This is a genomic window from Streptomyces sp. NPDC025784, assembly GCF_055558435.1.
In genome coordinates this window covers 1-57301 of record NZ_JBVHMN010000021.1, presented here as the reverse complement: position 1 = coordinate 57301, position 57301 = coordinate 1, and the positions used below count along the sequence as shown (strand labels likewise).

47 protein-coding genes, 2 pseudogenes and 1 riboswitch (1 of these 50 cut by a window edge) are annotated in these 57301 nt (G+C 72.3%); of the genes and pseudogenes, 24 read left to right on the top strand and 25 right to left on the bottom strand.

What is annotated here, in order from left to right:
- The 10 genes from nuoF to recQ form a co-directional block, all read left to right on the top strand.
- On the top strand, positions 1–803 hold the 3' portion of the coding sequence (nuoF, locus tag ACZ4IF_RS35790; RefSeq protein ID WP_467570664.1) for an NADH-quinone oxidoreductase subunit NuoF. 571 nt of this gene lie to the left of the window's left edge; only the last 803 of its 1374 coding nucleotides appear in the window; the start codon falls outside the window, past its left edge; it ends in the stop codon at positions 801–803.
- A complete protein-coding gene (locus tag ACZ4IF_RS35785; protein ID WP_467570661.1) occupies positions 800–3304 on the top strand; it encodes an NADH-quinone oxidoreductase subunit G in 2505 nt (834 codons plus the stop codon). The genes nuoF and ACZ4IF_RS35785 overlap by 4 nt, the downstream gene beginning before the upstream one ends.
- Entirely contained in the window at positions 3301–4674 is a 1374-nt protein-coding gene (nuoH, locus tag ACZ4IF_RS35780) for an NADH-quinone oxidoreductase subunit NuoH (RefSeq protein ID WP_467570659.1), read from the top strand. The genes ACZ4IF_RS35785 and nuoH overlap by 4 nt, the downstream gene beginning before the upstream one ends.
- Positions 4667–5296 (top strand): NADH-quinone oxidoreductase subunit NuoI, encoded by a 630-nt coding sequence (gene nuoI / locus ACZ4IF_RS35775; protein ID WP_467570657.1) that lies wholly within the window; start codon positions 4667–4669, stop codon positions 5294–5296. The genes nuoH and nuoI overlap by 8 nt, the downstream gene beginning before the upstream one ends.
- Positions 5293–6111, top strand: a complete 819-nt coding sequence (locus ACZ4IF_RS35770) for an NADH-quinone oxidoreductase subunit J (protein ID WP_467570655.1) — start codon at positions 5293–5295, stop codon at positions 6109–6111. Before nuoI ends, ACZ4IF_RS35770 begins: the two co-directional genes overlap by 4 nt.
- Positions 6108–6407, top strand: a complete 300-nt coding sequence (nuoK, locus tag ACZ4IF_RS35765) for an NADH-quinone oxidoreductase subunit NuoK (RefSeq protein ID WP_003974374.1) — start codon at positions 6108–6110, stop codon at positions 6405–6407. Before ACZ4IF_RS35770 ends, nuoK begins: the two co-directional genes overlap by 4 nt.
- 14 nt (positions 6408–6421) lie before the next feature.
- Positions 6422–8335: an NADH-quinone oxidoreductase subunit L gene (gene nuoL / locus ACZ4IF_RS35760; RefSeq protein ID WP_467570652.1), complete on the top strand. Its 1914-nt coding sequence runs from the start codon at positions 6422–6424 to the stop codon at positions 8333–8335.
- A gap of 5 nt (positions 8336–8340) precedes the next feature.
- Positions 8341–9939, top strand: coding sequence for an NADH-quinone oxidoreductase subunit M (locus ACZ4IF_RS35755; RefSeq protein WP_359499244.1), 1599 nt, complete (start codon positions 8341–8343; stop codon positions 9937–9939).
- Positions 9936–11585, top strand: coding sequence for an NADH-quinone oxidoreductase subunit NuoN (nuoN, locus tag ACZ4IF_RS35750; protein WP_359499241.1), 1650 nt, complete (start codon positions 9936–9938; stop codon positions 11583–11585). Before ACZ4IF_RS35755 ends, nuoN begins: the two co-directional genes overlap by 4 nt.
- A 231-nt stretch (positions 11586–11816) precedes the next feature.
- The gene (recQ, locus tag ACZ4IF_RS35745) at positions 11817–13850 is read left to right on the top strand and encodes a DNA helicase RecQ (protein ID WP_467570648.1); all 2034 of its coding nucleotides are present in this window, start codon (positions 11817–11819) and stop codon (positions 13848–13850) included.
- Between the two features lie 199 nt (positions 13851–14049).
- On the opposite strand, the pseudogene ACZ4IF_RS35740 reads toward recQ, so the two are convergent.
- Both ACZ4IF_RS35740 and fahA read right to left on the bottom strand, forming a co-directional pair.
- Positions 14050–14460: pseudogene (locus tag ACZ4IF_RS35740) on the bottom strand (GntR family transcriptional regulator); the annotation flags it as partial.
- A gap of 327 nt (positions 14461–14787) precedes the next feature.
- Positions 14788–16029: a fumarylacetoacetase gene (gene fahA, locus ACZ4IF_RS35735; protein ID WP_467570645.1), complete on the bottom strand. Its 1242-nt coding sequence runs from the start codon at positions 16027–16029 to the stop codon at positions 14788–14790.
- A 253-nt stretch (positions 16030–16282) separates the two neighbouring features.
- Here fahA and ACZ4IF_RS35730 point away from each other — a divergent pair, with 253 nt between their 5' ends.
- The 3 genes from ACZ4IF_RS35730 to ACZ4IF_RS35720 all read left to right on the top strand — a co-directional run bounded on the left by ACZ4IF_RS35730 (position 16283) and on the right by ACZ4IF_RS35720 (position 19817).
- Complete coding sequence (locus ACZ4IF_RS35730) at positions 16283–17518, top strand: carboxylate--amine ligase (protein WP_467570643.1); 1236 nt, start codon at positions 16283–16285, stop codon at positions 17516–17518.
- 34 nt (positions 17519–17552) lie between these two features.
- Complete coding sequence (locus tag ACZ4IF_RS35725) at positions 17553–18803, top strand: FAD-dependent oxidoreductase (RefSeq protein WP_467570640.1); 1251 nt, start codon at positions 17553–17555, stop codon at positions 18801–18803.
- Between the two features lie 204 nt (positions 18804–19007).
- Positions 19008–19817: an HAD family hydrolase gene (locus ACZ4IF_RS35720; RefSeq protein WP_467570638.1), complete on the top strand. Its 810-nt coding sequence runs from the start codon at positions 19008–19010 to the stop codon at positions 19815–19817.
- Positions 19818–19962: 145 nt separating this feature from the next.
- On the opposite strand, the gene ACZ4IF_RS35715 is transcribed toward ACZ4IF_RS35720, so the two are convergent.
- Both ACZ4IF_RS35715 and ACZ4IF_RS35710 read right to left on the bottom strand, forming a co-directional pair.
- The gene (locus ACZ4IF_RS35715; RefSeq protein ID WP_467570635.1) at positions 19963–20694 is read right to left on the bottom strand and encodes a LysM peptidoglycan-binding domain-containing protein; all 732 of its coding nucleotides are present in this window, start codon (positions 20692–20694) and stop codon (positions 19963–19965) included.
- A gap of 22 nt (positions 20695–20716) precedes the next feature.
- Positions 20717–20830, bottom strand: a riboswitch (cyclic di-AMP (ydaO/yuaA leader).
- A 466-nt stretch (positions 20831–21296) separates the two neighbouring features.
- Positions 21297–23384, bottom strand: a complete 2088-nt coding sequence (locus ACZ4IF_RS35710; protein ID WP_467570633.1) for a CocE/NonD family hydrolase — start codon at positions 23382–23384, stop codon at positions 21297–21299.
- A 542-nt stretch (positions 23385–23926) separates the two neighbouring features.
- Here ACZ4IF_RS35710 and ACZ4IF_RS35705 point away from each other — a divergent pair.
- The 5 genes from ACZ4IF_RS35705 to ACZ4IF_RS35685 all read left to right on the top strand — a co-directional run bounded on the left by ACZ4IF_RS35705 (position 23927) and on the right by ACZ4IF_RS35685 (position 29720).
- On the top strand, positions 23927–24937 hold the full coding sequence (locus ACZ4IF_RS35705) for a polyprenyl synthetase family protein (protein WP_467570630.1): 1011 nt from the start codon (positions 23927–23929) through the stop codon (positions 24935–24937).
- Between the two features lie 330 nt (positions 24938–25267).
- Entirely contained in the window at positions 25268–26284 is a 1017-nt protein-coding gene (locus ACZ4IF_RS35700; protein ID WP_467570627.1) for a CHRD domain-containing protein, read from the top strand.
- Positions 26285–26558: 274 nt separating this feature from the next.
- Positions 26559–27773 carry a LolA family protein gene (locus ACZ4IF_RS35695; RefSeq protein WP_467570625.1) on the top strand — a complete coding sequence of 405 codons (1215 nt, stop codon included), beginning with the start codon at positions 26559–26561 and terminating at the stop codon, positions 27771–27773.
- A 32-nt stretch (positions 27774–27805) separates the two neighbouring features.
- Positions 27806–28807: an ABC transporter ATP-binding protein gene (locus tag ACZ4IF_RS35690; protein ID WP_467570622.1), complete on the top strand. Its 1002-nt coding sequence runs from the start codon at positions 27806–27808 to the stop codon at positions 28805–28807.
- Positions 28794–29720 carry an ABC transporter permease gene (locus tag ACZ4IF_RS35685; RefSeq protein ID WP_467570619.1) on the top strand — a complete coding sequence of 309 codons (927 nt, stop codon included), beginning with the start codon at positions 28794–28796 and terminating at the stop codon, positions 29718–29720. The genes ACZ4IF_RS35690 and ACZ4IF_RS35685 overlap by 14 nt, the downstream gene beginning before the upstream one ends.
- A gap of 90 nt (positions 29721–29810) precedes the next feature.
- Here ACZ4IF_RS35685 and ACZ4IF_RS35680 read toward each other — a convergent pair whose 3' ends face one another.
- Together ACZ4IF_RS35680 and ACZ4IF_RS35675 are read right to left on the bottom strand one after the other, a co-directional pair.
- Entirely contained in the window at positions 29811–30404 is a 594-nt protein-coding gene (locus tag ACZ4IF_RS35680; protein ID WP_467570617.1) for a flavodoxin family protein, read from the bottom strand.
- Between the two features lie 196 nt (positions 30405–30600).
- Positions 30601–33360 (bottom strand): hypothetical protein, encoded by a 2760-nt coding sequence (locus ACZ4IF_RS35675; RefSeq protein ID WP_467570614.1) that lies wholly within the window; start codon positions 33358–33360, stop codon positions 30601–30603.
- 44 nt (positions 33361–33404) lie between these two features.
- Here ACZ4IF_RS35675 and ACZ4IF_RS35670 point away from each other — a divergent pair, with 44 nt between their 5' ends.
- Entirely contained in the window at positions 33405–33962 is a 558-nt protein-coding gene (locus ACZ4IF_RS35670; RefSeq protein WP_467570612.1) for a hypothetical protein, read from the top strand.
- Between the two features lie 4 nt (positions 33963–33966).
- On the opposite strand, the gene ACZ4IF_RS35665 is transcribed toward ACZ4IF_RS35670, so the two are convergent.
- From ACZ4IF_RS35665 to ACZ4IF_RS35600, 14 genes are all read right to left on the bottom strand, one after another.
- Positions 33967–35076, bottom strand: coding sequence for a zeta toxin family protein (locus ACZ4IF_RS35665; protein ID WP_467570610.1), 1110 nt, complete (start codon positions 35074–35076; stop codon positions 33967–33969).
- Positions 35073–35402: a hypothetical protein gene (locus ACZ4IF_RS35660; protein ID WP_426680678.1), complete on the bottom strand. Its 330-nt coding sequence runs from the start codon at positions 35400–35402 to the stop codon at positions 35073–35075. Before ACZ4IF_RS35660 ends, ACZ4IF_RS35665 begins: the two co-directional genes overlap by 4 nt.
- A complete protein-coding gene (locus tag ACZ4IF_RS35655; RefSeq protein WP_467570941.1) occupies positions 35399–36688 on the bottom strand; it encodes an amidase in 1290 nt (429 codons plus the stop codon). The genes ACZ4IF_RS35660 and ACZ4IF_RS35655 overlap by 4 nt, the downstream gene beginning before the upstream one ends.
- A gap of 286 nt (positions 36689–36974) precedes the next feature.
- The gene (locus tag ACZ4IF_RS35650; protein WP_467570608.1) at positions 36975–38294 is read right to left on the bottom strand and encodes a tetrahydrofolate dehydrogenase/cyclohydrolase catalytic domain-containing protein; all 1320 of its coding nucleotides are present in this window, start codon (positions 38292–38294) and stop codon (positions 36975–36977) included.
- 7 nt (positions 38295–38301) lie between these two features.
- Positions 38302–38751 carry a hypothetical protein gene (locus tag ACZ4IF_RS35645; protein WP_467570606.1) on the bottom strand — a complete coding sequence of 150 codons (450 nt, stop codon included), beginning with the start codon at positions 38749–38751 and terminating at the stop codon, positions 38302–38304.
- 283 nt (positions 38752–39034) lie between these two features.
- Entirely contained in the window at positions 39035–39430 is a 396-nt protein-coding gene (locus ACZ4IF_RS35640; protein WP_095935967.1) for a DUF4913 domain-containing protein, read from the bottom strand.
- On the bottom strand, positions 39427–41181 hold the full coding sequence (locus ACZ4IF_RS35635) for a type IV secretory system conjugative DNA transfer family protein (RefSeq protein WP_467570602.1): 1755 nt from the start codon (positions 41179–41181) through the stop codon (positions 39427–39429). The genes ACZ4IF_RS35640 and ACZ4IF_RS35635 overlap by 4 nt, the downstream gene beginning before the upstream one ends.
- 46 nt (positions 41182–41227) lie before the next feature.
- Entirely contained in the window at positions 41228–42709 is a 1482-nt protein-coding gene (locus ACZ4IF_RS35630; protein WP_345644732.1) for an ATP/GTP-binding protein, read from the bottom strand.
- Positions 42706–44199 (bottom strand): SCO6880 family protein, encoded by a 1494-nt coding sequence (locus ACZ4IF_RS35625; RefSeq protein WP_467570599.1) that lies wholly within the window; start codon positions 44197–44199, stop codon positions 42706–42708. Before ACZ4IF_RS35625 ends, ACZ4IF_RS35630 begins: the two co-directional genes overlap by 4 nt.
- Positions 44200–44313: 114 nt before the next feature.
- On the bottom strand, positions 44314–45456 hold the full coding sequence (locus ACZ4IF_RS35620) for a hypothetical protein (protein ID WP_467570596.1): 1143 nt from the start codon (positions 45454–45456) through the stop codon (positions 44314–44316).
- Between the two features lies 1 nt (position 45457).
- A complete protein-coding gene (locus ACZ4IF_RS35615) occupies positions 45458–46237 on the bottom strand; it encodes a DUF8175 domain-containg protein (protein ID WP_467570594.1) in 780 nt (259 codons plus the stop codon).
- A gap of 56 nt (positions 46238–46293) precedes the next feature.
- The gene (locus tag ACZ4IF_RS35610; RefSeq protein WP_028805325.1) at positions 46294–46593 is read right to left on the bottom strand and encodes a hypothetical protein; all 300 of its coding nucleotides are present in this window, start codon (positions 46591–46593) and stop codon (positions 46294–46296) included.
- Positions 46594–46951: 358 nt separating this feature from the next.
- Positions 46952–47212: a hypothetical protein gene (locus ACZ4IF_RS35605; RefSeq protein WP_095935972.1), complete on the bottom strand. Its 261-nt coding sequence runs from the start codon at positions 47210–47212 to the stop codon at positions 46952–46954.
- Positions 47209–47760 (bottom strand): DUF6668 family protein, encoded by a 552-nt coding sequence (locus tag ACZ4IF_RS35600; protein ID WP_359499171.1) that lies wholly within the window; start codon positions 47758–47760, stop codon positions 47209–47211. Before ACZ4IF_RS35600 ends, ACZ4IF_RS35605 begins: the two co-directional genes overlap by 4 nt.
- Before the next feature lie 198 nt (positions 47761–47958).
- Here ACZ4IF_RS35600 and ACZ4IF_RS35595 point away from each other — a divergent pair, with 198 nt between their 5' ends.
- The 4 genes from ACZ4IF_RS35595 to ACZ4IF_RS35580 all read left to right on the top strand — a co-directional run bounded on the left by ACZ4IF_RS35595 (position 47959) and on the right by ACZ4IF_RS35580 (position 52928).
- Positions 47959–48969 carry a peptidoglycan DD-metalloendopeptidase family protein gene (locus tag ACZ4IF_RS35595; RefSeq protein ID WP_467570591.1) on the top strand — a complete coding sequence of 337 codons (1011 nt, stop codon included), beginning with the start codon at positions 47959–47961 and terminating at the stop codon, positions 48967–48969.
- Between the two features lie 17 nt (positions 48970–48986).
- Entirely contained in the window at positions 48987–49688 is a 702-nt protein-coding gene (locus ACZ4IF_RS35590; protein WP_467570588.1) for a hypothetical protein, read from the top strand.
- An 8-nt stretch (positions 49689–49696) separates the two neighbouring features.
- Positions 49697–52261, top strand: coding sequence for a hypothetical protein (locus tag ACZ4IF_RS35585; protein ID WP_467570586.1), 2565 nt, complete (start codon positions 49697–49699; stop codon positions 52259–52261).
- Between the two features lie 220 nt (positions 52262–52481).
- Positions 52482–52928, top strand: coding sequence for a hypothetical protein (locus ACZ4IF_RS35580; RefSeq protein WP_467570583.1), 447 nt, complete (start codon positions 52482–52484; stop codon positions 52926–52928).
- A gap of 13 nt (positions 52929–52941) precedes the next feature.
- Here ACZ4IF_RS35580 and ACZ4IF_RS35575 read toward each other — a convergent pair whose 3' ends face one another.
- The 4 genes from ACZ4IF_RS35575 to ACZ4IF_RS35560 form a co-directional block, all read right to left on the bottom strand.
- Positions 52942–53889, bottom strand: coding sequence for a M28 family metallopeptidase (locus ACZ4IF_RS35575; RefSeq protein ID WP_467570581.1), 948 nt, complete (start codon positions 53887–53889; stop codon positions 52942–52944).
- A gap of 171 nt (positions 53890–54060) precedes the next feature.
- A complete protein-coding gene (locus tag ACZ4IF_RS35570) occupies positions 54061–54528 on the bottom strand; it encodes a VOC family protein (protein ID WP_467570578.1) in 468 nt (155 codons plus the stop codon).
- An 82-nt stretch (positions 54529–54610) separates the two neighbouring features.
- Positions 54611–55663, bottom strand: a complete 1053-nt coding sequence (rarD, locus tag ACZ4IF_RS35565) for an EamA family transporter RarD (protein WP_467570576.1) — start codon at positions 55661–55663, stop codon at positions 54611–54613.
- 148 nt (positions 55664–55811) lie between these two features.
- Complete coding sequence (locus ACZ4IF_RS35560) at positions 55812–56669, bottom strand: SDR family oxidoreductase (protein ID WP_467570574.1); 858 nt, start codon at positions 56667–56669, stop codon at positions 55812–55814.
- Between the two features lie 88 nt (positions 56670–56757).
- Here ACZ4IF_RS35560 and ACZ4IF_RS35555 point away from each other — a divergent pair, with 88 nt between their 5' ends.
- Positions 56758–57162, top strand: coding sequence for a winged helix-turn-helix transcriptional regulator (locus ACZ4IF_RS35555; protein ID WP_095935980.1), 405 nt, complete (start codon positions 56758–56760; stop codon positions 57160–57162).
- 31 nt (positions 57163–57193) lie between these two features.
- Here the strand turns inward: ACZ4IF_RS35555 and ACZ4IF_RS35550 are convergent.
- Positions 57194–57301, bottom strand: a pseudogene (locus ACZ4IF_RS35550) (2-oxoacid:ferredoxin oxidoreductase subunit beta); the annotation flags it as partial.

Genomic DNA, 57301 nt, shown 5'->3' with positions numbered 1-57301 from the left:
ACATCTGCGGCGAGGAGACCGCACTGCTCGACTCGCTCGAAGGCCGCCGTGGCCAACCGCGGCTCCGTCCCCCCTTCCCTGCGGTCGCGGGCCTCTATGCGTGCCCGACTGTGGTGAACAACGTCGAATCCATCGCATCCGTTCCCGCGATCCTGCACAAAGGCAAGGAATGGTTCAGGTCGATGGGCAGCGAGAAGTCCCCGGGCTTCACGCTCTACTCGCTCAGCGGCCATGTCGCGAGCCCCGGCCAGTACGAGGCCCCGCTCGGCATCACCCTGCGCCAACTCCTCGACATGAGCGGCGGGATGCGGCCCGGCCACCGGCTGAAGTTCTGGACGCCGGGCGGGTCCTCCACGCCGATGTTCACCGACGAGCACCTCGACGTCCCCCTCGACTACGAAGGGGTCGGCGCCGCGGGTTCCATGCTCGGCACCAAGGCGCTCCAGTGCTTCGACGAGACGACCTGCGTGGTGCGGGCCGTCACACGGTGGACCGAGTTCTACGCCCACGAGTCCTGCGGCAAGTGCACGCCGTGCCGTGAAGGGACGTACTGGCTCGTGCAGTTGCTGCGCGACATCGAGGCCGGCAAGGGCCTCATGTCCGACCTCGACAAGCTGAACGACATCGCCGACAACATCAACGGCAAGTCGTTCTGCGCCCTCGGCGACGGCGCCGCCTCGCCGATCTTCTCCTCGCTCAAGTACTTCCGTGAGGAGTACGAGCAGCACATCACGGGCCGCGGCTGCCCCTTTGACCCGGCCAAGTCCACCGCTTGGGCCGACCGCACGGAGGTGAACGCATGACAGTGACCACCAGCGCTCCCTCCGGAGGCGGGGAGGCGGCGGTCCCGCGGGAAGATCTCGTCTCGCTGACGATCGACGGCGCCGAGATCAGCGTGCCGAAGGGCACCCTGGTCATCCGGGCCGCCGAAGAGCTCGGCATCGAGATCCCCCGGTTCTGCGACCATCCGCTGCTCGACCCGGCGGGCGCCTGCCGCCAGTGCATCGTCGAGGTCGAGGGCCAGCGCAAGCCCATGGCGTCCTGCACGATCACGTGTACGGACGGGATGGTCGTCAAGACTCATCTCACCTCCCCGGTGGCGGAGAAGGCCCAGCAGGGTGTGATGGAGCTGCTGCTCATCAACCACCCGCTGGACTGCCCGGTCTGCGACAAGGGCGGCGAGTGCCCGCTGCAGAACCAGGCCATGTCGCACGGCAACGCCGAGTCCCGCTTCGAGGGCAGGAAGCGGACGTACGAGAAGCCGGTGCCGATCTCCACGCAGGTGCTGCTCGACCGGGAGCGGTGCGTGCTGTGCGCCCGCTGCACCCGCTTCTCCAACCAGATCGCCGGCGACCCGATGATCGAGCTGATCGAGCGCGGCGCGCTCCAGCAGGTCGGAATCGGTGAGGGCGACCCCTTCGAGTCGTACTTCTCCGGCAACACCATCCAGATCTGCCCGGTCGGCGCGCTGACGTCGTCGGCGTACCGATTCCGCTCGCGCCCCTTCGACCTCATCTCCTCGCACTCCGTGTGCGAGCACTGCTCCGGAGGGTGCGCCACGCGCACCGACCACCGGCGCGGCAAGGTCATGCGGCGCCTCGCGGCCCCGGACCCCGAGGTCAACGAGGAGTGGATCTGCGACAAGGGACGGTTCGGGTTCCGGTACGCGCAGCAGCGCGACCGCCTGGAGACGCCCCTCGTGCGCGGTGCCTCGGGTCAGCTGGAGCCCGCCTCCTGGCCGGAGGCACTGGAGGCGGCGGCGCAGGGGCTGCTCGCGGCCCGGGGCCGGACCGGTGTCCTCACCGGCGGCCGGCTCACCGTCGAGGACGCCTACGCCTACAGCAAGTTCGCGCGCGTGGCCCTCGACACGAACGACATCGACTTCCGCGCGCGCGTGCACAGCGCCGAGGAGGCCGACTTCCTGGCGGCCCGCGTCGCCGGACGGGGCCGGGACCTGGACGGCTCGGGCGTCACGTACACCTCCCTGGAGAAGGCGCCCGCCGTCCTGCTTGTCGGCTTCGAGTCGGAGGAGGAGGCACCCGGAGTCTTCCTGCGGCTGCGCAAGGCCTGGCGCGGGCACCGTCAGAAGACCTTCTCGCTGGCCACGCACGCGACGCGCGGACTGGAGAAGGCGGGTGGTGTCCTGCTGGCCGCCGCTCCCGGCACCGAGACCGAATGGCTCGACGCCCTCGCGAGCGGCGTCGGCCTGGAGGGCGACGGAGCAGAGGCCGCGCAGGCGCTGCGCACCGAGGGCGCCGTGATCGTCGTCGGTGAACGCCTCGCCTCCGTGGTCGGCGGGCTCACCGCGGCCGTACGCGCCGCGTCCGCGACAGGCGCCCAGCTGGTGTGGATCCCGCGCCGGGCAGGCGAGCGCGGCGCGATCGAGGCGGGCGCGCTGCCGTCGCTGCTGCCGGGCGGACGCCCGGCCACCGACCCCCGCGCGCGGGAGGAGGTCGCCGCCGCCTGGGGCGTCTCCGAGCTCCCGCACCGCTACGGCCGTGACACCGGCCAGATCGTCGAGGCCGCCGCGGGCGGCGAACTGCGGGCCCTGCTGGTGGCGGGCGTGGAGGTCGCAGACCTCCCCGACCCGGCACGCGCGCGTGCCGCCCTGTCCGAAGTGGGCTTCGTGGTGTCGCTGGAGCAGCGTCCCAGCGAGGTCACCGAGCGCGCCGACGTGGTGCTTCCCGTCGCCGCCGTCGCCGAGAAGGCGGGCACCTTCCTCAACTGGGAGGGCCGCGCCCGCCTCTTCGAAGCCGCGCTCAAGCCCGACCAGATGACCCGCCGCCTGGCACCCACCGACGCTCGCATCCTGCAGATGCTGGCCGACGCCATGGACGTGCACCTGGGCCTGCCGGACCTGCACACCGCGCGCGGCGAGCTGGACCGGCTCGGCGCCTGGGACGGCCCGCGGGCCACCGAGCCCCTGGAGACGGCCGTGCAGCTGCCGCGTCCGGCCGCCGGGGAGGCCGTCCTCGCCGGACACCGTCTGCTGCTCGACCAGGGCCGCCTCCAGGAGGGCGACGCGGCGCTCGCCGGGACCCGGCACGCCGCACGCGCGCGCGTGTCGGCCGCCACGGCCGCCGAGGCGGGCGTCGGGAACGGCGACCTCCTCGCCGTGACCGGCCCCTCCGGGGTGGTCGAACTCCCCCTCCAGATCACCGAGATGCCCGACCGCGTGGTCTGGCTCCCGCTGAACTCCGCCGGAACGGGCGTCGCCTCCGACACCGGGGCGCAGCCCGGCGCACTCGTCCGTATCGGTCCGGCGAGCTCTGCCGCCGAGGCTCCCAAGGAGGTGGAGGCATGAGCCCGTACCTCGCCGCTGAAGACCTCTCCATGTTCGGCCGCGACCCGTGGTGGCTGGTCGTCATCAAGGCGGTCTTCTGCTTCGCCTTCCTCATGCTGACCGTGCTCTTCTCCATCGTGTGGGAGCGCAAGGTCGTCGCGTGGATGCAGCTGCGCATCGGCCCGAACCGGCACGGCCCCTGGGGCATGCTCCAGTCGCTGGCCGACGGCATCAAGCTGATGCTCAAGGAAGACGTCATCGTCAAACGCGCGGACAAGGTGGTCTACGTCCTCGCGCCGATCGTCGCGGCCATCCCGGCCTTCATGGCGATCGCGGTGATCCCCTTCGGCCCCGCGGGCAACGAGATCTCGATCTTCGGCCACCGCACCACGATGCAGCTGACCGACCTGCCGATCGCGATGCTCTACATCCTCGCGGTCGCCTCCGTCGGCATCTACGGCATCGTGCTGGCGGGCTGGAGCTCCGGATCGACCTACCCCCTGCTGGGCGGTCTGCGGTCCTGCGCACAGATGATCTCCTACGAGATCGCCATGGGCGCCGCCTTCGCCTCGGTGTTCCTCTACTCCGGGTCGATGTCCACCTCGACGATCGTCGAGCAGCAGCAGGACCGCTGGTACATCATCCTGCTGCCGGTCTCGTTCCTGATCTACATCGTGACGATGGTCGGCGAGACCAACCGCGCGCCGTTCGACATGCCGGAGTCCGAGGGCGACCTCGTCGGCGGCTTCAACACCGAGTACTCGTCGATCAAGTTCGCGATGTTCATGCTCGCCGAGTACGTGAACATGGTGACGGTCTCGGCGGTGTCGGTGACGCTCTTCCTGGGCGGCTGGCGGGCCCCGTGGCCGATCAGCACCTTCTGGGAGGGCGCCAACCACGGCTGGTGGCCGATGGCGTGGTTCGTCATCAAGGTGCAGCTGCTGCTCTTCTTCTTCATCTGGCTGCGCGGCACACTCCCGCGCGTCCGCTACGACCAGCTGATGAAGCTCGGCTGGAAGGTGCTCATCCCGGTCTCCGTGGTCTGGCTGATGCTCGTCGCGACCGTGCGGACGCTCAGGAACGAGAACTACGACTTCGCGGACATCGCCCTGTACGTGGGCGGCGGCGTCCTCGTCCTGCTGCTGCTCTCCTTCGTCGCGGACATCTTCCGCGACAAGCAGGGGGCCCCGGAGGTGCCCGCCGAACCCGCCGCCTTCGACCCGATGGCCGGTGGATTCCCCGTGCCGCCGCTGCCGGGTCAGGAGTTGCCGCCGGTGCCGAGGCGCCGCTCGCGCCGCGAGCGGGAGCTCATTGTCAGTGGCGGGTCCGATACTGCGAGTGACGGATCAATGGGTGGATCTCGTGACGGAAAGGAGGGGTCCGATGGCTGAGGAGCCGAAGGAGACCAAGCAGGGTTTCCAGAACCCCGTCGCCGGCTTCGGCGTGACCTTCAAGGCCATGTTCAAGAAGCGGCTGACGGAGCAGTACCCGGAGCAGCAGAAGACCACCGCTCCGCGGTTCCACGGCCGGCACCAGCTCAATCGCCACCCGGACGGCCTGGAGAAGTGCGTCGGCTGTGAGCTCTGCGCCTGGGCCTGTCCCGCGGACGCGATCTACGTGGAGGGTGCGGACAACACCGACGAGGAGCGCTACTCGCCGGGCGAGCGGTACGGCCGCGTCTACCAGATCAACTACGCCCGCTGCATCCTGTGCGGACTGTGCATCGAGGCGTGCCCCACGCGCGCGCTCACGATGACGAACGAGTTCGAGCTGGCCGACTCCAGCCGGGCCAACCTCATCTACACCAAGGAGCAGCTGCTCGCCGGGCTCGACGAGGGCATGGTCGACACACCGCACGCGATCTTCCCGGGCACCGACGAGCAGGACTACTACCGGGGCCTGGTGACCGAGGCCGCGCCCGGCACGCAGCGCCAAGTGGCCGTCTCCAAGGGCGAGGTGCCCGTCTCGGCGAACACGCCGGGTGCGCCCGCAGGCGAGGAGGCGGAGGGATGAGCGCGCAGCTGGCCGCATACTCCACCTCCACCGGGGAGGCCTTCCAGTTCTGGGTCCTGGGCACCGTCGCCGTGATCGGCGCCCTGTGCACCGTCTTCATGCGGAAGGCCGTGCACAGCGCGCTCTGCCTCGCCGGGACCATGATCATCCTCGCGGTGTTCTACCTGGCCAACGGCGCGTACTTCCTGGGCATCGTCCAGATCGTCGTCTACACGGGCGCGATCATGATGCTGTTCCTGTTCGTGGTCATGCTCGTCGGTGTCACCGCGGCGGACTCGCTGAAGGAGACCATCAAGGGGCAGCGCTGGCTGGCCCTGGTGTGCGGTCTCGGCTTCGGCGTCCTGCTCCTCGGCGGCATCGGCAACGCCTCCATCAAGGACTTCAACGGCCTGGCCAAGGCGAACGCGAACGGCAATGTGGAAGGCCTCGCCGCCCTCATCTTCACGAAGTACGTGTTCGCGTTCGAGATCACCGGCGCGCTGCTCATCACGGCCGCCGTCGGCGCCATGGTGCTCACGCACCGCGAGCGCACCGAGCGTCCCAAGACCCAGCGCGAGATGGCCGAGCAGCGTGTGCGCGAGGGCAAGCACGTACCGCCGCTCCCGGCGCCCGGCGTCTACGCCCGGCACAACGCGGTGGACATCGCGGGCCTGCTCCCCGACGGCACCCCGTCCGAGCTGACCGTGAACAAGACGCTGCGCGAGCGCGGCCAGATCCGTGACGTGTCGACCGAGGCACTGAGCGATCTGAAGGCCCTGGAGCAGCGTGCCGAGGAGCGCCTGGAGCGCACGAAGACGGGGGAGGGGTCCAAGTGAACCCGGTCAACTACCTCTATCTCGCGGCCTTGTTGTTCACGATCGGCGCCACCGGCGTACTGATCAGACGCAACGCGATCGTGGTGTTCATGTGCATCGAGCTCATGCTCAACGCCTGCAACCTCGCGTTCGTCGCCTTCTCCCGCATGCACGGCAATCTCGACGGCCAGATCATCGCCTTCTTCACGATGGTCGTCGCCGCCGCGGAGGTCGTGGTCGGGCTCGCGATCATCGTGTCGCTGTTCCGCTCCCGCCACTCGGCCTCGGTCGACGACGCCAGCCTGATGAAGCTCTGAGGGGTCGCTGAATCGTGGAGAACCTGATTGCGCTGCTGATCGCGGCGCCCCTGCTCGGAGCGGCCGTACTGCTGTGCGGCGGACGGCGGCTGGACGCCGTCGGCCACTGGATCGGTACGGCGCTCGCCTCGGCCTCGTTCGTGATGGGCGTCGTGCTCTTCGCCGACATGCTCGGCAAGAGCCCCGACGACCGGACCGTCAGCCAGCACCTGTTCAGCTGGATCCCGGTCGCCGGCTTCCAGGCCGACGTGTCCTTCCAGCTCGACCAGCTGTCGATGACGTTCGTGCTGCTGATCTCCGGCGTCGGCTCGCTGATCCACCTGTACTCCGTCGGGTACATGGAGCACGACGAGCGCCGCCGCCGCTTCTTCGGCTACCTGAACCTGTTCCTCGCGGCGATGCTGCTGCTCGTCCTCGCCGACAACTACCTGTTGCTGTACGTCGGCTGGGAGGGCGTGGGTCTCGCCTCGTACCTGCTGATCGGCTTCTGGCAGCACAAGCCCAGCGCCGCCACCGCCGCGAAGAAGGCCTTCCTGGTCAACCGCGTCGGCGACATGGGCCTGTCGATCGCCATCATGCTGATGTTCACGACCTTCGGGACCTTCGCGTTCGGGCCGGTCCTCGGCACCCACGAGGAGGCGGGGCTGACACAGGGCGCGAGCGAGGGCAAGCTGACCGCCATCGCCCTGATGCTGCTCCTCGCGGCCTGCGGCAAGTCCGCCCAGGTGCCGCTGCAGTCCTGGCTCGGGGACGCGATGGAGGGCCCGACCCCGGTCTCGGCCCTCATCCACGCCGCGACGATGGTGACCGCCGGTGTGTACCTCATCGTCCGCTCCGGCACGATCTTCAACGCGGCGCCCGACGCGCAGCTCGTCGTCACCGTCGTCGGTGCCGTCACGCTCCTGTTCGGTGCGATCGTCGGTTGCGCGAAGGACGACATCAAGAAGGCGCTGGCCGGCTCGACCATGTCCCAGATCGGCTACATGGTGCTGGCCGCGGGCCTCGGCCCCATCGGCTACGTCTGGGCGATCATGCACCTGGTGACGCACGGTTTCTTCAAGGCCGGGCTGTTCCTCGGCGCCGGATCGGTCATGCACGGCATGAACGACGAGGTCGACATGCGGAAGTTCGGCGGCCTCAGGAAGTACATGCCGATCACCTTCGTCACCTTCGGCCTCGGCTATCTCGCGATCATCGGCTTCCCGGGCCTGTCCGGCTTCTTCTCCAAGGACAAGATCATCGAGGCGGCCTTCGCCAAGGGCGGCACCGAGGGCTGGATCCTCGGCGGCGCGGCCCTGCTCGGCGCGGCCATCACCGCGTACTACATGACGCGCGTGATGCTCATGACCTTCTTCGGTGAGAAGCGCTGGCAGCCGGACGCGGACGGCCACGAGCCGCACCCGCACGAGTCGCCCAGGTCGATGACGGTCCCCATGATCGTGCTGGCCTTCGGATCGGTCTTCGCGGGCGGCCTGTTCAGCGTCGGCGACCGATTCCTGCACTGGCTGGAGCCGGTCACCGGGCACTCCGAAGGAGACTCGCCGGTCAGCGCCCTCACGGTCACGCTGGCCACGATGGTGCTGCTCGTCGTCGGCGCCGGAATCGCGTACGCCCAGTACGGGCGCCGTCCCGTCCCGGTGGTCGCCCCGCGGGGTTCCCTGGCCACCCGGGCCGCCCGGCGCGATCTGTACCAGGACGACTTCAACCACGTCGTGCTGGTGCGCGGCGGCGAGCACCTCACCCGCTCCCTGGTGTACGTCGACCACACGCTGGTCGACGGCGTCGTCAACGGCACGGCGGCCTCCGTGGGCGGCCTCTCCGGCCGGCTGCGCAGGCTGCAGAACGGCTATGCGCGCAGTTACGCGGTCTCGATGTTCGGCGGTGCGGCGGTCCTCATCGCCGCGACCCTGCTGATGAGGGCGGTCTGATACCGATGTCCTTTCCTCTGCTGACAGCGACGGCGGCGCTCCCGGCGCTCGGGGCGATCGCCACGGCCGCCGTGCCGGCCGCGCAGCGTGTCGCCGCGAAGTGGCTGGCGCTGCTCGTCTCCCTGGGCACCCTGGCGCTCGCCGCGGTGACCCTGGTGCGCTTCGACCCCGACGGCGCGCGCTACCAGCTCACCGAGTCCCATCCCTGGATCGCGGACTTCGGCGTGCGCTACGAACTGGGTGTGGACGGCATCGGGGTGGCGCTGGTCGCGCTCACCGCGCTGCTGATCCCGTTCATCATCCTCGCGGGCTGGCACGACGCCGACCCGCAGGAGACGGGCAGTTCACGGTGGCGTCCCACCCAGGGCTTCTTCGCGCTGATCCTCGCCGTCGAGGCGATGGTGATCATCTCGTTCGAGGCCACCGACGTCTTCCTCTTCTACATCTTCTTCGAAGCCATGCTCATCCCGATGTACTTCCTCATCGGCGGCTTCGGGGACAGGGCGCACGGCGCGTACCGGTCGGCCGGCTCCGCGGCCGAGGGGGACGCGGCCGCCGCGACACAACGCTCGTACGCCGCGGTGAAGTTCCTCCTCTACAACCTGGTCGGCGGCCTGATCATGCTGGCCGCAGTCATCGGCCTCTACGTGGTCGCCGGGAACTTCTCGCTCCAGGAGATCGTGCAGGCCCGCGCCAACGGAACGCTGGACATGGCGACCAACACGGAGCGGTGGCTCTTCCTCGGCTTCTTCTTCGCCTTCGCGGTGAAGGCGCCCCTGTGGCCGCTGCACACCTGGCTGCCGAACGCCATGGGTGAGGCCACCGCCCCGGTCGCCGTGCTGATCACGGCGGTCGTCGACAAGGTCGGCACCTTCGCGATGCTCCGCTTCTGTCTCCAGCTCTTCCCGGAGGCCTCGAAGTGGGCGACGCCCGCCATCCTCGTGCTGGCGCTCATCAGCATCGTCTACGGCGCCCTGCTCGCGGTCGGCCAGCGCGACATCAAGCGCCTGGTCGCGTACGCGTCGATCTCGCACTTCGGGTTCATCATCATGGGCATCTTCGCGATGACCAGCCAGGGCCAGTCGGGCGCGACGCTGTACATGGTCAACCACGGGATCTCGACCGCCGCCCTGATGCTGGTGGCCGGCTTCCTGATCTCGCGGCGCGGTTCGCGCCTGATCGCCGACTACGGAGGGGTGCAGAAGGTCGCACCGGTCCTCGCCGGCACCTTCCTGATCGGCGGGCTCGCCACGCTCTCGCTGCCGGGACTCGCGCCCTTCGTGAGTGAGTTCCTGGTCCTGGTCGGCACGTTCACGCGCTATCCGGTGGTCGGCATCATCGCCACCTTCGGCATCGTCCTCGCCGCGCTCTACACGCTCGTCCTCTACCAGCGGACGATGACGGGTCCGGTGAAGGCGGAGGTCGCCGAGATGCCCGACCTCAGGGTGCGCGAGCTCCTGGTGGTCGCCCCGCTGATCGCCCTGTTGATCTTCCTGGGCGTCTACCCGAAGCCCGTCACCGACATCGTCAATCCGGCGGTCAAGCAGACCATGTCAGACGTACACAAGACGGACCCCAAGCCCGAGGTGGAGGCGGCCAAGTGAGCGCAGCAGCCGTCCACAGCCTGTGGACAACCGCAGCCGATCCGATCTCGAAGATCGACGCACCGAAGATCGAATACGGGCAATTGTCGCCCACCTTGATCGTCGTCGGTGCGGCCGTCATCGGGGTTCTGATCGAGGCGTTCGTGCCGCGCAAGTCGCGCTACTACGCCCAGGTGTTCGTCGCCGTCGTCGCGCTCGCCGCCGCCTTCGCCGCGGTCGTCGCGCTCGCGGCGGGCGGATACGGCACCACGAAGGCCCACATCGCGGCGATGGGCGCCATCGCCGTCGACGGACCGGCCCTGTTCCTCCAGGGCACGATCCTGCTGGCTGGCCTGCTCGGCGTGTTCACCTTCGCCGAGCGGCGACTTGACCCGGAGGCACACGGCAACCGCGTCGACTCGTTCGCCGCACAGGCCGCGTCCGTGCCCGGCAGCGACAGCGAGAAGGCCGCCGTCAAGGCAGGGTTCACCACCACCGAGGTGTTCCCGCTCCTGCTCTTCGCCATCGCCGGCATGCTCGTCTTCCCCTCGGCCAACGACCTGCTGACGCTCTTCGTGGCCCTGGAGGTCTTCTCGCTCCCGCTGTACCTCCTGTGCGCGGTGGCCCGCCGCAAGCGGCTCATGTCGCAGGAGGCGGCGGTCAAGTACTTCCTGCTCGGCGCCTTCGCCTCCGCGTTCACCCTGTTCGGCATCGCCCTGCTCTACGGCTACGCGGGCTCCGTGTCGTACGCGACGATCGCGCAGGTCGTCGACGGCACCGTGCAGAACGTCGACCCGGCGCTCGCCGGCACCATGGGCAACGACGCGCTGCTGCTCATCGGCGCCGCCATGCTCGCCATGGGACTGCTGTTCAAGGTCGGCGCCGTGCCGTTCCACATGTGGACGCCGGACGTCTACCAGGGCGCGCCGACCCCCGTGACCGGCTTCATGGCCGCGGCGACGAAGGTGGCGGCCTTCGGCGCGCTGCTGCGCCTGCTGTACGTCGTCCTGCCGGGTCTGCGCTGGGACTGGCGGCCGGTCATGTGGGCCGTCGCGATCGTGACCATGCTGGGCGGTGCGATCGTCGCGATCACACAGACGGACATCAAGCGCCTGCTGGCGTACTCGTCGATCGCGCACGCGGGCTTCATCCTCGCGGGTGTCATCGCGACCTCGCCCGACGGCGTCTCGTCCGTCCTCTTCTACCTGGGCGCGTACTCGTTCGTCACCATCGGCGCCTTCGCCGTCGTGACGCTCGTGCGGGACGCGGGCGGCGAGGCCACCCACCTCTCCAAGTGGGCGGGGCTCGGACGCAGGTCACCGCTGGTGGCGGCGGTCTTCGCGGTGTTCCTGCTGGCCTTCGCCGGCATCCCGCTGACCTCCGGCTTCGCCGGGAAGTTCGCCGTGTTCAAGGCGGCGGCGGAGGGCGGCGCGAGCGCGCTGGTCGTGGTCGGTGTGATCTCGTCGGCGATCGCGGCGTTCTTCTACATCCGCGTCATCGTGCTCATGTTCTTCAGCGAGCCGCGGCCCGAGGGCCCGACGGTCGCCGTGCCGTCGCCGTTGACCATGACGGCGATCGGCGTGGGCGTCGCGGTCACCCTGGTGCTCGGTGTCGCGCCGCAGTACTTCCTGGACCTGGCGAGTCAGGCCGGGGTCTTCGTCCGCTGACCACGCGGGCCGGGACGTGCACAGGCGTCGGGCCCCGCTCCCTCACCGGGAGCGGGGCCCGACGCGTTGTCGGCGGACGCGGGCGAGCCGAGCCGGGCGCGCGGGGCGGGGGACTCAGGCGCACGGAGGGCAGCGATGCCGTAGCAGCCTGTGGATAACTCCGAGGGTGTCGGCGCGGAGCCCTATGGTGGCTGTCGTGGGCGAAGCACGACATACGGGGGACGACGAGCGATGAGCGGGACGGGCGGGACGGGTGCGATGACCGGAGCGGACACGACGATGACACAGGGCGACAGCGAGGCGCTGGCCACGCTCCACCGTGTCTTCGGGTACGACGCCTTCCGCGGTGAGCAGGGAGCGATCATCGAGCACGTGGTGGCCGGCGGTGACGCGGTCGTCCTGATGCCGACGGGCGGCGGCAAGTCGCTCTGCTATCAGATTCCCGCACTGGTCAGACCGGGCACCGGCGTGGTGGTCTCCCCGCTCATCGCGCTGATGCAGGACCAGGTCGACGCGCTGCGGGCGCTCGGCGTGCGCGCCGGGTTCATGAACTCCACGCAGGACTTCGACGAGCGCCGCATGGTGGAGGCGGAGCTCCTGGCGGGCGAGCTGGACGTGCTGTATCTGGCGCCCGAGCGGCTTCGCCTGGACACCACACTGGACCTGCTGTCCCGCGCGAAGATCTCCGTGTTCGCCGTCGACGAGGCGCACTGCGTGGCCCAGTGGGGCCACGACTTCCGCCCCGACTACCTCGCACTGTCCGTGCTCGGAGAGCGCTGGCCCGACGTCCCGCGGATCGCCCTGACGGCCACCGCCACCCGCGCCACGCACCAGGAGATCACCCAGCGACTGGGCATGCCGAAGGCCCGCCACTTCGAGGCGAGCTTCGACCGCCCCAACATCCAGTACCGGATCGTCGGGAAGGCCGACCCCAAGAAGCAGCTGCTGTCTTTCCTGCGCGAGGAGCACGCCGGCGACGCGGGCATCGTGTACTGCCTCTCCCGCAATTCGGTGGAGAAGACCGCCGAGTTCCTCTCCCGCAACGGCATCGAGGCGGTGCCGTACCACGCAGGCCTGGACGCCGGCACCCGCGCCGCCCACCAGTCGCGCTTCCTGCGCGAGGAGGGGCTCGTCGTGGTCGCCACCATCGCCTTCGGGATGGGCATCGACAAGCCGGACGTCCGGTTCGTCGCCCACCTCGACCTGCCGAAGTCGGTCGAGGGCTACTACCAGGAGACGGGCCGCGCCGGCCGCGACGGACTGCCGTCCACGGCCTGGATGGCGTACGGCCTTCAGGACGTGGTCCAGCAGCGCAAGCTGATCCAGGGCTCGGAGGGCGACGAGGCGTTCCGCCGCCGCGCCGCCGCCCATCTCGACGCCATGCTGGCGCTGTGCGAGACGGCCCAGTGCCGCCGGTCCCAGCTCCTCGCCTACTTCGGCCAGGAGCAGCACACCCCGGCCTGCGGCAACTGCGACACCTGCCTGACCCCGCCCGACACCTGGGACGGCACGGTCGCGGCGCAGAAGCTGCTGTCCACGGTGGTGCGATTGCAGCGCGAGCGGGGCCAGAAGTTCGGCGCCGGACAGATCATCGACATCCTGCTGGGGCGCCGCACCGCCAAGGTGATCCAGTTCGACCACGACCAGCTGTCCGTGTTCGGCATCGGCGAGGACCTGTCCGAGCCCGAGTGGCGCGGCGCCGTACGGCAGTTGCTCGCCCAGGGGCTGCTCGCCGTCGAGGGCGAGTACGGGACGCTGGTGCTCACCGAGACCAGCGGCGAGGTGCTGCGCCGCGAGCGTGAGGTGCCGCTGCGCAAGGAACCGAAGCGACAGGCCGCACCCCGCGCGTCGTCCGGGGCCAAGGGCGAGCGCAAGGCCAAGGCCGCCGCGTCCGAGCTGCCCCCGGACCTCGTCCCCGCCTTCGAGGCGCTGCGCTCCTGGCGAGCCGAGCAGGCCCGTGAGCAGGGCGTCCCGGCGTACGTCATCTTCCACGACGCCACGCTCCGCGAGATCGCCACGGTGTGGCCCACCTCGGTGGCCGGCCTGGGCGGCATCGGTGGTGTGGGCGAGAAGAAGCTGGCGACGTACGGCGAGGGAGTGCTGGAGGTGCTCGCCTCGCTGGGCGGTGCCCCCGGGGAGACCCCGGTGCCGTCCACCGGCGGGACCGCCGCCCCGTCCGTCGGCCGGGCCCCGGCCGACGACCAGGCACCGGACCCGGACTGGCCCGAGATGAGTGAGGAGCCGGAGCCGGAGGACTGGATATAGGACCCCGAGCGTCCCGGGACCGGGCCATCGGGATGCGGCACCTTGCGGTCGCCCGGCGCCGGCGCCTACGGGGGCTCGGGGCGGCGGGGTCCGACATCGCGGGGTCCGGATCGGCACGGGTTCGGCGACTCGGGGCTCGTGGTCGCGGGGCGGTGTCCGGGGACGGCAGTCATGTGGTCCGGTGCCACGGGTCCGGGCGTCCGGGGACGATGCCGAGGCGGTCGGCCACGGGGCCGGGTGCGGCCACCGGGCCCATCGAGCGGACCTCATTGCTGACCTGGCCGTGTTCGCGCAGGGTCTCCGCGAGTCCCATCCGCCGGTCGAGTCCGTGCGGGTACTTCTGTGCCACGACGACGCCGGGCAGTCGTTCCACCAGGCCTTCGGCGCGCAGCAGGTCCAGGGCCTGGCGGACGGTGTTGCGCGAGGCGCGGTAGTCCGTGCCGAGGGCGGCCTCGTGCGGCAGGGAGCCGTCCGGATAGCCGCCGGTCAGCACCTGCCGGCGGAGGCGGTCGGCGAGTTGCCGCGCGCGGTCCGCGCGCAGCCGACGCCGGCGGGCGGCGACGGGGGTCGCGCCCTGGCCGGCGTGGTCGCGGATGCGGTCGGTGAGCATGCGCCGGACGATACCGACGCGGTGCGGCGAGTGGTGTTGCTGGAGTGTTGCGCCACTTGGGCGCGCGGCGGGCGACGCCCTGACCTGCGGTTTTCGGTATCGCCGTCGAAGATCTGCCACCGCCGGCGGAGGCGGGGCGGGGGCCGATCCGGTCCCCGGGCCCCGGGCCTCCGCTGGGCCGGGCGTGTGCCCGGGCCCCTGCCCGACCCCGGGTTCCCGCTTCGAGCGGTTGCCGCACGTGTCAGGACCTGGCGCCGGAGGCGCCGGAAACGCGTGCCCCGGACGGGCCGCACCCGTGGCTCCGGGCCGTTCCCGCGGCGCCGGCCCCTAGGCCTCCGTGACGCCCACGGCGCTCGTGATGCGGCCGCGGACCTCTCCCAGCCCCACCTTGGTTCCGCCGGGGCCGGGTGCCCAGGCCGTCAGGGTCACCTCGTCGCCGTCCTCCAGGAAGGCGCGCTTGCCGTCGGGGAGTTCGAGCGGGTCACGGCCGTTCCAGGTGAGTTCCAGGAGGGAGCCGCGTTCGGCCTCGGAGGGGCCGCTGACGGTGCCGGAGCCGTACAGGTCGCCGGTACGCAGGGAGGCGCCGTTCACCGTCATGTGGGCGAGCTGTTGCGCGGCCGTCCAGTACATGGTGGAGAAGGGTGGTTCGGAGACGACGTGACCGTTGATCGCCACGGAGATCCGCAGGTCGTAGCCGCCCGGCTCCTCGGCGGAGTCGTCGAGGTAGGGGAGCAGGGGATGCGTGCGGGCGGGCGGCGCGACGAGGGCGCTGTCCAGGGCGTCGAGCGGGGTGATCCACGCCGACACCGACGTGGCGAAGGACTTGCCGAGGAAGGGGCCGAGGGGCACGTACTCCCACGCCTGGATGTCGCGCGCCGACCAGTCGTTGAGGAGGCAGAGGCCGAAGACGTGGTCGCGGAAGGAGGCGAGCGGGACGGGCGTGCCCATGGGGGAGGGGGCGCCGACCACGAAACCGACCTCCGCCTCGATGTCGAGGCGGACGGAGGGACCGAAGACGGGCTCGGCGTCGGCGGGTGCCTTCCGCTGGCCGGAGGGGCGCACGACATCCGTGCCGGACACCACGACCGTGCCGGAGCGGCCGTGGTAACCGATCGGCAGGTGCTTCCAGTTGGGGGTCAGGGAGTCGGCGGCGTCGGGCCGGAAGATCTGACCGACGTTCCGGGCGTGGTTCTCGGAGGCGTAGAAGTCGACGTAGTCCGCCACCTCGAAGGGAAGGTGCAGGGTGACCTCGGACAGCGGGTGGAAGTGCGGTTCGAGGGTCTCCCGGTGGGCCGGGACGGTCACCCAGGCCGTGAGCGCCCGGCGTACGTCGGACCAGGTGGTGCGGCCGGCCGCGAGCAGCGGGTTCAGCGTGGGCTGTGCGAGGAGCTCGGCGTACGGGGAACCGAGCGCGCGGGCGGCGGCACCCGCGTCGAGCACATGGTCGCCGAGCCGGACGCCGACGCGCCGCTCCGCGGAACCGCCCGGGTCGCCGCTCGGGGAGAACACGCCGTACGGAAGGTTGTGCGGGCCGAAGGGATCGCCCTCGGGGACATCGAAGGGGGGCATCGGTAGGTGCCTCGCTTTCGGATTCGTACGCGTCGTCTGATCCAGGTGTGCCACACGTTCTGTGTGGTCGCGGCACACGTTACGGGGGAGTGACCCTGCTGTGGCAGTGCCTAAAGAGTTTGCAATGTCCGAATTTTCCTTGTCGGACGTGGCAATTCCGGCTTAGCGTCCTTTGGGGACACGGACGGGGTGGGTCCGGTCCGTAGGGGGACGCGTGGGGGGACCCGTGGCCAGGAGCTCCAGAAGTGCGCCGGTGCACGCCGACCAGCATGTTCCGGGCCTCATCGTGAAGTTCGGCGACTATCCGCTGCACCACGGTGGGGTGGGTGCCATCCGGAGTCTGGGCCGGCTGGGCATCCCGATGTATGCGATCACCGAGGACCGTTACACACCGGCCGCGAGCTCGCGCTATCTGCGCCGCGCGTTCGTCTGGCCGACGAGGGGGACGGAGGAACCGGAACGGCTCGTCGAGGGGCTGCTGCGGATCGGCAGGCGGATCGGGCGGCCGACGGTCCTCGTGCCGACGGACGAGGAGGCCGCCGTCCTCATCGCCGAGCACCAGGACGAGTTGGGCGACCGCTTCCTCTTCCCGCGCGTGGACGCCAAGCTGCCCCGCAGGCTCGCCAGCAAGCAGGGGCTGCACGAACTGTGCGTCGAACACGGCATCCCCAGTCCCGCGGCGGCCTTTCCGCAGTCGTACGAGGACATCGTCGAGTTCGCCGAGAGCGCCCGCTTCCCCGTCGTCGCCAAGAACCGCGAGGCGTTCGTGCGCCGCAGCCGCCCCGCCGTGAACGGCACGACGCGTATCGCGACCCGCGAGGGCCTGCTGACGCTCGCCCGGGACTGGGGTCCGCAACCGGGCGTGATCCTCCAGGAGTACCTGCCCAGGGAGGACGCGGAGGACTGGATCGTGCACGCCTACTTCGACGCGGACTCGACGCCCCTCGCGATGTTCACGGGCGTCAAGGTCCGCTCCTGGCCTCCGCACGCGGGAATGACGGCGAACGCGTACGTCGTCGACAATCCGGAACTCGCCGACCTCGCCGCCCGGTTCATCAAGGAGATCGGCTTCAGCGGCATCATCGACCTCGACCTGCGCTTCGACCGGCGCGACGGGCAGTACAAGCTCCTCGACTTCAACCCGCGGATGGGCGCGCAGTTCCGTCTCTTCGAGAACGAGTCGGGGATCGACGTCGTCCGCGCCATGCATCTGGATCTGACCGGGCGTGCCGTTCCGGAGGGGGAACAGCGGGCCGGTCACCGCTACGTCGTGGAGAACATCGACCTGCCGGCGCTGCTCGCCTACCGGCGCAGCGGCTACACGACACCGCACGCACCGACTCGCGCGAGCGGTACGGAGCTGGCCTGGCTCGCGGGCGACGACCTGCGGCCGTTCTTCACGATGCTCGCGCGCTTCGTGCGGCCGGGCGCGAAGCACCTGTATCAGCTGTGGCGCACCCATCGCCGCGGCAGCACCACCACGAAGTGACGGCAGACGTCCGACGTCCTGGGGAGGGGACTTCGTGATTCATCCGGTAGCAGTCATCGGTGCCGGGCCGTTCGGCCTGTCGACCGCGGCCCATCTGAGGGCCCGCGGTGTCCCGGTGCGTGTCTTCGGCGAGCCCATGGTGAGCTGGCGCGACCACATGCCCGAGGGAATGCTCCTCAAGTCGACCCCGGCCGCATCCACCATCGACGCCCCGCAGCGCGGGCACACACTCCTCGACTACTGCGACGCGGCCGGGACACCGCGCCTCGTCACGGACGAGGACATCATCCCCGTCGAGACGTTCATCGCGTACGGCGAGTGGTTCCAGCGGAAGCTGGTGCCCGAGCTGGAGCGGGTGCGGGTCGTCTCCGTCGACCGCAAGGCCGGCCGCGGCCGCTCCGGCGGCTCCGCCCGCTCCGGTGCCGCCGAGAGCCCGGACGGCTTCGAACTCAAGCTGGACTCCGGGGAGTTGTTCACCGCGCGGGCCGTCGTGGTGGCCACCGGCCTGTCCGGACTCGACCATCTGCCTCCCGAGCTCGCGAGCGTGGCGGCCGACGGGCCCACCCCCACGGGCCCCGTCTCGCACAGCTCCCAGCACCACGACCTGAGCCGGTTCTCCGGCAAGGAGCTGATCGTCGTCGGCGCCGGCCAGTCCGCCCTGGAGACGGCGGCGCTCGCGGCGGAGGCGGGTGCGCGGGTACGGGTGGTGTCCCGCGGCAAGGGCGCCGTGGCCTTCGGCGCGCCCCCGTGGAACCAGCCGAGGCTGCGCCCCGAGTCCCCCTTCGGCCGCGCCTGGTCCCTGTGGGCCCTGAGCTACTACCCGCAGCCCTATCGCTACCTGCCCGCGCGGGCCCGGCACTACTTGGTGCGCCGGGTGCTCGGCCCGCTCGGCGCCTGGTGGCTGCGCGACCGCTTCGAGGGCAAGGTCGAGGTCCGCGAGGTCCAGCGGATCGTCCGCGCCCAGGTGCGCGAGGGCAGTCCCGTCCTGACCGTCCGGACCCATGAGGGCCGGGCCGAGGAGCTCTGCGCCGACCATGTCGTCGCGGCGACCGGCTATCGCGTCGACATCGCTGCGATGGACTTCCTGGGGCACGAGCTGCGCACCGAACTGGCGGTCAGCCGCGGCACTCCGAGGCTGGGCGCGGGCTACCGCTCCTCCGTCCGCGGCCTGTACTTCACCGGGCTGCCGGCGGCGTCCTCGTACGGGCCGGTGATGCGGTTCGTGTGCGGGACGGAGTTCGCCTCGCCCCGGCTGGCCGGACATCTGACCGCCGCACACAGGTGAGTTGAGGGAGGGGCGCCGCGGGCGAGGCGGCGCCCCTCGTCCGTGCCCGGCTGTGGAGAAGGGGCGCCTTCGCGTACCGCGCGCACGGGTTGTACGGCGAACTGCCCCTGTCGCCCGGACGGTGAGGGGCGTTGCGGGCGGGATACCGGACGTCGTCCGGTTCACGGCGGGCCGTTGAGTCGTGCGATCCGTATTCTTCGGATCATGGCCGCTCCGACTGCATATTCACTCATCGCCACTGACCTGGACGGAACGCTGCTGCGCGGCGACGACACCCTCTCCGACCGGTCGCGGGCCGCGCTGGCGAGGGTGGCCGAGGCGGGTGCCCGGCATCTCGTGGTGACGGGCCGTCCCGCACCGAGGGTGCGACCGCTGCTGGACGAACTCGGCGGCGAGGGGCTGGCGGTGTGCGGTCAGGGAGCGCAACTGTACGACGCCGGGGCGGACCGGATGCTGTGGTCGGTGACCCTGGACAGGGAACTGGCGGAGACGGCGCTCGGCAAGATTGAGGCGGAAGTCGGCCTGCTGTACGCGGCGGTTGACCAGGACGGCGTGGACGGGCTGACCCTGATCGAACCGGGCTACGTGATGCCCCACCCGACGCTCCCGGCGGTACGGGTGCGGCGGCGCGACGACCTGTGGACGGAGCCCATCAGCAAGGTGCTGCTCCGTCACCCTTCCCTGAGCGACGACGAGTTGGCGTCGGCGGCACGGTCGGTGGTCGGCTCGCTGGCGACGGTCACCATGTCGGGGCCGGGCACCGTCGAACTCCAGCCATGCGGTGTGACCAAGGCGACGGGTCTGGCCCTCGCCGCGGCGCACCTCGGTCTCGCGCCCGCCGAGACCCTCGCCTTCGGCGACATGCCCAATGACATCCCCATGTTCGACTGGGCGGCCCGCGGGATCGCCATGGCCAACGCGCATCCGGAACTGAAGGCGGTGGCCGACGAGGTGACCTTGTCGAACGAGGACGACGGCATCGCGGTCGTGCTGGAACGGCTCTTCGGGGTGTAGACGTCCGGTCGCGGTGCGGATGTCCTTCCGGGCGCGGACACCCCGACAGGAGAAAAGCGGAGAAAGACGGACAAAGATTCTCATTCGGGGCGCGGGCGGAGGTCCGTCGCGCGCCCCGAGGAGGCGATGTGCCGCTGTCGCCGGGTCAGTACGCTCCGTTGACGTTGTCGATCGAGCCGTACTTCGCCGCGGCGTAGTTGCAGGCGGCCGTGATGTTCGCGACCGGGTCGTACGGGTCCATCGAGGTGCCGGGGACGTGGTAGGCCTTGAAGGTGGGGTCGATCACCTGGAGGAGGCCCTTCGAGGGGATGCCGGCCTTGGCGTTGGAGTCCCAGTTGTTGATGGCACGGGGGTTGCCGGAGGACTCGCGCATCACGTTGCGGTGGATGCCGTTGTACGTGCCGGGTATGCGCGCCTTGGCCATGATGTCCAGGGAGTGCTTGATCCAGCCGTCGAGGTTGTTGGTGTACGTCTTGCCGGAGGAGGGGGCCCCTGCCGCCGGTGCGGCCTTGGTCAGCGGGGACACCACGCCGGTCGCGAGGTTCTTCGTACCCACCGTCAGCACCAGTCCAGGGCGCAGGTGGGCGGCGTCGGGGCCGATGACGGCCTTGTTCGCGTCGTACAGCGCCTGCCAGCCACCGCTCGACGGGTTCTTCTTCGCGACGGTCTGGAGGGTGTCGCCGGCGACCACGGTGTAGGTGAGGAGCTGCACCTGGGGGACGGTCGCCCGGACGGTCTGGGTCGCGGTGGCGGCCTGGGCGCCGGTGGCGCTCAGGAGGGGGAGCGCGAGGGCGACTCCGCCCACACCGGCGGCGAGCACGCCACGGGTGACGAGGGGGCTGGTCCTGAAGCGGCGGTTCATGAGTCGTCCGGACATGGCGGTTTCCTCTCCTGCGCCTGCGAGGTGAGCTGTCGGGTTCGGGCGGGGAGGTGCCCGGCCGCGCTCTCTGTGCGGCTTGACCCCGAGTCGTTCCGGTTTGTCCCGGATCGACGGTTTGCCTGGGTTCCCCCGCTCCTGCCGTGTGTGCGTGGGTGGGTGGGTCCGGGCGGCGGCAGGATTCGGCGATCCGCCCGGGATCGACGTGAACGTATGCGAGAGCACATGTCGGGAACAAGGTCTGAATTTCGGACGAAGATCGCTTTCAGCTGATTAAAGCGACGTCGATTCGTCCGATTCAACCGGAATTGGTTCCTCAACTTGCCTTTAGCAAAGGGGTTCTGTGAAGGCGGCGTAAATTCCCGGTCGAGGGTGTACGTGACCCAACTCACGAGACCAAGGCGAATCAAAGCGGCAAGACCGGCAACTCGGACATCATGCCCCGATGGGCTATGTGTACGAGTTGGGCAATTCGGACATCGGCAGGGCGGTGGTCCGAGGGGGGCAAATCGGGCAACTCGGGCAGGGTGTAGGAGGTTCCGTGGGGCCGGGCGGCCGCGCGTCCGGCCGCCCCGGCGGGCGGGGCCGGGCCGGTGGCGGCCCTAGCCCGCCGTGCGCGGGATCCGCTTCTCCCACGTCCGGTGGAAGACCACCTCGTCGCCGTCCCTGCAGATGACCTCGTCGGAGGCGATGAACTCCTCTTCGGAGCAGGTGAGTTCCGATCGCGTCGTCACCCGGGCGTCCCAGGGGAGGCCGGGGCGGTGGAAGCGGACCGACCAGGCCGAGCGGGCGCGCGCCGACAAGGGGCCGGACTCGTCGATCGTGTACGACTCCCCGACGTCCTCCGTGACTTCGAGGCCGTCCGGGTGGATACGGGTGCCTTCGTGACGGACGTCGGTCTCCAGGCGCCACTCGCCCTTGGCGACGTCGTGCACGAGGAGCCGCTCGGGGCGCGGCTCGTCCAGCGTCGCGGGGGAGGCCGCCCCGAGGGGCGCGGACTGCTCCGGCTCCTCGAAGACGATCGCCGGGTCCGACTCCCGTGCCCTCACCGGGAGTTCGAGGGCGCCGGCCGCCGGGTCCAGGGTGAAGCCGGTCTCCGGACCGGGCTGGGGCCAGACCCACGGCCAGTACGCGGAGGAGACGGCGAGCCGGACGTGATGCCCGGGCGGGAACGCGTGACCGATGGGGGCCAGCTCGACGAGCACGTCCTCCGTCGCGCCCGGCACCCACGTCGTGGCCCGGTCGCTGCCGTGGCGCGCCGACAGGTTCAGCACGCCCCGGGTGACGAGCGTCGAGGCGCCGTCGGGAGCCACGTCGCACAGCCGGGCGATCACCTGGCCCCGGGGGGAGTGCGAGGTCAGCCGCAGCCGGACCGCCGGGCGGCCCAGGACCCAGGTCTCCTCCGTGACCTCGAACTCGAAGCAGACCGAGCGGGCGTCCTCCTCGCGCTGGTCCGGGGGCAGGTCGGCGTCGTGGCCGTGCGGGACGGTGCGGCCCGCGTCCACCCCGGTGTGCTGCGGCGAGCGCACCGTCACCGGGTCGCCCTGGAGCGCGTACGTGACCCGGGTCACGGTGGGGGACGGCCACACGGGATCACCCACCCAGCGGCCGGTGATCACCGGGTACGTCGTCGCCGGGGGGCGCGCGTCCATGACGTACGAGCGCAGGAGCGGTTCCGCCATGATGCCGCCGGGGCCGGGGCCGGGGCCGGGGCCGGGGCCGGGGCCGGGGCCGGGGCCGGGGTCTGGGTCTGGGGCGGGGTCGGGGTCTGGGGCGGGCGTCGCCGGGGTGCGCAGCCAGTGGTCCCACCAGCGCAGGGTCTCCTGGAGGAAGCCGATCGCCGGGCCGGGCGGCCGGTCCCGGTCGGGGTAGTGGTGCGACCACGGGCCGATCACTCCGCGTACGCGATCGGGTGGCAGGTGCTCGACCAGACGCAGCACCGTGTCGCGGTACGGGTCGTGCCAGCCGCCGACCGCCAGGACCGCCGCCCGGATCGCTCCGTAGTTCTCGCGGACGCTCCCGTGGCGCCAGTACGCGTCCCGGGTCTGGTGCTCCAGCCAGGTGTGGACGGGTGGCTCCACCGCTTGGAGCCGCTTCACCCACATGTCCCGCCACATCACCTCGCCCACGTGCGCGGGGTCCGGGGGAAGGGCGGCGGAGGCGAGCGTCGCGGCCGACCGGGCGTGCAGGCCGGCGGCCCGTACGGAACCTCCTGCGTAGTGGACGTCGTTGTCGTAGCGGTCGTCCGTGGAGCAGACCGCGACGACCGCCTTGAGCGGCTCGGGTGCGAGGGCCGCGATCCGGAGAGAGCCGAAGCCGCCCCAGGAGATGCCGAACATGCCGACGCTTCCCGTGCACCAGTGCTGGGCGGCCAGCCAGTTGACCACCTCCACGCCGTCGTCCAGCTCCTCCTGCGTGTGCGCGTCCGCCGGCACGCCCTCCGAATTGCCGTGCCCGCGGATGTCCACGCGGACGGAGGCGTAGCCGTGGCCCGCGTACCAGGGGTGACGCTGCCAGTCGCGGGGCGCGGTCCGGTCCGTGAGGCGGTGCGGAAGGTATTCGAGAAGAGCGGGTACGCGTTCCTCGGTCAGCGGGCGCCAGACGCGCGCGTACAGACGGGTGCCGTCCGGGAGAGGGATCCAGAGGTCCTCGTGGGCGGTCTCGTACGGGAAGGATGTACGGATGTGCATGATCATCGCGCTCCCGGGCCCGGCGGAGCCGTGGGACTCGGGCGGTTCGGCACGGTCGTGGGGCGTGGTCTGTCGGGGCGGCCCGGCGGGCCCTTGCGGTGCGTGGGGCGCGCTGGGTGCGTGGGGGTGACCTCGGTGGACGGCGCCGTGCACGGCGTCCACCGAGGGGATGCGTTCCGCCGTGTGCGTGCGTCCGGCCAGGTGATGCCGACCGGTCGGCGACGAGGGCCGGCTGCCGGGCTCGGCTCGGCACAGGTTCGGGACACGGCCACCCACTTCCGGTTGCCTCGGAACGTATCGCCACATGTCGCCGGGTATCGGCTGGTCGTGAACATACCGTTGGTGATCGGATACCGCCCGGGCATGGAGGTGCCTCCTGCCGGAGCCAAGTCGACCGGGGGACGGTGGGCGCTCGTGGTGATCGAAACGTGACCGGATACGCTGACTTGAGTGATGGCAGCGACACATCGACAAACCGTGTCATCGACCGAATGATCGACCGAGTTTCGCCATGTGATCGTCAGCAGACAGGAGAACCTCTCGTGACCGTCGTCGGGCCGTTCGGGCTGAGCGTGCGGGACCAGGCTCTCGAAGCCGATGTCCAGGCCGGATTGGCGGCTGTCGAGGAGGGTTTGCTCGAAGCCACCAAGAGCGAGGTCCCCTTCATCACGGAAGCCGCCCAGCACCTCGTGCGGGCCGGCGGGAAGCGGTTCCGGCCGCTCCTCGTGACGCTCGCCGCGCAGTTCGGCGATCCCTACGCGCCGGGTGTCGTGCCCTCGGCGGTGGTCGTCGAGCTCACCCACCTCGCCACGCTGTACCACGACGACGTGATGGACGAGGCGGACGTGCGGCGCGGGGTGCCGAGCGCCAACACCCGCTGGGACAACTCGGTCGCCGTCCTGACCGGCGACTTCCTCTTCGCCCGTGCCTCCTACATCCTGGCCGACCTCGGGCCCGAGGCGGTCCGCATCCAGGCCGAGGCCTTCGAACGGCTGGTCACCGGCCAGATCCTGGAGACCGCGGGGCCGCGCGACGGGCGCGACCCGGTCGATCACTACCTCGACGTCCTGGGCGGCAAGACCGGTTCGCTGGTCGCCGTCGCCTGCCGGTTCGGCGCGATGATGTCGGGCGCCGACGAGACGGTCGTCGACGTGCTCACCCAGTACGGGGAGCGTCTCGGTGTCGCCTTCCAGCTCGCGGACGACGTGCTGGACATCGCGTCCGACTCGCACGAGTCCGGCAAGACGCCCGGCACGGACCTGCGCGAGGGCATCCCCACGCTGCCGGTGCTCCGGCTGCGTGAGCGCGCGGAGCGGCTCGGGCTCGCGGACGACATCGCGCTGTGCGAGCTGCTCGACTCCGACCTCACCGACGACGCCCGGCACGCCGAGGCGCTGGCCCGGCTGCGGTCCCACCCGGCCCTGGAGCAGGCGCGGCGGGACACCGTGCGGTACGCGGAGGAGGCGCGTGCGGCGCTGGCTCCGTTGCCGGAGTGTGATGCCAAGGCGGCGCTCGTGGAGCTGGTGGACGCGGTGGTGCACCGGGCCGGCTGACCTGGTCCTCCGGGCCCGGTCCACGTCCTGGCCCCGGCCCACGCCCCGGCCCTGGTTCGCGCCTCTGCCCCGGTCCACGCCCGGCTCGTGGTCTCTGGTCTCGGGCCGGCTCTCCGTGCCCTCTGATCGGCCTGGACGGCCTCGTCCTCAAGCGCCGGACGGGCGAGCCGTCGTGTCCGGTCCCAGGGGGTTTCGGCGTGTTCGGGGCTCACCCGGGAGTGTGACGTGTGTCACTGAGTTGGAATGAGTCCAGGGTCAGATCAGGTCCGTACTCATGCCCAGAAGCTGACGCAGGGGGCGTCGGCTGAAGTACGGGGAGAAAACAGAATCATGGGATCGAACGCCACGATCAGTACGCGTCGCAAGGGTCTGATCCTGACCGGTGTCGCGGTCGCCGCCGCGGCCGGTGTCGCCGCCGCCGTCATCCCGGCGGTCGCCGACAGCGGCAGTCACCGTGAAGGCCACGGCACGAGCCACTCCGCGCACGACGACCGGACCATCGTCACGCAGAGCGGCGTCATGGGAGGCGGCGGCGGGACCATCCTCGCCACCAGCCTGCGCGGCGCCAACGAGGTGCCCGTCCAGGGCGGCCCCGCCGTCGGCGACAAGGACGGCGCGGCACTGGAGTTCATCAAGGTCAAGGGCAACAAGGTGTCCGTCGCCGTGACCTGGCGCGGCACCGGCAGGCCGACCCTGCTCCACATCCACCAGGGGGCCAAGGGCGCCAACGGCGGCGTCAAGGTCGACTTCACCGGGCTGCTCGGCAGGATCAGGCACCACAGCGTCGTCGGCACCGTCGAGGTCGAGGACGCGGCCCTGCTCGACGCGCTGAAGACCGACCCCGGTTCCTTCTACGCCAATCTGCACACCGCCGAGTTCCCCGGCGGTGCCGTGCGCGGCCAGCTCCACAAGGTCACCGGCACCTTCGACTTCCACAACGCCCTGGGCAACTTCCAGGCCTCGGTCGTCCGGGGCAGGCAGATCTACGAGTGCAAGACCGCCGAGGACGGCGGCCGGGCCTTCGTCCAGCGCGACGTCTCGGCCCGGCTCGGCGGCCACATCGCCCACTCGTTCGTGAAGCCCGGCTCCGGGACGCCGCAGTGGGTCGCGCCCGACGGCAGTGCCGTCACCGGCGCACTGATCTCCAAGACCCCGAACGGCGACAAGAACATCCCCGAGCTGGACCTCAAGGCCACTGGTTCCGGCAAGCACCACGGTCTGCTGGCCGGAACGCAGGAGATCCTCCGCCTCAACACCGTGGGCGGCGTCGCCCCCGCCGGGTCCTGCACACCGGGCACCGTGGTGGGCGTGCCCTACCAGGCGGACTACGTGTTCGTGCAGCGCTGACCCCGCAGGCGGCCGCGCCCGGCCCGGTGCCGGGCGCGGCGGCCCGTCGGCCCGGACGGTGTCTCCCCCGACCCCTACGGGTCGGGGGAGACACCGCCTCCCCGCGTCATACCGCAGGAGTACGCGGAGTTGAGTCCGGGGTCTGACGCTTCCCTCCGGCCGATTTGGTCAGATGGATAACACCACTCCTCACCGGTTCGGGTGAGAATGGCGGCTTAGGAGTGGAGAAGGGCACGACGGTAGGGCCGCCGCCGACGACGGAGGTAAGGCACACATGGCACCGTACGAATCCGACGACAGCACGAAGGCCGACGAGGCCGAGGACGTGCGCTCCGGGCGGCGCAAGGCCGCCAGGTATGTCGTCCCGGTCGCGGTGGTGGGGGTGGCGGCGGCGACCATCGGGCTGGTCCCGGCACTCGCCGACTCCGGAGACCCCGACCTGCCGAAGGTCACCGCGCAGCAGCTCATCGAGAAGATCGCCACGTCCGACGTCCAACAGCTGTCCGGCACGGTCAAGATCAGCACCGATCTCGGGCTGCCCGACCTGGGCGGCCTGGCCGGCGGCTTCGCCTCCGGCGCCGCCGAGGGCGACGGCGGCTCCTCCGCCGACCCGCAGTCCAAGCTCCTCGAACTGGCCTCCGGCACGCACACGCTGCGCGTCGCCGCCGACGGCCCGGACAAGGGCAGGATCTCCCTGCTGGACAGCGCGGCCGAGTACAGCGTCGTCCACAACGGCGACGACGTATGGGCGTACGACAGCAAGTCGAACGAGGCCTACCACGCGACCGCGCCCCGGTCCGAGGAGAAGAAGGGCAAGGCGCCCGAGGGCGTCCCGGCCACGCCCAAGGACTTCGCCGAGGAAGCGCTCAAGGCGGTCGACGACACGACCTCCGTGACCGTCGACGGCACCGCCCAGATCGCGGGCCGGGACGCGTACCGGCTGGTCATCAAGCCGAAGCAGTCCGGCTCCACGGTCGGTGCGATCAGCATCGGGGTGGACGCGAAGACGGGCCTGCCGCTGAAGTTCACGCTGACGCCGGCGAGCGGCGGCGCGGCAGTGGTCGACGCGGGCTTCACCAAGGTCGACTTCTCGGAGCCGGCCGCGTCGACGTTCGACTTCACCCCACCGAAGGGCGCGAAGGTCACCGAGGCCGACGAGTCGAAGGCATCGGAGCACTCCCGGAAGTCCGGCGAGGACTTCGGCATGGGGCTCGGTGAGGGGCTCGGCGGTCTGAAGACCATCGGCAAGGGCTGGAACTCGATCGCCGAGTTCGACACGGGCGGCCAGGGCATGCCGTCGGGCTCGTCCGGCAACAGCGACGTCGACGGGTTCCTGAACTCCCTCGGCGACCAGGTCTCCGGCAAGTTCGGCTCGGGTACGGTCTTCTCGACCCGCCTGGTCAACGCGCTGATCACGGACGACGGCAAGGTGTACGCCGGTGCCGTCACCAAGGACGCCCTGGTGAAGGCGGCCGACGCCGCCCACTGAGTCCCCCGCAGCCGAACGAACCGAGGGAGCCCATGGAGGAGCTGTCCGCCGCCGAGTCCGACCGGACGGACGACACGGGTGGCGCGGGCGCCGTGCCCGCCGAGGACGCGGTGATCGCCACCCGCGCCCTCACCAAGCGCTACCGCGGCGGACAGCTCGCCGTCGACGGCCTGGACCTGACGGTCCCGGCGGGCAGCGTCTTCGGCTTCCTCGGGCCCAACGGCTCCGGCAAGACCACCACCATCCGCATGCTGATGGGCCTGATCGAGCCGACCTCGGGCACGGCGCGCCTCCTGGGGCGGCCCATGCCCCGTGCCGCACGCGCCGTGCTCCCCCAGGTCGGGGCCCTCATCGAGGGCCCCGCGCTGTACGGCTTCCTCTCGGGGCGCGACAACCTGATGCGGTACGACGCCGCCGACCCGACGGCCGACCCGCGCACCCGGCGCACCCGTGTCGCGGACGCCCTCGACCGGGTCGGCCTCGCCGCGGCGGCGGGCAAGAAGGCCAAGGCGTACTCGCTGGGCATGAAACAGCGGCTCGGGCTCGCCGCGGCGCTGCTCCAGCCGCGCCGCCTGCTCGTCCTGGACGAGCCGACCAACGGCCTGGATCCGCAGGGCATGCGGGAGATCCGGGCCCTCGTGCGTGAGCTGGCCTCCGACGGCACGACCGTCTTCCTGTCCTCACACCTGCTCGACGAGATCGAGCAGGTGTGCACGCATGCCGCCGTGATGGCGCAGGGACGGCTGGTCGTCCAGGGCGCGGTGGCCGACCTCGCCGCCGGTGCGCGGGGCCGGCTGGTGGTGACCACGCCGGACCCGGGTGACGCGGCGCGCGTGCTGAAGGAACAGGGAGTGGCGGATCTCGTGGTGACCGAGACGGGGGTGACGGCCGAGCCCCCGGACCGAGAACTCGCCGAGCTCAATGCGGCGTTGGTGACGGCCGGCGTACGGGTCCGAGGTTTCGGGGTGGAACGGGCCTCCCTGGAGGACGCGTTCGTGGCACTGACGGGGGAGGGGTTCGATGTCGCGGGCTGAGGCGGTGCCGGCGCCGGACACGCGGCCGGACCCGGCCGGGGCCGTGGTGGACCCGGCCGGGGTGACGCGGTCCCCCGGTCTGCTGTGGACGTTCGGGCTGTTCCGCAGCGAGCTGGTCACCACCTTCCGGCGGTGGCGGACGATCGCCCTGCTGGGCGTGCTCGCGGCCGTGCCGATCCTGGTCGGGGTGGCCATCAGGATCGAGACGAGCGACGGCTCGGCGGCGGGCGGCGGCGGTGAGGGTCCCGCGTTCATCTCGCAGGTCACCAACAACGGTCTGTTCCTGGTGTTCACCGCGCTGGCCGCGACGCTCCCGTTCTTCCTGCCGATGGCGATCGGCGTCATCGCGGGTGACGCGATCGCGGGCGAGGCGAACGCGGGGACGCTGCGCTATCTCCTGGTCGCCCCGGCGGGCCGCACCCGGCTGCTGCTCACCAAGTACGCGACCACGATGACGTTCTGTCTGGTCGCCACGCTCGTCGTGGCGGTCTCGGCGCTCACGGTGGGCGCGCTGCTGTTCCCGCTGGGAGACCTGACGACGATCTCCGGGACCCGGATCAGCTTCGCCGAAGGCCTCGGCCGTGCGCTGCTCATCGCCCTGGTCGTCGCCGCCTCCCTGGTCGGGGTCGCGGCGCTCGGCCTGTTCGTCTCGACGCTGACGAACAGCGGCATCGCGGCCATGGCGACGACGGTCGGCCTCCTCATCACCGTCCAGATCCTCGACCAGATCCCCCAGCTCCACGCGCTCCAGCCGTACTTCTTCTCGCACTACTGGCTGTCCTTCGCGGACCTCATGCGTGAACCGGTGTACTGGGACGATCTGGTCCGCAACCTGGGCCTCCAGGGCCTGTACGCCGCCGTGTTCGGGTCGGCGGCGTGGGCGCGGTTCGCGGCGAAGGACATCACCGTCTAGACCGACGTCGCAGTCCCGACGGAGGCCACCGTCCGCAAGGGCGCCACCGTGCGGGAGGCCGGCGTGCGGGGGCCGGGCGCGCGGCGGCGGTCAGACGGTGGCCGACTCGTAGGGGAAGCGGGCGAGCGGCGGCTCCTGCGCGAAGAACGTCTTCGCGCGCGCCAGTGCCTCGGCGTCCTCCAGCACGTCGCCGCGCCGGCTGCCGTTGCCGAGCAGGACCCCTCCGAAGCGCATCCTCATGTACGCGGCGGAGTGGTTGAGGGTGCCGACCAGCGGGTCGGCGACCTCCTGCTCCTCGTGGGCCAGCGCGGTGACGCCCCAGAGGGTGCGCCCCGCCATCGTCGCCTTGAAGTCGATGCCGGGGGTGCGCAGCCAGCCCGACCAGTAGTCCAGGTAGCGCTTGGTGAGGCCGGACACCGAGTACCAGTACAGCGGCGAGGCGATCACGATGTCGGTGGCCGCGAGGGTGGCGTCGAGCAGCAGTGCGACGTCGCTTCCGGCGGGCGGGAGAAGATGGTCGCTGTCGCGCCGCAGGTCCGTGAAGTCGGGCAGCGGATGCTCGGCGAGGCTCAGCCAGCGCTGCTCGACGTCGCCGGGCAGCTGCTCGGCGGCCCTGCGCGCGAGCAGCTCGGTGTTGCCGTCGCTACGGCTGCTGCCGAGCAGGAACAGGAAACGGCGGGTCATGGGTCCCCCTGGGGTACGCGCGATGGAGCTACTGCAAGCGACTACATGCGTGGACAATATATGCATACGCATGCAGTCGTCCAGGGGTCCGCGGGTCCACGACCCACGGGGCACGGCTCCGAAGGGCGCGCCACCGCCCCGCGCGTCACGGCCCCGATGGGTGTCACCGCCTCGAAGGGCGCCGCCTCCCCACGCGTCACCGCCCCGGCGCGCCGCCTCCCCCGCCCGGCTGAGGAGGGCGCTGGACGCGCGGTGGCTGCCCGGGCGACGCCGGGCCGGGTGCCGGGCCCGGCACCGGACCGCCCGGAGCGGCCGAACCCCGGCCGGACTGGCGCCGTGCGGCGCCCGCGACGGGGTTGGCGGGGGTGGCGGACGGGGTGTCCGCGACAGAGTTGGCGGGGGTGACGGACGGGGTGCCCTCGGACGCGGCCGTGGTCGAGGAGGGGCCGGCCGAAGGGCCGGAGACAGGCGTCGTCCCCGCTGCCGCGGCCGGCCGCTGCCAGCTCTCCGGTACCGCCGCGTGGCGTTCCACCGTCCCCTGCTGCCGTGCCTGCGCCAGGCGGACGGACTGCTGGGCCGTCGGCGCGAAACCGGGGGCCGCGTTGCCGCTCTGGGACGGGACCTGCCGGGCGGCCATGGCGCCCAGCGCGGCCTGGGTGTCGCGCGGGAAGACGTCACGGGGCAGCGCCTGGGAGGCGGCGCCGGTCACCTCGACGCGGCGCTGCCGCCCGCCGGACTCGAAGGTCATGCCGTAGCCGAGGTACTGCCGGTCGTGGTCGAACATCAGGTCGCCGCGCACCTGTCCGCCCGCCGCACGGGTCTGCTCGCCCAGGTCCCGGAGTGCCTCCGGGACCGGTGCGGTGCGCCCGAGGCTGGCGACGTACGCGTCGGCCTCCACGTGTCCCTCCCGGAACCGGGGCTTCCCGTCGGGCCCGGTGTGCATCTGCACGGCGCCGACCCGGTTGTCGGGGTGGATGTCGATGGTGAGCCGGCCGTCGCCGCCGTACTCGGCGACGAAACGCTCGCGCATGGCGGTGAACTGGACCTGGTTCTCCAGCGCGGGCGGCAGGTTCGGCCCGTAGATGGTGACGCGGGCCTGCGGGTCGGCCTCCAGGATGATCTCGGCGTCGGCCACGCCCGTGCCGCCCGCGCCCGCGACCAGCCACGTCTTCGGCGCATCCGCGGCGCTCACGTCGAAGCGGTTCTCCGCGATCTCGTCGCCGAGGAAGACCCGCCCGGGGGCCGCCGCCCTGGCCTGCTCCCACTGCGCGGTGGCGTCCAGCGTCCGGAGCGCGGACCGGGCCCCGTCGTCGGCCCGCAGGGTGTCCAGCACCCCTTCCTCGCGCAGGACCTGGAGCGTCTGCCGTGCGTCGGGCGCCCCGGCGAGACGTTCGTGGACCGGTGAGTCGGCGGGCAGCTGTCCGCGTACGGCGCCGATCGCCTCGGGCAGGTTCACCACGTCACGACGGTCGACGCCCGGCACCATCTCGGGCGGCAGACCGGTGGCGACCGTCGGCACGCCCTCGACCTGCACATAGACGTCCGGTGAGCCGTCGTTGGGCCTGATGTGCGCGTACAGACGGCCGTCCTGTGCGGGCAGCAGCCGCGCGGTCCCGTCGACGACCGGCCCGCGCACGGCCAGCTCGTCCTCCCACAGGCGCACGGCGTCCCGCGGCACCCGCCCGGTCGGGTCGACGAACTGGTGGGCGTCGCCCAGCCCGGTCGCCCGCATGTCCCGGACCTGGTCGGCGGACTGCACGATGCCCTGGCCCGGGTCCAGGTGCCAGCGGCCCCGCGCGTCGACGAGCAGGGCGTCCGGATCACGGCCGACGAGGCCGGCGCCGCCGCCGATCATCACCGGCCGGGTGGGCCACTCGCCGCTCGCCGCCGCCTCGGCGCGCAGCTCGTCCAGGGTGGCGGCGCTCGCCCGGGTGCGCCGGTCGGCCGCCTCGGCCGCGGCCGCGGCGAGTTCCTCGCGGGGGACGGGGGTGCCGTCGGGGCGCATGCCCGGCATCGGCGGCCCGTTGCCGAGCGGCAGCGTGTACGCGGCGCGGGCCCGGAACGCCTGGAGGTCCGCCGCGTCCTGACCGGACAACTGCTCGGCGGGCAAGGCGAGAGGCGACACCGCCCGCCAGGCCCGGGGCGTCAGATGGGGTTCGATCGAGTTCAGGCGCAGGTCCGCGGCCTGGAGCTCACGGTCGAACTGCTCGGATCCGGCAGGGGCCTGCGGGCGGAGCCCGGTGTGATCGATGAGGGCCGACAACTCCGCGCGTGCCTCGGCGCGTTGAGCGGTGTCGAGCGTCGCGTCCGTCATCCGTGCGGCGAGGTGGTTCAGCTCGCCGACCCGGCCGAGGTCCTCCTCGGTCAGCCGGAAACCCTCCTCGGCGGCGGTGAGCCGGCCGCGCGTCAGCAGCACCTCCCGAGGCGGCGCCACCCCGGCGACCGCTGGGTCGCCGGCCGCCGCCCGCACCGCCCGCTCGCGCACCGCGAGCATCTCGCCGAGCTCGTGGCTCAGGGCCCTGCCCACCTGCTGCGGGTCCATCCGGTCGGAGAGCTGCACGAAGTGGTGGTCCGAGGTGGTGTTGACATGCATGCGGGCGACCGTGCCGGCCGGCAGCGGCACCGCGTCCACGCGCAGCGTGAACTCCTTGCCCCGGTGGTCGGTGAGCACGAAGTGGGGGTCACCGGTGTCGTCGCCGCGCAGCTCCACGGAGCGCAACTGCTCGGCGTACAGGCTCTGTACGACCATCGGCAGCACGGCCCGCGCCTGCGCGACGACGGCTACCTGCCGGCCCGGTTCCGGGGCCGTGCCGGTGCCGCCGGTGAAACGGCTGCCCGCCACCTCGGTCGCCGTGATGACGGTGATCTCCCCGGGAACGGGCCCCGTGCCCTGCGCCGCACCGTCCGTCCCCGGCCGCGCGCTCCCCGCCCTGTCGTCGTACGGTTCCTGCTCCACCGGCACTTCCCCCTCGGTTGCCTCGTGGCACGTAGGATTTTGGCATGCTGATCGCTCGTTCGACTCAAGAAGCGCACCTCTACATGGACCTGCACGCCTGCGCGTGCGGAGCGAGGGACTTCGAGCGCGAGCACCGTCTCGAAGAGCGTGACGGCGCGTTGGTCGCCGTGTACGAGGGCGTGTGTCCGCAGTGCGGCCGCACCCGCTCGTTCGCGTTCGTCATGTCCGACGAACTGCCGCCCGCACCACCGGCGTTCGGCGGCGCGGAGCCGTCCCGGATCATCGACCCCGGCGAGTTCCTGTGGGTCTCGGACCAGGTCGGCACGGACTCGGGGCTGCGGCTGCTGAACGTGCCGCCCGCCGAACAGCGCGACCACCGCGCGAGCTTCGCGTACGCACTCGCGGCGCTCGACGAGGTCCTCAAGTTCCTTCCGGAGGGCGCCGACGAGGTTCCCGCGGAGCGCTTCACCTCCGACCTCGGCCGTGAGCTGTACCGCAAGGACGCGACCCGCTTCAGCCGGGCCAGGCTGCTGGACAACCGGGCGCGCAAGCAGCGCATCCTCGCGGGCGTCGACCGGTTCAGCCCGCCGGCGGGCGCATAGCCGTTCATGGCGTCCGCGGGGGCCGGGGCGCAGGCGTCCTGGCCGTGACCGCCGGGCCCGCGGGCGCCGCCGGCGGCCCGCCCGTGGCCGTACCGGAGCCCGAGCGCAGCCGGCCCGCGGCGGCGACACGCAGGACGGCGTCGCCCTCCCGGAAGGCGGGGGCGGCACCCGCCCCGAATCCCGCCCGTGCCGTGCGGTCCACCGGTGCGCCGGGCCCGCCCGGGAAATCCCCCCGTTCCGAAGTGATCAAGCCGGTCGCCAGCCCGGACGCCACCAGTTTCTCGGCGTTCTCGCGGCCGACGGAGAAGCCGCGCCCCGAGGTGCTCCGCGCATAGAGGTCCTTGATCATGTCCTCGGGGGCCATACGTCCTCCGTACCGGTCACGGCCCGCGTCGAAGCCGGCGCGGCCGCGCTGCCAGCGGCTCGCGTTCTGGGCGAGGCACTGCTCGACCGGCACCTCCACGGACAGCAGGACCCGCCTGTCGTAGCCGCCGGCACGCAGGTCGCCGAGGAGCTTCTCGTTCCACCGCTGGTCGCGCAGCGTCGCGTCGTAGAGCAGGTTGTGGCCCTCGGCGCGCGCCCACTGCTCGAAGACGCCCTGGAGGAACGCCGACTCGCGGTGCGTGAGCGAGGCCGTCTCCGACGGGGACAGCAGGCGACCGCCGGGCAACGCGCGTGCGTGGTCGGGCAGACGAGGGGTGCCGCCGTGCTCGGACAGCGCCACCTTGAACTCGTCCGGGTCCAGCACCACGTAGTCGCGCACGTCGATGCCGTGCACCCGGGCCAGCGCCCGGCCCAGCTCGTCGTCACGTCCCTGCCACTCGGCGAGGCCGCGCAGCGCGCCGCCCTTGCCCGCGCCGGGCGCCCCGGCGGTGAGCAGCGCCGCGTGGCCGTCGCGCGGCAGTCCCGCGCAGCGGGCCTTGAAGTCCTCCAGGACGGCCTCGTGCAGGCGCTCGCGGTCCGGCGTCCACAGCGCGCCGTGCCGGAACCGGCTGTACGTGTCACCGTCCCCCGGCGCCAGATCGCCGCCGGCCGACATCCGGGTCTGCAACACCCGGTACAGCGTGCGGTATTCAGGTGCGAGCCCCGCCTCCGGCCCGTCGTGCGGGGTCATGGCCGCCGTTCGGCCCCGCCGCCCGCCCCGCCGTCGGCGCGGAGGTCGATGCGGCGCTGGATCTCCGCCACGTCCTCGCGGGTCAGCTGCCCGAGCAGCCGCGCGGCGGAGACCACGGACAGGGTGTTGTCCTGGTGGGTGGGTTCGGGATGCCCTTCGTCGAGCCCCTCCTCGGGCTCGAAAGGCCAGGCGGCGACGGTCGCGATCATCTCCTCGCGCCCGACGAACCCGGCGGAGTAGAGGCCGAGATAGGCGCGCAGGGAGGGGGCCGGACCGGCCCCCGGGGTCGCGCCGTCGGGGGCGCCGTGTGCGGGAGTCTCGTTCATCGGTGGGCTTGTCCTCGTCTGTTTCTGATCTGGGGGCCGGCCGGGGTGCTGTCCGTGGTCGACGCGGTGGCGGCGTGCGGTGCCGCCGCGTCCCGTCCGCCGTCGAAGACGGGTACGAGGGCGGGCCGGTGCCGCTCGGCCCTCCGTGCGACGTCCAGCAGCAGCGGTTCGCAGTCGTGCGCGGCGACCAGTTGGAGTCCGGCCGGGCAGCCGCCCGGGCCGAGACCCGCGGGGACACTCGCCGCGGGATGTCCGCTCAGGTTGAACGCCCAGGTGAGAGCGGTCGAGTAACGGTCGCCGGGGCCTTCGTGGCCGTGCGGCGGGTTCGGTGTGGCCGGTGTCAGCAGCAGCGGGACCTCGCCGAACAGCTCCGCGAGACGCCCGTCGTTGGCCGCCCGCACGGTCCGGGCCCATGAGACGTCGCCGCCCGGCGTCCGCAGGGCCAGCCAGGCGGGCCCGGGGTCCGTGAGGGTCACCTCGCGCTCCACCAGGCGGACGATCCCGGCCGCGGCGAGCCGCTGCACCTCCGCGAACGCGCGGGCGGCGATGGCGGGATCGGTGTCGGCGAACCCGAGGCCGGCGGACCAGACGGCGCGGACCGGCTGCACGGAGGCGCCGGGCGGTACGGAGGCGCCGGGCGGTGCGGAAGGGGGGTGCTGCGGGGAAGGGCGCTGCTGTGCGGAGGAGGACGGCGGCCCGGCGGGGGTCCTCCCGTCCGGGCCGGAGGCCACGACGCGCCAGTACGCGGCGGCGTCCGAGGCGCTGCGCGTGAGGACTCCGGCCGCCGTCAGCCCGGTGCGGTCGGCCGACGGCAGACGGCCGGTCGTGGTCTTCAGACCGAGGACACCGCACCACGCCGCGGGAATCCGCACCGAGCCCGCGCCGTCGCTGCCGGTCGCCAGGGGGACCAGCCCGGCCGCCACCGCCGCCGCGGAGCCGGCCGAGGAACCGCCCGGTGTCCGGTCGGCCCGCCACGGATTGACGGTCCGGCCGTGCGCCCCGAGGCCCCATGTCTGCCAGGGCGTGCCCGGGCCCGGCACCGACGTGGCGCCGACGGGCACACAGCCGGCCGCGACCAGGGCGCCTGCCGCGCGCCGTCCGTGCCGGCCCTTGACGCCGATCGGAACGCCCGCGAGGGGCAGCCACTCGCCCGCGGCGATCCGCGCGTCCACCTCGGCGGCCCGCCCGAGGGCCTCCTCGGCCCACACCTCCGCGAACGCCGAGAGGCCGGGGTCCACCCGCGCGATCCGCGTCAGCGCGGCGGCGACCGCGTCGACCGCGCTCATGGTGCGCGCCCGGACGGCCGCGGCGGTGTCCTCGGCCGACAGCCACCGCAGGGCGTCCGGTTCCGGGGCCCGCGCCGGGGCCGGGTCCATTTCCGCTTCGGGTCTCATGGCGTCGGCCGAGGCTCCTTCGGTACGGCGGGCAGGATGCGTGCGGGGCACGCGCGGGATGCGTGAGATGCGCGCGCCGCCGGTGCGGGACGGTGTGCGGCGCGTGCGCGGGGCAGGGCCGGGACGAGTCTCGTACGGTCTCGTCCCGGCCGGTGTCCCGCGGCTGGCGCGGCGTGGTTCAGCGGCCGGGTCCCGGGGCCGGTGGCCGCGGCTGCTGGGGGAGCTGCGGCCGGACCGGTGCGGACGGGCCGCCGCCGGCGGAGGGCCCGCCCGCCGTGTTCGTGCCGCCCCCGCTCCCGGCCCCGCCGGCGCCGCGCAGCTTCGCGGCCTGGGCCACGGGGTTGCCCGGAGCCGTGGGCGCCCCCTGAGCGGCAGATCCCGTCGGGGTCGCGGGTCCTGTCTGGGTCGTAGATCCCGCCTGGTTCGCAGATCCCGCCTGGTTCGTCGGGCCGGTCCGGTTCGCGGGTCCCGTCTGCTTCGCTGATGTCGTCCGGCTCTCCGGAGAACCTTGAGCCGCCGAGGTGGCCTGTCCGGCGGCGCTTCCCTGCCCGGCGGTGGACCCGCGTCCGGCGGCGGCCGCCACCGAGGCCGCGGGCGCCGCCGACGCGCCCTGCGCCATCTGCTCCTTGGTCAGGTACGGACGCGGCTCGACCTTCCAGGACGGGGCGGCCGGGTCGACCTCCCTGCGTACCACCCGCTCCATCAAGGTGGCCATCTCGACGGGCCCGATGCCGCCGGGTACGGGCGTGAGGTGCTGCGGGATGCCGTACGCCGCCCTCTGGACGTCGCCGCGCACACTGCCGTCCGGCTGCGGCACGAAACCGGAGTCGACGACGAGCCGGTGGTGCGGCCGCAGATGGTCGGGTCCCAGGATCCCGGGGTTGCCGGTCACCGAGACGACGATGTCGGCGTCGCGCACCCGCCGCAGGTCGTCCCCGGCGTCGAGCTCCATCAGCCGGTGGCCCTGTTCCCGCAGCGTGTGCACCACACCCTGTCCGACGAAGCCCTTGCTGCCCACCACTGCGATCGTCGGGTCGTCCTGCGCGAAGGGCTGCACCACACGGCAGATGCCCTCCGCCGTCGCGCACGCCGCGTACTGGGAGCGGCCCTTGAGCAGTGCGTCGATGTCCTTGGCCGGGTCCATCCGCTCGACGAGCGGACGCAGATGGGCGGGCGGCGGGAACTGGACGATGATCGCGCGGGTCGCGGGATCCTGGTTGGCGCGGTCGAGGGTCTCGGCGAACTGCGCACGCGTGGTGCCCGGCGGCATCACGATGTGGTCCGCCTTGAAGCCGAGGTGCTCGAAGCTCTTCACCTTCTGCTCGGCGGAGACCCTGGAGGCCTCCAGGCGCACCCGCCAGTCCTGCGGATCGTCGGCGGCGGGCTCGAAGCGGATGATCGCCACCCGTTGTCCCGTGGGCTCCACGGCGTCACGGTAGGGCCGGTAGAGCTCCTTGGCCTGACGCAGGACGTCCCGGCCCGACACATGCTCGGTCATCGGCGCCTCATCCCGCCCGCTCGATCCGCGCGAGCACCTGGGCGACGGGGTCGAGCCCGCGGCCCAGCAGCTCCTCCACCCGGCCGGCCGACAGCGGCTCGTCGCCGGACAGGTCGTCGCGGTGCCCCGCCGGCCCGGGGGTCACGGTGACCCGGGTGAAGGTCTCGGGGCCCGTCGGGTCGTGGTAGGAGAAGGACCCGAAGTGGGCGATCCAGTCGACCTGTTCGAGCTGCGGTCCGAAGGCGCGGCGCAGCACGGGCAGCGCGGCGTCGGCGACCGAGCCGAAGTCGTCGGTGATGCCGCGGTCGTCGGGGTTGCTCGCCAGCTCCGACACGACGGCCACCGCCCGGCGTCCGTCGCCGGAGCGGACGGCGCGCACCAGGGTGTGCGCGTGTCCCGCCCGGTGGTGCCGCCAGTCGACGACGTCCTCGAAGTACGGGGTGTGCGGGTGGTTCATGTGTGCTTCTCCTCGACGAGGTTCGAACGGCGGGGACGGCCCGTCCGTGACGGCAGTCCCCGCCGGCCGGCGGTGGCCGGGCGGCCGGTCGGGTCCGTGCGGCGGGGCGCCCCGGCATCGGCGGACGGCCGGCAGGCGTGTGCCACAGGATCCGTCCGGTCCGGTCCGCGTCGCGTCCGGGCGGTCCTCGGCCCTTCGCGGTCCGGACCCCGGCGGTGATCTTCCGGCCGTCGGTTCAGTGTAGGGACGCGGCCGCTCCCGCGACCTGGCCGCCGGGGCCGGTTCACAGGCCCGGATGCTTGTCGTACGGCTCGGCGAACGGTGCGGTCTTCGCGCGGTGGCTGCCCTCCTTGCAGCCCGCGAACGGACCTGCGGGTGACCGGAGTTCGGCGAGCACGGGCCCGAGATGGTCGCGGTGCCAGACCGCCGGTCCGGACGCGCCCGCGGCCGGGTCGGTGTGCTCCTGCCAGGCCAGCCACAGGCCGTGCAGCCGGGCCACCGCCTCCAGGTGCTCCCACCAGCGCGGGCACCAGGGCTGCTGCGAGGTGACCTCGCGGCCGTACACGGGCAGCAGCAGGTCCGAGACCCAGACGGAGAGCCCGGTCATCTCGTCGGCGTACTCCTGGCCGTCGAGGTAGAGGATGAACGGCGGGGCGGACTGTGCTTCGGCGGTCGTCATCGGGTCGTGATCCCTTCGGCGGCGCGGGCGGTGATGGCTTTGACCTCGGCCTGTGCCGCGGTCGCGATGCGGTCGGCGCCGGGTTCGGCGTACCAGGGCCGCAGCCTGACCAGCGCCGGCTTGACGCCGGTGGCCAGGAGCAGCGCGGTGCCCTTGGGCAGGGCTCGGATGCGGTCGGCGGGCAGGATGCGCTCCAGCCGGTACGACGTCGAACGGGACCGTCCCTCCTTGCCCTTGGACCAGCTGACCGTCGACACGTCGTGCTCGCCGACGAGCCGGGAGACCTTCTCCACGAAGTCGGCGTCGTCCAGACCGGCGCCGAGGAGCTTGATGGTGGCGGCCGACCAGAGCGCGTCCATGCCGGCCTCGCCCCACACCCGCGCGCCCTGCCGGTAACTCTGCAGCAGCGTCACGATGTTGATGCCGCGCGAACCGAAGTGCGAGTACAGGTCGGGCAGATCGGAGATCCGGCACACGTTGGCGGCCTCGTCGAGCACCGCCGTCATCGGCGGCTCCAGCCGCCCGCCCATGCGTTCCGCCGCCACGACCCCCGCGCGCAGCACCGAGTCCGCCGCCGCGGCGATGACACCGGCCGCCGAACCGCCGCCGTCCTTGGACAGCAGGTAGAGCGTGTCGTTCGACAGCACGTGCCGGTCCGGCAGGAACTGCGGCAGGTCCGGGTCCGGCGTCACCCATGCGGCGATCGCCGGGTCGAGCAGACACGCCACGCACTGCCGGGCCGTCTCGTAGATGCCGTCCCGGGTCTCCACGGCGCCCTGCATGGTGCCCTGGAGCTGGTCCGCGAGGGCCGCCATGCCGGCGTCGCGCAGCAGGTCGACGGGCGTCCGGTCGGCCGGGTCCGCCAGCCAGGCCAGTACCTCGCCGATCTGCCGGCCGCCGCGCTGGGCCGCGTGGAAGAGGGCGGTGAGGGTGTTCTGGGCCGCCGAGATCCAGAAGTCGCGGCGGGTCGCGTCGTCGTTGACCGCGCCCACGAAGTGCCCGGCCAGGCGACGGGCGCCCTCGATCGTCGACGCGTCGGCGAGCATGTCCCACCACAGGGTGCGCGGCGAGTGCGCGATGCCCTGCGGGTCGAACGTCCACACCCGGCCGACGCGTTCGCGCTCGGCACGCGTCACGCTGTAGACGTCCGCCTTGTTCGACGTCAGCAGCACGCTGCCGCGGGCCCGCAGCACGCGCGGCACCGCGATGCCCGTGGACTTGCCCGCACGCGGGGCCATGAGGTCCAGCTCCACGTCCTCGTAGCTGGAGCGGAGTTCGGGGCCACTGGGCTCCAGGTTGCCGAGCAGGTTCCCCGTGTCGTCCGCGGTGATCTTCCCCTGCTTCGCCAGCGCCGGGCGGAGCTCACGGGCCCGCCGCTCGGCGCCCTTGGGCAGGAGACCGGCCAGTTCCTTGCGGCCCGCGAGCCCGCTGGGCCCGGCCGTCCGGCCCCGCACCAGCAGGACGAGGACGACCACGACGGCGACGACCGCGCCGAAGACGGTCGCCATGCCCGCGGCGACCGCGCCGGCCGACGCCGTCGGCCACACCGCGGCCGGGCCGTCCTTGACCAGCGTGGACATCGTGGCCAGGCCGAAGGGCGGCGGGTCCCAGCCGGCGCCGCTCACCGCGGCTCCGGCCGTGCCGCCCAGCCAGGCCCCGAAGAAGAGCGTGCCGACGAGGAAGGCCGCGCCCGGCACGATCCAGGGGAGGAAGTCCTCCCCGCTGTGCTGACTCTTGCGTGTGCTGCTCACTGCTGCTCCCCGTTTTTTCGGTGTCCTGCCGCCCCCGCGGCTCGCCCTACGCGCCCTTGGACAGGCTCGGACCTGCCTGTGACCAGCGCGTGTTGGTGTTGTGCAGGGCCCGCTCGGTGTCCGTGATGGACACCTTGATCGGGATGCCGGGACGACCGCCCACCTTGATCAGGAACCGGCCCCGGCCGGGCGGCTCCTCGTTGCCGCCCGTGCTCGCCCAGCCCGGCGGGGACGACCAGGACGACACCAGTTCGATCTCCCGCTCGGACATCCCCACGATCTCGCCGAGTTCCTTCATCTCGGTACGGGGAAGGCCCGCGCAGACGACCATGCCGGCCCGCTCCACGAAGCCCCGCGCCTTGGCGCGGTCCGCCTCGCTGCCCAGCGCCTCGGCGTCCTTCAGCGTGTGCGTGATCTTCGCGTCGCCGAGGCCGAGCGACCGGTTGAGCCGGGTCAGCGCGTCGATCCGCTCGACGATGCCGGAGGCGGCCCGCAGCGGGCGCCACAGCTCGTCCAGGACGGTGAAGAACCAGCGCTGCGGGGCCAGTCCGGCGTCCGCGAGCGCATGCGCGGCGGCCACCGTGCCGAGTCCGTCCGACCAGGCGGCGAGCATCGCGGCCGCGGTCAGCTGGGTGTCCGCCTCACCGATGCGGGAGATGTCCACGCACACGGCGGGGGACGCCGGGTTGATCCGGGTCGACGTCTCGGCCGCGAAGGTGTCGCCGAGGGGGCCGTCCAGCACGCCCAGCAGCGAGCGGTGCAGCGGGTCCACGGCCTCCTGGTACCGGGCCACGTTGCCGCGGTCCAGCGTCACCGCGCGGACCCGGTCGGGGCCCTCGTCGAGCACCTTCAGCAGATCGGGCAGCAGCGGGGCCCGCCCCGGCTTCGTACGCTCCGCCAGGTGGTGCAGACAGGCGGAGAGCACCGACTGCTCGTGGTCGTCCATCGGACGGCCGCGCACGATCGTGATGAGCGCCGCGACCATGTTCAGCACCCGGCCGTGGGCCTCGGCGGCCAGCACCCGGCCGCGCTCGCCGCCGATGCGCACCGCCGCCTCGCCCATCGCGCCCGGGTCGAGGACGTTGATGCCGCCGACGCCGCGGCCGATCGAGATGACCTGGCCGCCCAGCGCCCTGACCGTGTCGGCGTAGTCGGGCTTCAGGTCGCCGAGCACCAGCGGGGTGATGCCCGTCGCCGACATGCCGATGAGCATCCGGTTGACCAGCGTCGACTTGCCCAGACCCGGCATGCCGAGCATGAACAGGGACGGGTTGGAGATGTAACGGGCCCGCGTGAACCAGGAGATGGGGTCGCCGCACACCGTCGCCCCGGTGTGCAGGTGCTGGCCCAGCGGGACGCCCGTCATGGGCGCGCCGGAGCCCGCCGCGAACGGCCACAGCCCGCACGCCTGCACGGTGGTCGCCCGCCACAGCGCGGGCGGATCGACGTGCCCGACCTGCCCCCCGGCGGGGCCGTACCAGCCGCGCGGCGGTGCCACCTGCGGCCTCGGCGTCGACTGCTTGCTCACAGCGCCTCCCGGATCTGGTACGGAACGAGGGTGTGCTCCCACGGCAGCAGGCCGACCGGCAGCGTGCAGGTGAACGCGGAGGCCTGCATACGGTCCGCGGGGCGCATCAGGATGCGGGACGAGGCCTGCAGGTTGCGGACGGTGATGGCCGCGTCCTGCAACTGCTGCTCGTCGTCGACGGTGACGGTCACCATCAGCGAGAACTCCACGAGCCCCGCGCCCGCCGCCTCCTCGGCGGCGGTCTGCTCGGCGGCCTGCATCTCGGAGCTGGCCCGCGCCTGCACGAGACCGCGCCGCGAGCCCGCCATGAAGTGGGCCGAGCGCCGGTCGGACTCCACGATGCGGGCGGAGGTCGCCGGGTCGATGGGCCGGTAGATGAGGGAGACCCGCTTGCGCCGGGTGCCCGGCGCGGGTTCGAGGAGGCCGCGCAGCACGCTCGACCTGACCGTGCCGCGCGGCGCGAGCGTCAGCATCCAGGTGCGCGAGACACCCGAGTCGTGCTTGTACGCGGTGACGGTCTCGACGGCCGCCGCCGGGCCCGCGTCGCTCCACTCCAGCCCGGTGGTGGAGTGTTCGGCGCGGGCACTGAGCACGTCGGGGGCGATGGCCGGGTCGAAGGCCACCCGTACGATCTCGGCGAGCCGTTCCGCCGCCAGCGGGTACGCGCTGCCGCCGCCGGCCGCGACCAGCCCGGACAGCAGACCCGGCAGCCGCATCGACAGATCGGTGATGATGTCCTCGACCTCACGCTTGGGGCCGCCGGTGGGGCCGTAGGTGAGCGCGATGTACGTGTGCATCTCGGAGGACGCCGACGGGTAGCGTTCGACGACCTCCTCCATCACGGCGCGGGCCGCCGCCGGAGCGTTCGGCGAGATGCGCGGCAGTACCTCGGCCGCCAACCGCGTCCCGGTGTCCGGGGCCGTCTCCACGACGACCTGCGCGCCGCGCAGACCCGGCTCGTGCGACAGCCGCGACAGCCAGTCGCCCCAGGAGGCCACCCAGATGTCGACCTGCTCGGGGTCGACCAGCGAACCGCCGTCGGGCTCACAGGCCAGCACCACCGTGTACAGGCCGCGGCCCGGGTGGTGCAGCACGCCGAAGGAGCGGTTGTAGGCGTCGCGGCCCTCGTACATCTTGGTGCGGGCGAGCAGGCCCGGCGGCTGGTAGTGACCGCCGGGGCGCTTGGACAGCGGCCCGGAGAGGTAGGTGTGCGAGCCGTTCGCCTTGCGCTTCATCCAGCCGATGCGGATCGCGAGGACCTGGTAGACGTTGCGGCCGTCGACGGTGCGCAGCGCCAGCGGGGCGAGGAACAGCGCGACCGGCACCAGCACGACCACCGCGGCCAGCAGCGACACCAGTGACGCCAGCAGTGCCACCAGCAGTCCGCCGAAGGCGACGACGGTGCCGAGCAGACCCAGCGGACCGAGTCCGGGACGGCGGGGCCTGCGCCAGTTCCCGTACGTGGGACGCGTCATGGCGTCGGTGGACATGGGGGTTCCTTCTTCCGGCTCGACTCGACGTGCTTCGGGTGTACGGGGACGGGGGAGCGGGGCGCCGCCTCATCGGGCGGCCCGCCCCGCTCCCGGGGCCTGGCGGCCTGCTGCCTACTGGCTGTGGCCCTTCATGCCGTCGTTGTCGTCAAGGGAGTTGGCGACTTCCGTGGCGGCTGCGACACCGGTCTGCACGGCGACCGCGGCGGCCTGCACCGCGAGGGCCGCACCACCCGTGGCGGCTCCCGCCGCGGCGGCACCGCCTCCCGCGGCGGCGCCTCCCGCGCCACCGGCCCCGCCGGCGGAGGAGCCGGCACCCGAGGACGGCGAGCCCTTCGGACCGGCCGCGCCGCCGCCGCCTCCACCGCCGCCTCCGGCACCGCCCGCGGCGATGCTGACGGCCCCGGTGGCCACGTTGTTGGCCGCGTTGAGCGCGACCGTGCCGCCGGAGGTGCCGCCGAGGGCAGCCGTCGCGGGGACGATCAGCTTGAGCAGGGCCGGCAGGGCGAAGACCGCCATGATCAGCATGCCCATGCCGGCGATGGTCTGGTCGAGGTTCTTGGTGTCCTGCGTCATCGACGTGGCCGAATAGATGATCAGCGCCGCGGCCGGCTTGTAGAGCAGCCAGGCCCCGAGCCAGCCGACGTGCTTCTTCCACCAGCCCTCGCCCCACCCGGTCATCGAGGAGGCGGCGGCCAGCGGCAGTGTGCCGACGAGCATGATCAGGACACCGATGCGGATGTACATCAGACAGATCTGCACGAAGCTCGACAGCATCACCAGCAGACCGAAGATGAGTACCAGGCCCGGCTGGTTGAGCGTGATGACGCCGAGCATCGTCGACGCGCGGTCGCCGAGGTCGGACTTGGCGTACACGTGCTGGGCGTACAGGTCCGACGCCTTGGTCAGCGCCTGCACCACCGGCACGGCGACCGCGCCGACCAGGATGACCTTCCACATGCCCATGAACGCCTGCTTCATGGGCTGGCCCTTGCGTTCCAGGGCCATTCTGATCGCGGCCACCAGCAGCGACGCCACGGCCACGTACGCGACGATCCAGTCGATCTCCGCGTCGATCAGCCCGATGGGCTGGGAGGGGTCGTCCACGTCGACGTGCATCCAGACGCCGTTGAGCGCCTTGAGCACCTCGGCCGCGGCGTCACCGATGGCCTTGGCGAAGACGGTGACGGCACCCTCGGTGAACTCCGAACCGACCTCGTCGATCACACAGTCGACGATCTTCCAGCTGCAACTCATCTCACGCCCCCCACGTGACGAAGCCCTTGGTGCCGCTGACCTGCGACATACCGGAATAGACCGTGCCGTCGGCGTCCGGCGCGAGCTTCCAGTCGCCGTCGTCCCAGCGCATGGTCACCGACGCGGTGCCGTAGGCGTCCTTGCCGGGGACGCGGACCACGACCATCACCGTCGTCTTCTGCTTGTCGTAGGACAGGACCGTGAAGCCGGCGTAGCCGCCCGCGTCCTGCGAACCCGAGCTGGGCTTGTCGCCCTCCGCGGTGCGGCTGCGGATCAGCGCGTCGCGGCCGGGGCCGGCGACGACCTGACGGTCCACGACCTCGCGCCAGCCCTGGTAGCTGAGGTGGTCGGTGATGGCGTGGGCGGCCAGTACGGCGCCCATCGGCGTGTGCGCGAAGCAGGACCAGACCGGTCCGTCGTACTTGAGCGGGCCCACCGTCTTCGAGACCGGCACCAGGCCGGTGCCGTCGGCCTTCCAGGTGAAGTCCTTCGGCACGCTCGTCGGCTTCGCCTGGTCGCTGTCGTCGGTACGGCAGCCGGCGGGCCGGGCGTCCGCACCCTCCTTGCCCCCGCCCGAGTGCGAGCCGGAGGACGAGGTCGGATTGGGGTCCGGGTCGCCCGACGCCTGCGGCGACCGTTCGCCGCCGCCGTCCAGCATCGTGAAGACGGCGAGGACGAGCAGCACCAGCAGGAACCCGGCCGACAGGATCCAGCCTCGCTGCTGCCAGAACGGCTGCTCCCACTCCCCGCTGCCCCCTTGGGACCGGCCGGAGTTCAGCATGGTTTGCGCTCCCTTCGGATCGGGTCGTCGAATCGGTTCGTCCGGTCGCCCGGCGGTCAGGCGAAGACGAAGGTGACGACAGGACCCGCGGTGGCGACGAGGACACAGCCGCCGAGGACCATGCCGAGGCGGCCCATGTGCTCCGAGCCCTCGCCGCGGCGCATGGAGATCGCCATCATCGCGCCGGTGATGAGCACACCCGCGACGCCCGCCGCGGTGCCGGCCCAGGCGAGGATGCCGAGGACGGTGTCGACCTTGCCGGTCAGTGCGCCCGGCGCGTTGCGGTTGGGGTCGGGGACCTTTCCGTCCGCCAGGTAGATGTACTCGTGTGCCTTGGCTGCAATCGCCTTGAACATGGCTTCTCCCCGATGTGGTCGGCTGCCTCGCCGACGACGTGCTTGCTGTGTGCGGTGCTTGAGCGGTGCTTGAGCGGTCGCGCAGGAGGGACGAGGGCGGTGTGGCGCCCGGGTTCCCGGTTGCACAGTGAGCTTGGCGACTGCTGTGGGGTCCGGCCAAGCGATGTAGTGATCCAGCACCTGTCGGTGACGTGTCCGTGACACACGGGAAGAGTTCGTCATCAAGTAGCAGGTGGGACGACGGTCGGGCACGACGAACTGAGGCACCCCCACGAGGAAGTGAGGGTGCCTCAGGCGAGAACGAACGAGGGGGAGCTGCCTCCCCGGGGCGGAGGGGCGCGTCGGCGGGGGCGGCGGCTCAGATGACGAAGCCGACGATCGGGCCCGCCGTGGCGCCGATGACACAGGCGCCCATCACCATCAGGAACTGGCTCATGTGCTCGTCCCCGTCACCGGTCTTCACGGCCAGCGCCATCCGGCTGCCCACGATCAGCAGCCCCGCCACACCGGCCGCGGTGACCAGCCAGGCGATGAGGTTGAGGACGAAGTCGAGCTCTTTGGTGACACCGGTGGGCGGGCCCGCGGCCAGCGTGCCGGTCAGGGCGTGCAGGGTGCTCATGGGGTGGTCCTCCCGGTCAGTCGGGCCAGTGATGTGATCTCGCGCGGCAACGGTCCGGTCAGGTCGCCGGTGCGCCAGTCGGGCACCCACGGCACCCGGTAGACGTCGATGACAGAGCTGATCACCTTGATGCGCTGGGCGAGTTGACGGGGCAGCCGGCCGGGTGCGTCCGCGACCAGGACGATGGCGTCGAGGTCGAGCCCCGGCGGCGCGTCGCCGCGCCGGAAGATGTCGAGCGTGTGCGAGACGGCCTCCAGACCGGCGGCGTGCGTCCGCCCGACGAGCAGCACCGAGCCCGGCTCGCCCTGGTCCGGCCGCGGCCAGCTGCGGCCCGCGTCGTGACCGCCGAAGACGGTGGCGAGCGTGGACGCGCCGGCCCCGCCGTGCGTGGCCACCCAGGCGAACTGCCGTGGAGTGACGACCGCTTGAGCGGGCGCGGGCCCCTCTTCGCGGTGTCGCGGCTCCGGTTCGCCGACCGGACCGCGGATCCAGATCTCGGGCCCGTCCGGCCCGTGCCGTTCGTTCCCCTGCATCGCGACCCCCTTCATCGCCACTCTCCTCCGTCGTCGGCCCCACCGATCTTCACGTCGCCCGAACAGGTTAGGTAACGGGGTGTGAGTTCCTGGGACGAGCCTGTGACGTCGCGGTGACGCAGGCAACGGGTGGGAGCCGAGAGACTCAACAGCATGTACACGACCGGATCTTGAGGCTGAGGGGAGCCGATGTCCAACGGGGGCGGAAGCACCATGACCTGGGTGGTCGGCGGTTGCATAGCCGCGGTGATCATGCCGGTGGTCATGATGGTCGGAGTGAGCGGGGCATCGAGCGAGGACGGCGGCGGGGCGGGCGGTGGCGGCGGGTTGAAGGACGGCGCCGTTCCGCAGCAGTACGTGCCGTGGGTCCTCAAGGCGGGCGCGTTGTGCGACGTCATCAAGCCCGCCGTCATCGCCGCGCAGATCGAGGCGGAGTCGGGCTGGAACCCCAATGCCCAGTCGCCCGTGGGCGCCGAGGGGTTGTCGCAGTTCATGCCCGGCACCTGGCAGACCTGGGGACGGGACGACGACGGCAACGGCCGTGTCTCCCCGTACGACCCGGGCGACGCGATCATGGCCCAGGGCCGCTACGACTGCGCGCTCGCCAAGCAGGTCGAGGGCTACAAGAACCGTGGTGAGGCGCGCGGCGAGACCCTCGACCTCGCACTCGCCGCGTACAACGCGGGACCGGGCGCGGTCCACCAGTACGGCGGCATGCCCCCGTACACCGAGACCCAGAACTACGTCGCCAAGATCAAGTCGCTCATCGCCAAGTACGAGTCGGTGGACGACGCGCCGGGCAGGATTCCCGACGGGCAGCAGATGGCGATGCCGCTCCCCGGCAAGCCGCGCATCACCTCTCCGTACGGCATGCGCATGCACCCGATCTTGCACGTCAGAAAGCTGCACACGGGCATCGACTTCGGCGCCGCGGCCGGTACGCCGTTCAAGGCGGCCCGGGACGGGACGGTCACCTTCGCCGGATGGTCCAACGGGTACGGAAACCGTGTCGTGATCTCCCACGGAACCATCGACGGCGACCAGATATCGACCACCTACAACCACATGTCCGCCCTCAGCGTCCGTGTCGGTCAGAAGGTGAAGGTCGGTCAGCAGGTCGGCGCGGTGGGCTCCACCGGTTACTCGACGGGACCCCACGCGCACTTCGAGGTCCAGCAGAACAACAAATACGTGGACCCGGCACCCTGGCTGGGGCTGAAGTGAGAAGGAGGGAGGCGACGATGAGCACGCGTACGAGGACGATCGCCGTAGCGGTCGTGTCCGTGACGGGCCTGGTGGCGTTGACGGGCTGTGGCCTGCAGGACCATCGTGATGTGGTGGGTGCGCCGGGCGCGTCGCCCTCCGCGGTGCCCTCGGTGGCGCCGAAGGCACCCCTCCCGTCCGGCAAGCCGCTGGGCGCGGACGCGCGGGTGCCGAGCCCGTCGGGCGTCGACGGGACGGACGCGACGGACGTATCGGAGGCATGGGCGGAGGTGGCGTACGGCTATGACACGAAGTACGACTCCGGCCCGCACGACGCCGTGCTGCGCTCGGCGCGCTGGTTCACGGCGAAGAAAGCCGCTGCCGAACGGTCCTACCGGCCGGCCAGCGGTGCGGGCGACGTCTGGAACACCTGGGCCGGGCACAAGGCCTGGACCACGGTGGAGGTGACCTCCGACGACGACGGCGACGGCCCCAGGGACACGGCCGTCCTCGCCTACCGCGCCCTCTACGTCGACGGCACGGCGCACGGCCGCGACGGCTGGACGGGCACCGGGCCGCGCGCGAACGTCTTCCTCAAGCTCACGCGGTCGGGCCACGGTCAGCCGTGGCACGTCGACGAGGTGAACGCGGTGGAGGCCGCGGTCCCCCCGCCCCCGGAATCGTCCTCTGCGTCCTCCTCGACTCCGTCCTCCGCCGCCTCGACCGAACACCCCGAGTGAGGGAACCGATGTCTCGACTCAGCCGCGAACAGAAGCGGGAACTCAAGCGGCAGCGCTCGGCCGGTGCCGCCCCCGGAGGGCACCCGGCCACCGGGGTGACGCCGATCGAGGTGCATGTGCCGGTGGCCGCGGACCGCACGGGCGGTGGCGCCACGGTCGGCGGGATGCCGGTCGTCGCCCCGCCCGGCGAGACCGTCCAGGCCGCCGTCCTCACCTACCTGCACCGGCTCGTCCTCGCCACCGGCCATCCGGTCCTCGCCACCGTCGACGACGAGCGCATCGGCTACGTCGTGCCGCTCCAGGTGCACCTGGACGGGTCCAGCCAGTACGCCGGGGAGCCCGTGCGGGTGGGCCCGGGGGCGACGGCCGCCGAGCCGGAGCCGCCGACGCGACCGGAGCCGCGGCAGACCGGGCCGGCGCCGACGCCCCAGGCGCCTGCCCCGGCGCCCCAGGCCCAGCCTCAGGCGCCCGCGCCGGTGTCCGGGGAGGGGGCGGCGCCGGTTCCGCACCGGGACAAGGCGACGTACGTCCTGCGCGCGGTACCGGAACCGGACCCCCAGGCGGCCCCGGAGCCCGCCCCCATGTCACAGCCGGCACCCGCTCCGCGGCCGGTGCTCACACCGGAGCCGCAGCCCGCGCCGACACCGGCTCCCGCGCCGCAGTCGGCGCCCGGTGCGCCGGAGTTCGCGCCTGCGCCGCGGCCGGTCGCCGCGCCGGAGCCGCAGCCGGTTCGCGCGCCCGCGCCCGCTCCTGCCCCCGCGCCGCAGCCGCAGCAGCCCGCGGCGGTGGTGCGGCCCGAGCCGGAGGTGACGCCCACGGTTGCTCCTGCCTCCGTGCCGGAGCCGGAGCACGCGCCGGTGTCACGAGCGGAGTTCGGGCCTGCGTCGGGGCCGATCGCGGAGCCGCGTCCGGTCGCCGGGCCGGAACCGGTCCGTGCCCCGGAGCCGACACCTGCCCATGCCCCCGCGCCGTCGCCGTCGCCGCGGCCCGAGCCGGAGGCGGCGCCCGCGCCCGCGCCCGCTCCTGCCCTTGCGCCTGCCCCCGCGCCTGCGCTTGAGCCGCAGCAGCGGCCCGCGGCGGTGTTTCGGCCCGAGCCGGACGTGTCGTCCGCGGTTGGTCCCGCCGCTGTGCCGGTGCCCGAGCACGCGCCCGTCTCGCGGCCGGAGTTCGCGCCTGCGCCGCGGCCGGTCGGGGAGCCGGGGCCGGTCGCCGTGCCGGAGCCGCAGCAGCGGCCCGCCGCGGTCGTGCGGCCCGAGTCGGGTGCGGCTCCCGGGGCCGAGCCCGCTCCGGCGTCCGCGCAGCAGCCGCAGTCCGAGGTGGCGCCCGCGCCCCCGCAGGACCCGCAGCTCGCGCCGCGTCCGTTGCCCGAGACGGCACCGGTGTCCCTGCCTGTCACACAGGAGTTCAGGCCCGTGCCGCAGCCGCAGCCGCAGCCGCAGCGGCCCCGGCCGGAAGCGTCGCCCGCGGCTGCCCCCGTGCCGGAACGGGCTCCCGCGCCTGCCGTGGCGGAGTTCGGGCCCGCGCCGCAGCCCGCTCCCGCGCCGCAGCCCGCTCCCGTACCGGAGTCCGCGCCCGTCGCGGCCGAGTTCGGGACCGCGCCGCAGCCGGTCCGCGCGTCGGAGGCCGAGCACGCGTCCGCGCCGCGGCCGACTGCCGTGCCGGAGCCGCAGGCCGTTCCCGTGCAGCCGTCCGCTCCCGTGCAGCCGCCCGCTGCCGTGCCGCGGCCCGAGCCGGCCCCCGCGCCCGCTCCGGCCCCCGCGCCGCAGCCCGTCGCGGAGGGGTCCACGCCCGCGACGTTCGTGCTGCGTGCCGTGCCGGAGCCGAAGCCGCTGCCGGGGAGTGCGGCGACGCACGTACTGCGGGCCGTGCCCGAGTCGGCCGCCGGTGCGACGGCCACGCCGGCGGGGGAGTTCGGGCCGGCGCCGGTGGCCGAGCCCGCCCCGGTCCGCGAGGCCGTGAGCGAGCCCGCGCCCCTGCTGGACCCGGAGGCCGAGCCGGAGCCGAAGCCCGCTCCGGTGCGCGGCTTCGACGCCGTCGCCGAGGCCGTGCTGGACCAGGCGTCGGAGGGCGACGGCTCGCCGCAGTTCCTCCAGGAGCCCGTGGCACGGATCAACGAGGCCGTGAAGATGGGCCGGATCGAGGCGGCCGCGGGCATGGCGGAGCAGGCCGTCGCGGAGGCGTCGCACTCGCTCGGCCAGGATCATCCCGAGGTGCTGAAGCTGCGCGAACTGACCGCCTACATCGCCTACTTGGCGGGTGACGCGCTCAGGTCCTTCCACCTGTCGCTGGACCTCGCGCAGGTCCGCAGGCGCCACCGGGATCCGCGTGCCGCGTACGGCAACGTGCAGAGCGCGGCGGCGGCCTGGCGCGCCGTCCGCGATCCGCTCCAGGGTCTGCACCTGGGACGTGACCTGATCGGCGTGTGGGCGGAGCTCGCGGCCGACGGCGGTCCCGCCGCCGAGGACATCGAGCAGCTCGAGTCGGCGCGTACCCGTATGGGCCGGCTGTCCGAGCGCGCCCGTGTCATGGCAGACAACCCCTACGCGCAGACACCCCGGGCCCATGGTCAGTGACGGCCGGGGCGCGCGGCGCGGTCCCGCGGGACGAGGAGGGAACCGGCCCGGCGCGGGTGCGGTCGGGGCCGGCGCGTCCGGGGTCGCCGGGCTCGGGGAGCCGGGTACCGAGGCAGGCCGGGCCGCCGCGGCCCGACGTCGCTCACCGCGGCCGGGAACGCGGACGGCACGCCCGGGTGCCCGCGCCCCGCGGGCCGGCGACCCGGCCGCGCGCACCGAGGTGACCGTCAACGAGCTGACCGGGACGATGAGTTGGCGCACGCTCACGCCGGGCGGCGCCGGACGGCGGGGCCGCACCGGTCGCGCGGCGCCGCCCGCGGGCCCGCGGGGCGCCGCCCCGATCCCGACGCCCCCGGCCGCCGTACGGGCCGCGGTCGACGTCCACGTCGAGTCGCTCGGCGCGGGAGAGTTGCAGCATCACCTGGCCCGGGTCGGCGCCCTGCGCTCGCGTGTCGCGGCCGACGTCGCCCTCGGCGGGCGAGTACCGGCGGTGGTCGCCGCCCGGATGCGTTCGGTCTCCACGCCGGCCGCCGCCCATGCGCTCACCGTGGAACGTGCGGACACCATGCGGGAGTGGGGCCGAAAGGCGCCCGCGGCGAGGGCGGCGACCCCCGTCGCCGGCCCGGCGCGTCCACCGGCCGCGCCGCCGCCGGGGCCGCGGCGCTGACCGGGACGCCTGCCTAGGACGAGAGCGCCCACACCGCGTGGGCGAGGGCGTCGCCGTTGCGGTCGAGGGCGGTGTCGTTGATGTTTGACGTCGTGTCGCAGGAGGAGTGGTAGCAGCGGTCGAACGGCTGGCCCGCCGTACCGCCCCACTTCGCGGCCTGAGCGGTCGTCTTGACGTAGTCGGCGCCGCTGAAGAGACCGCCGACCGGGATGCCGGCGTTCTTGAAGGGGGCGTGGTCGGAGCGGCCGTCGCCCTCGGTCTCCGGCTCCGTCGCGATGCCCAGGCCCGTGAAGTAGTCCTTGAAGGTCTTCTCGATGGCGGGGTCGTCGTCGTAGACGAAGTAGCCGGGGTTCGGGGAGCCGATCATGTCGAAGTTCAGATAGCCGCTGATCTTCGAGCGGTTCGTGGAGGAGAGGTTGTTGACGTAGTACCGGGAGCCGACCATGCCGAGCTCCTCCGCGCCCCACCAGGCGAACCGGAGGTGCTTGGTGGGCTTGTACTGCGCGCGGGACACGGCGAGCGCCGTCTCCAGGACGGCCGCGGACCCGGACCCGTTGTCGTTGATGCCGGGCCCCGCGGTCACGCTGTCGAGGTGGGATCCGGCCATGACGACCTGGTTGGAGTCGCCGCCGGGCCAGTCGGCGATCAGGTTGTAGCCGGTGCGTCCGGACGAGGTGAACTGCTGGAGGGTCGTGGTGAACCCGGCCGCGTCCAGCTTCGCCTTCACGTAGTCGATGGACGCCTTGTAACCGGCGCGCCCGTGCGCCCGGTTGCCGCCGTTGGCGGTGGCGATGGACTGCAACTGCGCGAGATGGGCCTTGACGTTGGCGACGGGGAGGTCGGGGGCGGCGGCCACGCCGGGGGAGGCGGGCGCCGCCCCGGCTATGGAACCGGTGGTGAGGAGTGTGGTGGCCGCCACGACGGCAGCGGCGACGGCACGTCCGGGAACGGAGAGCTTCATGTGGGGGGCTCCGAATTCCGCAGTGAGTGGGGAGCCCGATGGTGAGGGTGAGGCTGACGCTCCGTCAAGAGCGGAATCCGGTCACCCCCGTCCGCATACCGAACCTCGCGGCGCCGCACGTCCGAAGTCACGGCACCCCCTCGTGTGTCCCGCCCTTCGGGTGAAGGCCCCCTAGTGCACGCAGAACTCGTTCCCCTCCGGGTCGGCCATCACCACCCACTCGCCGGCCGGTTCCTTCACGTGCCGCAGCACGCTCGCCCCCAGCTCCGTCAGCCGCTCGACCTCGGCCGCGCGCTCTCCCGGCGCCGGGTGCAGATCGAGATGGAGCCGGTTCTTGACGGTCTTGGCCTCCGGCACGCGCTGGAAGAGCAGCCGCCGGCCGAGACCGGTGCCGCTCTCCTCGTCGTAGGGGTCGTCCGGATGCCGTACGGCGATCAGGTCCCGGAAGGCCGCGCGGCCGTGGAAGTCGACGGTGGCCCCGGCCGGCAGTGCGCCGATCTCCAGCAGCCGTTCCACCAGCGCGCTGTTGTCCTCGGCCCGGTAGTGGAGCGCGGCGGCCCAGAAGTCGGCCTGGGCGTGCGGGTCGGTGGCGTCGACGACGAGCTTCCAGTGCAGGGGAGTTGGCGTCATGGCGGGCATCCTGCCAGTCCGCCGGCGGTCCGGGGGCCGGGCCGCCGAACCTGTCCCGCGGCCGGACGGCGCGGCGCCCGGGCGGTACTCCCTACGCGTGCTCCCGCGGGGCGGTGACCGTGCCGGCGTCCGGGGCGGTGCCGGGGCTCACGACGGCGTCCGCGCCGGTGACGACCTCGGTCCCCACGGCGGTCTCCGCGGCCTCGGCGACCGCAGCCTCCGAGGGGCGGCCGGCGTTCCGCAGCTGACGGGCCGCCCGCCGCGCGGTGCGCAGCGCGTCGAAGGTGAGCAGCGACAGCGCGAGCCAGACCAGCGCGAACCCGGCCCACCGCTCGGGCGGCATGGCCTCGTGGAAGTAGAGGATGCCGAGCAGGAACTGGAAGACCGGTGCGAGGTACTGCAACAGGCCCAGCGTCGACAGCGGCACGCGGATCGCCGCCGCCCCGAAGCAGACGAGGGGGAGCGCCGTCACCACACCGGTCGCGGCGAGCAGCAGGGCGTGCCCCCCGCCCTGCGCGGCGAAGGTCGCGTCTCCCCGGGAGCCCAGCCACACCAGGTAGGCCAGCGCGGGCAGGAACTGGATCGCGGTCTCGGCGGCGAGCGATTCGATGCCGCCGAGGTTGACCTTCTTCTTCACCAGCCCGTAGGTGGCGAAGGAGAAGGCGAGGCAGAGGGAGATCCACGGTGGCCGGCCGTAGCCGATGGTGAGGACGAGGACCGCGCTGAAGCCGACGCCGACGGCCGCCCACTGCACGGGCCGCAGCCGTTCCTTGAGGATGAGGACGCCCATCGCGATGGTGACGAGCGGGTTGATGAAGTAGCCGAGCGACGCCTCCACCACGTGTCCGCTGTTGACGGCCCAGATGTAGACGCCCCAGTTGACCGTGATGACGGCCGCGGCGATGGTGATCAGGCCCAGCTTGCGCGGCTGTCGCAGCAGCTCGCCCGCCCAGGCCCAGCGCCGCATGGCCAGCAGCGCGATGCCGACCACGCCGAGGGACCAGACCATCCGGTGGGCGAGGATCTCGACCGCCCCGGCGGGCTTCAGCAACGGCCAGAAGAGGGGGACGAGCCCCCACATGCCGTACGCCGCGAAGCCGTTCAGCAGACCTACGCGCTGCTCGCTCTTCGACGTCGCGGCCACCGCTGCCTCCTTCTCGTGTGATCGCCGCTCTCGTGCGGCGGAAGTCTCGAAGAAGGTAGCGCCGAGGACCCCTGCCTGTCATGCCCGTATCGCCATACGGTCATGACAGGCAGGGGGTGGCGGCGACGGAACCCCGGGGACGCGGGGTTCAGCCCTTCAGCGCCGCCTTGATCGACTCGGCGAGCGGGGTGGTCGGGCGGCCGATGAGGCGGGACAGGTCGCCGCTGGTTCCGGCGAGCAGCCCGCGCTGCACGGCCGCGTCGACGTCCACGAGGATCGCCGCGAACGGCTCGGGCAGACCCGCGCCGGTGAGAATGCCCCGCAGCACCTCGCCGGGCACGTTGTTGTACGCGATCTCCCGGCCCGTCTGCGCGCTCAGCTCGGCCGCGTACTCGGCCAGGCCCCACGCGGTGTCGCCGCTCAGCTCGTACGCCTTGTTCTCGTGCCCCTCGCCGGTCAGTACGGCGACCGCCGCCGCCGCGTAGTCGGCACGGGACGCGGAGGCGATGCGGCCCTCGCCGGCGGAGGCGACGACGGCGTCGTGCTCCAGCACCGGGGCGAGGTTCTCGGTGTAGTTCTCGTGGTACCAGCCGTTGCGCAGGAAGGTGTACGGCAGGCCGGAGCCGAGGATCGCCTGCTCGGTGCCCTTGTGGTCGTCCGCCAGCTCGAAGTCGGCCGCCGGCCCGCCCAGCACGCCGGTGTACGCGAGCTGCGCGACCCCGGCCTCCTTCGCGGCGTCGATCACGGCGGTGTGCTGCGGGATGCGCTGCCCGACCGCGTTGCCGGAGATCAGCAGCACCCTGTCGCCGGCGGCGAAGGCGCCCTTCAGGGTCTCGGGCGCGCCGTAGTCGGCCACGCGCAGCTCGACGCCGCGGGCGGCGAGGTCGGCGGCCTTCTCCTCGCTGCGGACGACGGCGACGATCTCGGACGCCGGGACCTTCTCCAGCAGGCCGTCGATGACGTGACGGCCGAGGTGTCCGGTGGCTCCGGTGACGACGATGCTCATGAGTGAACTCCTTGTGGGGTGGTCTGACACTCACCCTAGGAGGTGCACTAACTCTTCGAAAGTACCCACTTTCAAGTAAGGTACTGGCATGGCAGTAAGTACCGGAGCAGCAGAGAACAAGTACACCGTCGGCGAGGCGATGTGCCCCTACCGCCTGGTCCTGGAGCACGTCACCAGCCGCTGGGGCGTCCTCGTCCTGATCGAGCTCCTGGAGCGCCCGTTCCGCTTCAGCGAGCTGCGCCGCGCGATCGGGCGGGTCAGCGAGAAGATGCTGACGCAGACCCTCCAGACGCTGGAGCGCGACGGGCTGGTCCACCGCGACGCCAAACCGGTCATCCCGCCGCGCGTCGACTACTCGCTCACCGACCTGGGGCGTGAGGCCGCGGTGCAGGTGAAGGCCCTCGCGTCGTGGACCGCGGAGCGCATGGACGACGTGGAGCAGGCCCGCCGCACCTACGACGAGGCCCGGGAGGCGAGCTCCCGGGCCTCGTGAAGGGCGTGACCCACCGCGCGGCGGCCGCGTCTCAGCCGACGACCGTCCAGGTGTCGTTGCCGGCGAGAAGTGTGGCGAGGTCGCCCTTGCCGTTCTGTTCGATGGCGGTGTCGAGTTGGTCGGCCATCTGGGTGTCGTA

Coding starts and splice junctions, on each gene's coding strand:
- ACZ4IF_RS35755 (WP_359499244.1), top strand. CDS start 8,341: ATGTCCTTTCCTCTGCTGACAGCGACGGCGGCGCTCCCGGCGCTCGGG.
- ACZ4IF_RS35770 (WP_467570655.1), top strand. CDS start 5,293: ATGAGCGCGCAGCTGGCCGCATACTCCACCTCCACCGGGGAGGCCTTC.
- ACZ4IF_RS35645 (WP_467570606.1), bottom strand. CDS start 38,751: ATGAACCACCCGCACACCCCGTACTTCGAGGACGTCGTCGACTGGCGG.
- ACZ4IF_RS35615 (WP_467570594.1), bottom strand. CDS start 46,237: ATGCTGAACTCCGGCCGGTCCCAAGGGGGCAGCGGGGAGTGGGAGCAG.
- ACZ4IF_RS35555 (WP_095935980.1), top strand. CDS start 56,758: ATGGCAGTAAGTACCGGAGCAGCAGAGAACAAGTACACCGTCGGCGAG.
- ACZ4IF_RS35680 (WP_467570617.1), bottom strand. CDS start 30,404: ATGACCCGCCGTTTCCTGTTCCTGCTCGGCAGCAGCCGTAGCGACGGC.
- ACZ4IF_RS35785 (WP_467570661.1), top strand. CDS start 800: ATGACAGTGACCACCAGCGCTCCCTCCGGAGGCGGGGAGGCGGCGGTC.
- ACZ4IF_RS35575 (WP_467570581.1), bottom strand. CDS start 53,889: ATGAAGCTCTCCGTTCCCGGACGTGCCGTCGCCGCTGCCGTCGTGGCG.
- ACZ4IF_RS35595 (WP_467570591.1), top strand. CDS start 47,959: ATGACCTGGGTGGTCGGCGGTTGCATAGCCGCGGTGATCATGCCGGTG.
- recQ (WP_467570648.1), top strand. CDS start 11,817: ATGAGCGGGACGGGCGGGACGGGTGCGATGACCGGAGCGGACACGACG.
- nuoH (WP_467570659.1), top strand. CDS start 3,301: ATGAGCCCGTACCTCGCCGCTGAAGACCTCTCCATGTTCGGCCGCGAC.
- fahA (WP_467570645.1), bottom strand. CDS start 16,029: ATGCCCCCCTTCGATGTCCCCGAGGGCGATCCCTTCGGCCCGCACAAC.
- ACZ4IF_RS35620 (WP_467570596.1), bottom strand. CDS start 45,456: ATGAGTTGCAGCTGGAAGATCGTCGACTGTGTGATCGACGAGGTCGGT.
- ACZ4IF_RS35715 (WP_467570635.1), bottom strand. CDS start 20,694: ATGTCCGGACGACTCATGAACCGCCGCTTCAGGACCAGCCCCCTCGTC.
- ACZ4IF_RS35610 (WP_028805325.1), bottom strand. CDS start 46,593: ATGTTCAAGGCGATTGCAGCCAAGGCACACGAGTACATCTACCTGGCG.
- ACZ4IF_RS35590 (WP_467570588.1), top strand. CDS start 48,987: ATGAGCACGCGTACGAGGACGATCGCCGTAGCGGTCGTGTCCGTGACG.
- ACZ4IF_RS35695 (WP_467570625.1), top strand. CDS start 26,559: ATGGCACCGTACGAATCCGACGACAGCACGAAGGCCGACGAGGCCGAG.
- ACZ4IF_RS35560 (WP_467570574.1), bottom strand. CDS start 56,669: ATGAGCATCGTCGTCACCGGAGCCACCGGACACCTCGGCCGTCACGTC.
- ACZ4IF_RS35600 (WP_359499171.1), bottom strand. CDS start 47,760: ATGAAGGGGGTCGCGATGCAGGGGAACGAACGGCACGGGCCGGACGGG.
- ACZ4IF_RS35650 (WP_467570608.1), bottom strand. CDS start 38,294: ATGACCGAGCATGTGTCGGGCCGGGACGTCCTGCGTCAGGCCAAGGAG.
- ACZ4IF_RS35640 (WP_095935967.1), bottom strand. CDS start 39,430: ATGACGACCGCCGAAGCACAGTCCGCCCCGCCGTTCATCCTCTACCTC.
- ACZ4IF_RS35690 (WP_467570622.1), top strand. CDS start 27,806: ATGGAGGAGCTGTCCGCCGCCGAGTCCGACCGGACGGACGACACGGGT.
- ACZ4IF_RS35700 (WP_467570627.1), top strand. CDS start 25,268: ATGGGATCGAACGCCACGATCAGTACGCGTCGCAAGGGTCTGATCCTG.
- ACZ4IF_RS35710 (WP_467570633.1), bottom strand. CDS start 23,384: ATGCACATCCGTACATCCTTCCCGTACGAGACCGCCCACGAGGACCTC.
- ACZ4IF_RS35570 (WP_467570578.1), bottom strand. CDS start 54,528: ATGCCCGCCATGACGCCAACTCCCCTGCACTGGAAGCTCGTCGTCGAC.
- ACZ4IF_RS35625 (WP_467570599.1), bottom strand. CDS start 44,199: ATGTCCACCGACGCCATGACGCGTCCCACGTACGGGAACTGGCGCAGG.
- ACZ4IF_RS35655 (WP_467570941.1), bottom strand. CDS start 36,688: ATGAGCGCGGTCGACGCGGTCGCCGCCGCGCTGACGCGGATCGCGCGG.
- ACZ4IF_RS35665 (WP_467570610.1), bottom strand. CDS start 35,076: ATGACCCCGCACGACGGGCCGGAGGCGGGGCTCGCACCTGAATACCGC.
- ACZ4IF_RS35585 (WP_467570586.1), top strand. CDS start 49,697: ATGTCTCGACTCAGCCGCGAACAGAAGCGGGAACTCAAGCGGCAGCGC.
- ACZ4IF_RS35660 (WP_426680678.1), bottom strand. CDS start 35,402: ATGAACGAGACTCCCGCACACGGCGCCCCCGACGGCGCGACCCCGGGG.
- nuoI (WP_467570657.1), top strand. CDS start 4,667: ATGGCTGAGGAGCCGAAGGAGACCAAGCAGGGTTTCCAGAACCCCGTC.
- ACZ4IF_RS35685 (WP_467570619.1), top strand. CDS start 28,794: ATGTCGCGGGCTGAGGCGGTGCCGGCGCCGGACACGCGGCCGGACCCG.
- ACZ4IF_RS35605 (WP_095935972.1), bottom strand. CDS start 47,212: ATGAGCACCCTGCACGCCCTGACCGGCACGCTGGCCGCGGGCCCGCCC.
- ACZ4IF_RS35720 (WP_467570638.1), top strand. CDS start 19,008: ATGGCCGCTCCGACTGCATATTCACTCATCGCCACTGACCTGGACGGA.
- ACZ4IF_RS35670 (WP_467570612.1), top strand. CDS start 33,405: ATGCTGATCGCTCGTTCGACTCAAGAAGCGCACCTCTACATGGACCTG.